The 55,732-nt window shown below is 47.2% G+C and carries 52 protein-coding genes and 2 pseudogenes; 18 read left to right on the top strand and 36 right to left on the bottom strand.

Features of this window, described 5'->3' with window-relative positions; genetic code table 11:
• Positions 1-935 precede the first annotated feature (935 nt).
• A complete protein-coding gene (locus ACE5LO_RS18860) occupies positions 936-1,139 on the top strand; it encodes a cold-inducible protein YdjO-related protein (protein WP_375521545.1) in 204 nt (67 codons plus the stop codon).
• Between the two features lie 95 nt (positions 1,140-1,234).
• Positions 1,235-1,675, top strand: a complete 441-nt coding sequence (locus ACE5LO_RS18855; RefSeq protein ID WP_375521544.1) for a GreA/GreB family elongation factor — start codon at positions 1,235-1,237, stop codon at positions 1,673-1,675.
• Between the two features lie 155 nt (positions 1,676-1,830).
• Here the strand turns inward: ACE5LO_RS18855 and ACE5LO_RS18850 are convergent, their stop codons facing one another.
• Complete coding sequence (locus ACE5LO_RS18850; RefSeq protein ID WP_375521543.1) at positions 1,831-2,379, bottom strand: GNAT family N-acetyltransferase; 549 nt, start codon at positions 2,377-2,379, stop codon at positions 1,831-1,833.
• Positions 2,380-2,863: 484 nt separating this feature from the next.
• On the opposite strand from ACE5LO_RS18850, the gene ACE5LO_RS18845 reads away from it, so the two are divergent.
• Positions 2,864-9,172, top strand: a complete 6,309-nt coding sequence (locus ACE5LO_RS18845) for a DUF7601 domain-containing protein (RefSeq protein WP_375521542.1) — start codon at positions 2,864-2,866, stop codon at positions 9,170-9,172.
• A gap of 19 nt (positions 9,173-9,191) precedes the next feature.
• Complete coding sequence (gene srtB / locus ACE5LO_RS18840) at positions 9,192-9,971, top strand: class B sortase (protein ID WP_375521541.1); 780 nt, start codon at positions 9,192-9,194, stop codon at positions 9,969-9,971.
• 201 nt (positions 9,972-10,172) lie between these two features.
• On the opposite strand, the pseudogene ACE5LO_RS18835 reads toward srtB, so the two are convergent.
• The 15 genes and pseudogenes from ACE5LO_RS18835 to ACE5LO_RS18770 all read right to left on the bottom strand — a co-directional run.
• Positions 10,173-10,429: pseudogene (locus ACE5LO_RS18835) on the bottom strand (DUF2935 domain-containing protein); the annotation flags it as partial.
• A gap of 202 nt (positions 10,430-10,631) precedes the next feature.
• Positions 10,632-10,937 (bottom strand): annotated as a pseudogene (locus ACE5LO_RS18830) (GNAT family N-acetyltransferase); the annotation flags it as partial.
• A gap of 139 nt (positions 10,938-11,076) precedes the next feature.
• Positions 11,077-11,940 (bottom strand): P-loop NTPase family protein, encoded by an 864-nt coding sequence (locus ACE5LO_RS18825; RefSeq protein ID WP_375521540.1) that lies wholly within the window; start codon positions 11,938-11,940, stop codon positions 11,077-11,079.
• Between the two features lie 31 nt (positions 11,941-11,971).
• A complete protein-coding gene (locus ACE5LO_RS18820) occupies positions 11,972-12,403 on the bottom strand; it encodes a hypothetical protein (protein ID WP_375521539.1) in 432 nt (143 codons plus the stop codon).
• A 223-nt stretch (positions 12,404-12,626) separates the two neighbouring features.
• The gene (locus ACE5LO_RS18815) at positions 12,627-13,301 is read right to left on the bottom strand and encodes a hypothetical protein (RefSeq protein WP_375521538.1); all 675 of its coding nucleotides are present in this window, start codon (positions 13,299-13,301) and stop codon (positions 12,627-12,629) included.
• Positions 13,302-13,369: 68 nt separating this feature from the next.
• Positions 13,370-13,984: a cyclase family protein gene (locus ACE5LO_RS18810; RefSeq protein ID WP_375521537.1), complete on the bottom strand. Its 615-nt coding sequence runs from the start codon at positions 13,982-13,984 to the stop codon at positions 13,370-13,372.
• A 180-nt stretch (positions 13,985-14,164) separates the two neighbouring features.
• Positions 14,165-14,653, bottom strand: coding sequence for a cysteine hydrolase family protein (locus ACE5LO_RS18805; protein ID WP_375521536.1), 489 nt, complete (start codon positions 14,651-14,653; stop codon positions 14,165-14,167).
• Positions 14,654-14,655: 2 nt separating this feature from the next.
• Positions 14,656-15,156 (bottom strand): P-loop nucleotide/nucleoside kinase family protein, encoded by a 501-nt coding sequence (locus ACE5LO_RS18800; RefSeq protein WP_375521551.1) that lies wholly within the window; start codon positions 15,154-15,156, stop codon positions 14,656-14,658.
• Positions 15,157-15,248: 92 nt separating this feature from the next.
• Positions 15,249-15,539, bottom strand: coding sequence for a MazG nucleotide pyrophosphohydrolase domain-containing protein (locus ACE5LO_RS18795; RefSeq protein WP_375521535.1), 291 nt, complete (start codon positions 15,537-15,539; stop codon positions 15,249-15,251).
• A gap of 25 nt (positions 15,540-15,564) precedes the next feature.
• The gene (locus ACE5LO_RS18790) at positions 15,565-16,110 is read right to left on the bottom strand and encodes a GNAT family N-acetyltransferase (RefSeq protein WP_375521534.1); all 546 of its coding nucleotides are present in this window, start codon (positions 16,108-16,110) and stop codon (positions 15,565-15,567) included.
• 41 nt (positions 16,111-16,151) lie between these two features.
• Positions 16,152-16,967, bottom strand: a complete 816-nt coding sequence (locus tag ACE5LO_RS18785; protein ID WP_375521533.1) for an inositol monophosphatase family protein — start codon at positions 16,965-16,967, stop codon at positions 16,152-16,154.
• Between the two features lie 53 nt (positions 16,968-17,020).
• On the bottom strand, positions 17,021-17,188 hold the full coding sequence (locus ACE5LO_RS18780) for a hypothetical protein (RefSeq protein ID WP_375521532.1): 168 nt from the start codon (positions 17,186-17,188) through the stop codon (positions 17,021-17,023).
• 406 nt (positions 17,189-17,594) lie between these two features.
• Positions 17,595-17,912, bottom strand: a complete 318-nt coding sequence (locus tag ACE5LO_RS18775) for a hypothetical protein (RefSeq protein ID WP_375521531.1) — start codon at positions 17,910-17,912, stop codon at positions 17,595-17,597.
• Positions 17,913-18,758: 846 nt separating this feature from the next.
• Positions 18,759-19,007 (bottom strand): CDI toxin immunity protein, encoded by a 249-nt coding sequence (locus tag ACE5LO_RS27920; RefSeq protein WP_445993910.1) that lies wholly within the window; start codon positions 19,005-19,007, stop codon positions 18,759-18,761.
• A gap of 36 nt (positions 19,008-19,043) precedes the next feature.
• Complete coding sequence (locus ACE5LO_RS18770) at positions 19,044-19,871, bottom strand: MerR family transcriptional regulator (protein ID WP_375521530.1); 828 nt, start codon at positions 19,869-19,871, stop codon at positions 19,044-19,046.
• Positions 19,872-20,221: 350 nt separating this feature from the next.
• Between ACE5LO_RS18770 and ACE5LO_RS18765 the strand changes: the two genes are divergently transcribed.
• The gene (locus tag ACE5LO_RS18765) at positions 20,222-21,106 is read left to right on the top strand and encodes an ABC transporter six-transmembrane domain-containing protein (protein ID WP_375521529.1); all 885 of its coding nucleotides are present in this window, start codon (positions 20,222-20,224) and stop codon (positions 21,104-21,106) included.
• Positions 21,107-21,141: 35 nt separating this feature from the next.
• Positions 21,142-21,699 (top strand): GNAT family N-acetyltransferase, encoded by a 558-nt coding sequence (locus ACE5LO_RS18760; protein ID WP_375521528.1) that lies wholly within the window; start codon positions 21,142-21,144, stop codon positions 21,697-21,699.
• Between the two features lie 118 nt (positions 21,700-21,817).
• On the opposite strand, the gene ACE5LO_RS18755 is transcribed toward ACE5LO_RS18760, so the two are convergent.
• On the bottom strand, positions 21,818-22,285 hold the full coding sequence (locus tag ACE5LO_RS18755; RefSeq protein ID WP_375521527.1) for a nucleoside deaminase: 468 nt from the start codon (positions 22,283-22,285) through the stop codon (positions 21,818-21,820).
• A 33-nt stretch (positions 22,286-22,318) separates the two neighbouring features.
• The gene (locus ACE5LO_RS18750; protein WP_375521526.1) at positions 22,319-23,221 is read right to left on the bottom strand and encodes a LysR family transcriptional regulator; all 903 of its coding nucleotides are present in this window, start codon (positions 23,219-23,221) and stop codon (positions 22,319-22,321) included.
• A gap of 108 nt (positions 23,222-23,329) precedes the next feature.
• Here ACE5LO_RS18750 and dapA point away from each other — a divergent pair, with 108 nt between their 5' ends.
• Positions 23,330-24,208 (top strand): 4-hydroxy-tetrahydrodipicolinate synthase, encoded by an 879-nt coding sequence (gene dapA / locus ACE5LO_RS18745; RefSeq protein ID WP_375521525.1) that lies wholly within the window; start codon positions 23,330-23,332, stop codon positions 24,206-24,208.
• Between the two features lie 98 nt (positions 24,209-24,306).
• Here the strand turns inward: dapA and ACE5LO_RS18740 are convergent, their stop codons facing one another.
• From ACE5LO_RS18740 to ACE5LO_RS18730, 3 genes are all read right to left on the bottom strand, one after another.
• Entirely contained in the window at positions 24,307-24,711 is a 405-nt protein-coding gene (locus ACE5LO_RS18740; protein ID WP_375521524.1) for a hypothetical protein, read from the bottom strand.
• A 147-nt stretch (positions 24,712-24,858) separates the two neighbouring features.
• Positions 24,859-25,260: an ester cyclase gene (locus ACE5LO_RS18735; protein WP_375521523.1), complete on the bottom strand. Its 402-nt coding sequence runs from the start codon at positions 25,258-25,260 to the stop codon at positions 24,859-24,861.
• 72 nt (positions 25,261-25,332) lie between these two features.
• Entirely contained in the window at positions 25,333-25,680 is a 348-nt protein-coding gene (locus ACE5LO_RS18730; protein WP_375521522.1) for an ester cyclase, read from the bottom strand.
• Between the two features lie 216 nt (positions 25,681-25,896).
• On the opposite strand from ACE5LO_RS18730, the gene ACE5LO_RS18725 reads away from it, so the two are divergent.
• The 3 genes from ACE5LO_RS18725 (at position 25,897) to nspC (ending at position 29,621) form a co-directional block, all read left to right on the top strand.
• On the top strand, positions 25,897-26,661 hold the full coding sequence (locus ACE5LO_RS18725; protein WP_375521521.1) for an ArsR/SmtB family transcription factor: 765 nt from the start codon (positions 25,897-25,899) through the stop codon (positions 26,659-26,661).
• A gap of 592 nt (positions 26,662-27,253) precedes the next feature.
• Positions 27,254-28,492 carry a saccharopine dehydrogenase family protein gene (locus ACE5LO_RS18720; protein ID WP_375521520.1) on the top strand — a complete coding sequence of 413 codons (1,239 nt, stop codon included), beginning with the start codon at positions 27,254-27,256 and terminating at the stop codon, positions 28,490-28,492.
• A 1-nt stretch (position 28,493) separates the two neighbouring features.
• Positions 28,494-29,621, top strand: a complete 1,128-nt coding sequence (nspC, locus tag ACE5LO_RS18715) for a carboxynorspermidine decarboxylase (RefSeq protein WP_375521550.1) — start codon at positions 28,494-28,496, stop codon at positions 29,619-29,621.
• A gap of 152 nt (positions 29,622-29,773) precedes the next feature.
• Here nspC and ACE5LO_RS18710 read toward each other — a convergent pair whose 3' ends face one another.
• Positions 29,774-30,718, bottom strand: a complete 945-nt coding sequence (locus ACE5LO_RS18710) for an alpha/beta hydrolase (RefSeq protein ID WP_375521519.1) — start codon at positions 30,716-30,718, stop codon at positions 29,774-29,776.
• 96 nt (positions 30,719-30,814) lie between these two features.
• Entirely contained in the window at positions 30,815-31,666 is an 852-nt protein-coding gene (locus ACE5LO_RS18705) for an SDR family oxidoreductase (protein ID WP_375521518.1), read from the bottom strand.
• 182 nt (positions 31,667-31,848) lie between these two features.
• Here ACE5LO_RS18705 and ACE5LO_RS18700 point away from each other — a divergent pair, with 182 nt between their 5' ends.
• Positions 31,849-32,226: a MerR family transcriptional regulator gene (locus ACE5LO_RS18700; RefSeq protein WP_375521517.1), complete on the top strand. Its 378-nt coding sequence runs from the start codon at positions 31,849-31,851 to the stop codon at positions 32,224-32,226.
• Positions 32,227-32,357: 131 nt separating this feature from the next.
• On the opposite strand, the gene ACE5LO_RS18695 is transcribed toward ACE5LO_RS18700, so the two are convergent.
• Both ACE5LO_RS18695 and ACE5LO_RS18690 read right to left on the bottom strand, forming a co-directional pair.
• A complete protein-coding gene (locus ACE5LO_RS18695; protein WP_375521516.1) occupies positions 32,358-33,332 on the bottom strand; it encodes a Gfo/Idh/MocA family protein in 975 nt (324 codons plus the stop codon).
• 18 nt (positions 33,333-33,350) lie between these two features.
• On the bottom strand, positions 33,351-34,364 hold the full coding sequence (locus tag ACE5LO_RS18690) for a Gfo/Idh/MocA family protein (RefSeq protein WP_375521515.1): 1,014 nt from the start codon (positions 34,362-34,364) through the stop codon (positions 33,351-33,353).
• Positions 34,365-34,750: 386 nt separating this feature from the next.
• Between ACE5LO_RS18690 and ACE5LO_RS18685 the strand changes: the two genes are divergently transcribed.
• Genes ACE5LO_RS18685 through ACE5LO_RS18675 form a run of 3 tightly spaced genes read left to right on the top strand, consistent with a single transcriptional unit; the run spans position 34,751 to position 38,384 of the window.
• Positions 34,751-35,494 carry a hypothetical protein gene (locus ACE5LO_RS18685; RefSeq protein ID WP_375521514.1) on the top strand — a complete coding sequence of 248 codons (744 nt, stop codon included), beginning with the start codon at positions 34,751-34,753 and terminating at the stop codon, positions 35,492-35,494.
• Between the two features lie 12 nt (positions 35,495-35,506).
• Positions 35,507-37,198, top strand: coding sequence for a vWA domain-containing protein (locus ACE5LO_RS18680; RefSeq protein WP_375521513.1), 1,692 nt, complete (start codon positions 35,507-35,509; stop codon positions 37,196-37,198).
• Between the two features lie 43 nt (positions 37,199-37,241).
• Positions 37,242-38,384 (top strand): toxic anion resistance protein, encoded by a 1,143-nt coding sequence (locus ACE5LO_RS18675; RefSeq protein WP_375521512.1) that lies wholly within the window; start codon positions 37,242-37,244, stop codon positions 38,382-38,384.
• 140 nt (positions 38,385-38,524) lie between these two features.
• Here the strand turns inward: ACE5LO_RS18675 and ACE5LO_RS18670 are convergent, their stop codons facing one another.
• From ACE5LO_RS18670 to ACE5LO_RS18625, 10 genes are all read right to left on the bottom strand, one after another.
• The gene (locus ACE5LO_RS18670) at positions 38,525-41,191 is read right to left on the bottom strand and encodes a glycosylhydrolase-like jelly roll fold domain-containing protein (RefSeq protein ID WP_375521511.1); all 2,667 of its coding nucleotides are present in this window, start codon (positions 41,189-41,191) and stop codon (positions 38,525-38,527) included.
• Complete coding sequence (locus tag ACE5LO_RS18665) at positions 41,188-42,759, bottom strand: type 2 periplasmic-binding domain-containing protein (protein WP_375521510.1); 1,572 nt, start codon at positions 42,757-42,759, stop codon at positions 41,188-41,190. Before ACE5LO_RS18665 ends, ACE5LO_RS18670 begins: the two co-directional genes overlap by 4 nt.
• 13 nt (positions 42,760-42,772) lie before the next feature.
• Positions 42,773-43,642: a carbohydrate ABC transporter permease gene (locus ACE5LO_RS18660; protein WP_375521509.1), complete on the bottom strand. Its 870-nt coding sequence runs from the start codon at positions 43,640-43,642 to the stop codon at positions 42,773-42,775.
• 2 nt (positions 43,643-43,644) lie between these two features.
• Positions 43,645-44,550, bottom strand: coding sequence for an ABC transporter permease (locus tag ACE5LO_RS18655; RefSeq protein ID WP_375521508.1), 906 nt, complete (start codon positions 44,548-44,550; stop codon positions 43,645-43,647).
• 160 nt (positions 44,551-44,710) lie between these two features.
• Positions 44,711-45,520, bottom strand: a complete 810-nt coding sequence (locus tag ACE5LO_RS18650) for a response regulator transcription factor (RefSeq protein WP_375521507.1) — start codon at positions 45,518-45,520, stop codon at positions 44,711-44,713.
• Positions 45,521-45,560: 40 nt separating this feature from the next.
• On the bottom strand, positions 45,561-47,285 hold the full coding sequence (locus ACE5LO_RS18645) for a sensor histidine kinase (RefSeq protein WP_375521549.1): 1,725 nt from the start codon (positions 47,283-47,285) through the stop codon (positions 45,561-45,563).
• Positions 47,286-47,669: 384 nt separating this feature from the next.
• Positions 47,670-48,227, bottom strand: a complete 558-nt coding sequence (locus tag ACE5LO_RS18640) for a pyridoxamine 5'-phosphate oxidase family protein (protein ID WP_375521506.1) — start codon at positions 48,225-48,227, stop codon at positions 47,670-47,672.
• A gap of 186 nt (positions 48,228-48,413) precedes the next feature.
• Positions 48,414-49,721, bottom strand: a complete 1,308-nt coding sequence (locus tag ACE5LO_RS18635) for an ABC transporter permease (RefSeq protein ID WP_375521505.1) — start codon at positions 49,719-49,721, stop codon at positions 48,414-48,416.
• Positions 49,714-50,616, bottom strand: coding sequence for an ABC transporter ATP-binding protein (locus ACE5LO_RS18630; RefSeq protein ID WP_375521504.1), 903 nt, complete (start codon positions 50,614-50,616; stop codon positions 49,714-49,716). The genes ACE5LO_RS18635 and ACE5LO_RS18630 overlap by 8 nt, the downstream gene beginning before the upstream one ends.
• Before the next feature lie 155 nt (positions 50,617-50,771).
• Positions 50,772-50,960, bottom strand: coding sequence for a hypothetical protein (locus ACE5LO_RS18625; RefSeq protein WP_018887082.1), 189 nt, complete (start codon positions 50,958-50,960; stop codon positions 50,772-50,774).
• A 456-nt stretch (positions 50,961-51,416) separates the two neighbouring features.
• On the opposite strand from ACE5LO_RS18625, the gene ACE5LO_RS18620 reads away from it, so the two are divergent.
• From ACE5LO_RS18620 to ACE5LO_RS18610, 3 genes are all read left to right on the top strand, one after another.
• Positions 51,417-51,578 (top strand): hypothetical protein, encoded by a 162-nt coding sequence (locus tag ACE5LO_RS18620; RefSeq protein WP_375521503.1) that lies wholly within the window; start codon positions 51,417-51,419, stop codon positions 51,576-51,578.
• Between the two features lie 49 nt (positions 51,579-51,627).
• A complete protein-coding gene (locus tag ACE5LO_RS18615; protein WP_375521502.1) occupies positions 51,628-52,767 on the top strand; it encodes an MGDG synthase family glycosyltransferase in 1,140 nt (379 codons plus the stop codon).
• 66 nt (positions 52,768-52,833) lie between these two features.
• The gene (locus tag ACE5LO_RS18610) at positions 52,834-53,124 is read left to right on the top strand and encodes a transposase (RefSeq protein ID WP_375521548.1); all 291 of its coding nucleotides are present in this window, start codon (positions 52,834-52,836) and stop codon (positions 53,122-53,124) included.
• Between the two features lie 360 nt (positions 53,125-53,484).
• On the opposite strand, the gene ACE5LO_RS18605 is transcribed toward ACE5LO_RS18610, so the two are convergent.
• The gene (locus ACE5LO_RS18605; RefSeq protein ID WP_375521501.1) at positions 53,485-54,726 is read right to left on the bottom strand and encodes an outer membrane protein assembly factor BamB family protein; all 1,242 of its coding nucleotides are present in this window, start codon (positions 54,724-54,726) and stop codon (positions 53,485-53,487) included.
• 226 nt (positions 54,727-54,952) lie between these two features.
• On the opposite strand from ACE5LO_RS18605, the gene mscL reads away from it, so the two are divergent.
• On the top strand, positions 54,953-55,453 hold the full coding sequence (gene mscL, locus ACE5LO_RS18600; protein WP_375521500.1) for a large conductance mechanosensitive channel protein MscL: 501 nt from the start codon (positions 54,953-54,955) through the stop codon (positions 55,451-55,453).
• Positions 55,454-55,732 lie beyond the last annotated feature (279 nt).

Below are 55,732 nucleotides of genomic sequence, written 5' to 3'. Positions count from 1 at the left end.
TAATCCATAATCCATAATCCATAATCCATAATCCATAATCCATAATCCATAATCCATAATCCATAATCCATAATCCATAATCCACGAACATAAGTTCTTTTTTCTATTATACCAAACATATGTTCCTGTTTCAAGCCAAACATCCCACCTGAGCTGCCTCTTTTTCTTATCTCTTATCTCTTATCTCGTTTCTCTTTATTCCTTCCCCTAGGCCCCCCAACCCTCAACACCCCCGCATTCTGATCAAAAGGGATAATCGTGCAAAGCTGTATGGAAAGGCATTAGGCATTAGGCATTAGGCATTAGGCACCGGACACCAGACACCACCCTATAGACACCCATCTCACTCTGGCTACTAGACTCTGAGGGGGGCGAATCCCCTTCTTGCAAGAAAGCTAGCAAAAAGCTCTCTGCTTTGATTCGGCGTCAACCCCAGCAGTAGATATCCGTTTTACCCCGTTATTTCAGCGCCTGTTTGCCGATTTCTTGCTGCGAAAGTTGAGGCATTAACATTAAAACTTGGATTAGGTATTAAATTTAACGATTTACTTTTAATGGTTAATATAAACTTAGTTGACATCATGTTCCAATACTGCTATGGTAACAGTAAGACATTTCGCTTGATTCCGGGCGAGATGTCTTTCGTTCATATACTTCGTTTTAGGAAAGAATGGCTTTGGGAGGTGGTCCATGTTTGCTGCTTTTCCCCATCAGGTAGAGTGCATCACGGTGGATAAAGGAACACATTAATTCAGAAGGTGAACGTCAACAACTCAAGTCACAAGCCTTTTAGACTTATTCCTAACCGGTAGTGCAAACATTTTCATGACGAAAGGAGGAAGCATGGAGCTTTCGACTTTCGAGCTACCAAGAGTAGCCCTTATGCCGATCGCAATTCCTCACACGACTAAAGTCGCTTGTGTCCATGCGCGGTTATGAATATGAGGCGTTATCCATTCAGAAAAAGCACAACGGAGAATATGGTGGAAGCTGTAGTTTGGAACTGCTCAGAACAAGGGTGCAACGGGTGGATGCGGCAGCAATTTACCCTGGAGAAACAGCCGAATTGTCCTCGTTGTGGCTCTTCTATGTCACTGGACAAAAAGCTCGTGCCAACCTTGAATGACCCTTTACCTTAAACCTTTTATTCCGAGTAAAAACACGGAGGTATGTTATGACATGAAAACGTATCCACACGACACAATCGGCCTTCGCAGAGGGGATGCTATCTACTATGAACCATAGTTTAGATGGAACACGAAATCAGTTGGTCAATCAACTGGTTTATCTGGACGAAGGGCTCGTGAATTTTTTAAATGAATATTTCCCAAGCCCCAACCAACAGCGCATCATCGTAGAAAATACTTTAAATAACTATACTTCAATCATTGAAGATATGCTTCGAAATTTTTCGGTTAACAACTTGAATTCATATGCCTTAATCGGGAGTAAAGTCACTGTTCAATACTTGGACGATAACACAACCGAATCCTTTGTCATTGTGTTCCCCTCGAGCACAAATCCTGATAAAAATTTAATCTCGTTCCTCTCTCCCATTGGGCTGCAACTGCTTATGGCACAACAAAACGAAACCTATGAGCTGGAAATCCCATCAGGAACTATACCTGTCCGCGTACAGGATATTCAATACTATAACCATGGAAGCGTGGAATGACCTGTTCAGTCGATATGGGATAGAAATCATAGGCATTGGTATACTACATGATCAAATGGTTACAGGGCTAATCAGAATGGCAGATCAGAACGTGCATTTACAAAGTAAAAATCCACCGCTGCAGGCAGGCGGTGGATTGTTTTCGTTAGATCCAATCATTCGGCGTCCTCATGAATAAAACGAAATACAAGCTTTTCCCCCTCTTCAAGATGGTTACCTGTTTCCTCAGTATATTCCCCGTTTGTACAAGCCTTTAGGGTCTTGCGCCAAAATTTTATCGCACGTTCATTTCGTGCCGTAGGATTGGTCTGCAGCTCCCAATGTCCTGGCATTTTGCCGATCAGTTGTCGCACAGCTTTTTCTCCGACCCCCTCCCCGCGATAATTACGTAGAAGAAAGAACTCATTCAAATAATAATCGATAAAACGAGGACATGGTGTATAAGGTGGAGTTGCCACCAAAGCAAAACCTGCGGGCAGATCATCCACCCTAATTATGTATGGAAACAGAACACCCGGGTGCTCCCACCAGATATCAAATACCCGATTCTGCTCAGCCAAAGTCCGTGTATCATCCTCTTCAAATACGCCGTAACGATTGGTCTTACGCTCCCACACCTCAGATAGATCATGCAGATAAAGCGGGTACATATTATTGATGATAAATTTGTCCTCTATGCTGCACAGTTCTACTGTTACCTTCACAACTAAACACTTCCTTTATTGATTGGTTGATGCGAGTGGGGAATTCTGTTCTTCAATAAAAAGTATACAGACATGTGATTTGAAACTCTTAAGGCTAAAGACACAAGATTCATGGGTAGTCCGTTCTATTGAACAGAATTGCATGCGAGATTCACACTTCTTATTGTCCAATACTTGTCTAGATTTTGTATAGGTCCCTAGTATTATAATAGTGAAATGCGCTGTGTTAAATTGGCGTATTCTGTCATTTGCGATATGTAAGTGGCGTATATAAACGAAGTAGAGGAGGTATAAAATTACAAAGCATGATCAACGGCCTACATGCCCACGGCACGTACCCGTTCATCTGAAACTCCGCAAGATTTCGAGGGTGTAATGTGCCGCTGGGATCAAGCAAATAGCATATGCCTATTCGCTTGAGCATTATATTGGGCAGATGATCCTGCTGTTGCCAAAAATTTCGAGAATATCGGGAGTTTCAGGAATGGAGGAGAATTTTGATTTGAAACGAAAACGCAGTGCAGGCAAAGCTGTGCTATCCTTCTGCCTGGCAGTTTTGCTTTTCTTGCAGACGGTGATCTTCTCTGCTGGCGCATATGCGGAGAGTGTGCCGGACGGTTACGACACGACGTCGGTATCTGAGGCGGTGTACGCTGAGCCGGATGAACCGTCGCCAGCGGACGAGCCGCCGTCGGTGCCAGGGGTGGTGTACGCCCCACCAATGAATTTGGCAGTGATGCCGGCAGATCCGGCGGACAAAACGGAGGTTCTGGTGAAGGCCAATCCGACGTTCAAGCTCACGGTGAAGCAGGGTACCCCTGATCCGGTTGTAATCCCAGAAGGCGGTGAAATTAACGGCCGGGAGGATTTTACCCTTGCGCTGGAGGATATCACCGTGCCAACCAAAGGCGACGATCTGAATGCTCCACCCGAAAGCGTGATTCAGCAGGGAGATTATGCCGTCCTGGACAAGGCGACCTACTTCCCTGATGTGAATTTGACGCCTGCAGGTCCTACAAACATCAATCAGGGCAACCTAAAAATTGCTACCGTTCAGTTTTTTACCGATTCCATCAAAATTACATTTGATGGCGCAGGGGTATATGACGGCAGTAGACGCGACGTCAAAATCGGCTTTTCCGCTACTGCCAAGGCGGCAGATCAGACCCCCGGCGGCAGCAGGGATACGACCATTTTCGGAGATGGTTATAAGTTTAAAAACTCGGATTTGGTGCCGGAGTACAGCATTGACGTCAAATCGGACAGCAATGGAAACGATAACAGCACGATTAACAACGACTCTTTTAAAGAGGGTACCATTACATGGCGAGTGGTAGTGACTGCCACCGACACGGACGATAAGACCCTCCCCATGCCGCTGGATGGGTTGACCTTCTCTAATCCGCTTGCGAATGTCGGGGTATATGTGCCTGGGTCCTTCACTGTGGATGGAAATGCGACGACTCCAGCTTATGCTGCTGATCGCACACTTTCCTACAAGTTCCCAAACGAATCTACTGCACAAAACGTCAAAGGCACAGCGACCATCACCTTTAAAACGTGGATTCCTAAAAATATTTATTATTTTGAGAAGAACGGCAATTTAGGTGATCAGTACGGATGGACTTACGTTAATAACAACGCAACGCTTGTGGATGACACTGCCGTTGTGAAAGCTTCTTCAAACCCCCATCGGGTTGCCATACGCCCCAACTGGATTGTGGTGAGCGGCAAGCCCGGCAAGAGCGGCAACGATACGCTCATCACGTGGACGGTTGTGGTCAACCAGAGAATTAACAATAACAGCGTGCTGTCTAAATCCGGCTTGCAGAATGTTAAGATTACAGACACTCTGCCCGCGGGGACGGAGTTTGTGTCCGCAACCTATAAGAATGGAGACAGCGGCACGGATACACCTATTACCCGCAACGGTGCGGGGGAATACGAGATTGGAACCGCCATCGGCGGGAATTTGAACGGCCCCCTCTATATGACGGTTGTGACAAAGGTGACCGACAGCGGCAAGTCAACCTTCGACTATAGTGCCCGCGCCAACTGGGAATTGGGTGTGAAGGATGGAGAAAGTGCCATCCAGAACAACGATGCGACCGGCTGGCAGGCTCCCAATGCCGTTGTGGACGCTGCACAGGTTAAAATCGGCGCACATGCTTTCACGAAAACCGTTGCAGCAAGAAATAACACGGCCCAAACGCTATATGCAGGCGCCAAGTGGTCGATCAACTTGACGCTGCAGTACGATCTGGATAATCCGATCGTCTACGATCTGCTCGTTCACGGTGATTCTCTCGATGTGTTGGATAATCTGGATGACAACCCTAAGGTAACGCCGGACACTCTGAATGCAATCAAGAGCAACATCGACACCAGACAGCTTTGGCAAAAATACCGCGAGAATACACTGATCGTGAGTAATGGGCTGTCCGGTGAAGTGATTCCCTTGACGGTAAACGGCAAGCCGGTGGCGGATCTTATCAAGGTGACCGGGTTTAAAGGAGATGTAAAGGGGACTGTTTCATTCGAATCCGTCACGACCAACCCGGACAACCTGTTCCATCAAGATAAAGCGGGCAATTGGAGCGATTGGAGCAACCGCGGCTTGCTCTTCGATGATGACAGCTATGTGGGGAGCTATGATGCCACTACCAAGAACAGGGTGCGGATGCTGAACAATGAGATGCTGTACGCGAGTTCGGTCGATGAGAACGGCAAAGCGCTAGGAAACATAGCCGCCGATTGGAACCGAAATTATGGCAACTGGAGCGCCAGCACATGGACTCGGCCAATTGTCGTCAATGATCCGAACTGGTATTTGGACGACTCCCGTGATGATAAATACATTCTGGCAGGCTATGATCGCAAGGATCGAACAGTCACTTTCCGGCTGACGGTGAACATGCCGGGCTTCAATACGGATGTGATGGCCAAGGATGGTGGAGACCGCGTAGCCAGCGACATCAAGCTGGTGGACACGCTGCCTGAAGGCTGGGAATTTGTCGACTATTCTCCGGGCGAAGCCTATCGGCTTTATACTGGTGTTACGGGCTATCATTCAAGTGCTGAATTAGGAGGAGCAAGTGGAGGTAGTTATGGCATATACGCACAAGCAAGTGGGGACAAAATTCAGCCGAACGATCCCAAGCATGTGGTAAGCTTCGACAAGAACGGCAATGTAGGCACCTTCACCTTCTCCAAGTTGGAGAGCCCTTACGTCATTCTGGTGAAGGCGCGCCCGACAAATGCCGCGCTTACGACCTACCACATAGGTAACAATAATGCCGGTGAGAATCAGGCTGAGTTCTCCATGAAATGGGGAGACAAGCCTTATAGCGCCACTGAAAAGCACAGAATTATTGTGCCTATGCAGTCTTTGAGCAAGACGGTGAAAAAACCGGTTTCCGGTGTGCAGGAATGGACGGTGAACTACACGCCTCCGTTCGAGATGAAGCAAGGTGTCTATTTGTTGGATACCCTTGCCAAGGGACTGCGGCTGCGCCAAAATGCAGAGGGCGGTCTATCCCTCGCACCTTCCGACATCGCTGTTTATCCTGGCAAGATAAAGCCGGATGGCACTCTGGAGCGTGCCGGAGGGCCGCTAAATCTTGAGGATCCGAACTCCGAAGTGAAGGTGACCGCAGGCATAGATTCGGCAACTGGGGGATCGACGCTCAGGTTTGATTTTGCCGATCCGAACAAGCTCTATCAGATCGTTTACCAGACCGAATCCCAGGGCATGCAGCCGGGAGCGGCCGGGAACTCCATCAAGCTGATGGGCGACGATGCCCTTCCGCCAATCGGAGCGCAGAGCAGTATTACGTTGGACGCGAACGATGTGGCGGGAAGTGCAAATGAAAACGGCCTGCTCTACCTCAAGAAGGTTGGTCCCGACGGCAAAACACCGCTGAAGGATGTAAAGTTCCAGTTGTTCAATCCTGACGGTACACCAGCCAGGGACAAAGAAGGCAAGGAAATGCCTGAAAAGACGACGGACATAAACGGCAAGACGGATTTCATCATTCAGTTGCCGGGGGATTATTTGCTCAAGCAGACCTATATCGATCCCATCACTTACTTGCCTACGACTACGGTATACCGGGTACGCGTCATCGATGCGCCGGGCAAACCTGTCCTTGTTGACGGACAGAGGGTGGAAGCGAACAATCCGCTGGTCGTGCCTACACCAGCCCAAGGCAAGCTGACCATCACCAATAAGGTGGAAGGCAGCGGCAGCGATCCAGACAAAGATTTCGAGTATACCGTGACCTTCAACAGCGAGGGTAAGGATGGAGAGTACACCTATCAGAAGTCAGATAATACGTCTGGCAAGATCAAGAGCGGTGACAAGGTTATCCTCAAGCACGGGCAAACTGCGACGTTGCCGATATTGCCTGCGGGTCTGGTTTATACTGTAACGGAGGGCGATTATACGACCGTTGACGGTTACACAACTAAACCGGCGACGAGAGAACTGTCCGGCACAATTACAGATAAAGGCGATCACAAAGCGGACTTCATCAATGAACGGATCGTCAGCAAGCTGACCATCAACAATACGGTTATGGGCAACGGCGGCGACGAGACGAAGGATTTCGAATACACCGTCAGCTTTGCGGATGCAGGCAAGGATGGAAGTTACTCTTACGAGAAGTCGGACGGCAGCAAGGGCACCATCAAGTCCGGCGGTACCTTCAATCTCAAGGATGGAGAGACACTGGATATTTTGGATCTGCCTAAGAATCTGAAATACACGGTTACCCAGACAGACTACACAACCGATGGATACGTGACTACTCCTCAGGAGCGGTACGATACCGGAGTTATGGAAGGCAATGATAAAGTTGCCCCATTCACGAACATACGAGCCTTAGAGGGCAACCTGTTAATCAGCAACACGGTTAAAGGCAAGGACGAAGACAAAAAGAAACTGTTCAAGTACACAGTCGCCTTCACAGGTGAGAGAGCAGACGAATCCTACGCCTATGAGAAGTCGGACGGTAGCCAAGGCATGATCAAGAACGGAGAGTCCTTCGAGCTTACAGACGGTCAGACGTTCATTGTGCAAGGGCTTCCGACGTATCTTCAGTATACTGTGACCCAGGACGATTATACGCAGGACGGCTACGTGACGGACCCTGAAAGTCTCGTTCGCACAGGTGCCATTCCGGAGAAAAAAGCAGCGGAAGCACACTTTGTCAATACCCGCCCTTATCTGGAAGGCGTGCTGCGTGACAACAACACAGGAGAAGTTATTCCGAACGCGTCCATTACGGTGACCAATCTGAAGACAGGCGAGAAGCAAACGATTCAGACGAATGAGCAAGGTGAGTATTCGGTCATTGCCGAGGCTGATACCGACTATACGGTTACATTTACGAAGTGGTATCAGGTAGGCGGTAAGGATGTGCCTGTTGAGTTCACGCAAAAAGCAAATGTAGACAGCAGTGTGATTGACGAGACCGTTCCGGCTGACATTACGGCGGTAGGGATCGTGCTTCTGAAGCAGCCTGAAGGGCAGGCTTCGCTGCTGGGCAACGAGCTCGCCGGCAAGATGCGTATTTATTTGCGGGATGCAAACGGTAAATATGTTGTAGATGAAAACGGCGATCCGAAAGCATTCAGCTTGCAACCGAATGGCGCATTCTCGGCGGAAGGCTTAGCTGCGGAAACCTACAAGATGGAAGTGCGTTACGAAGTTGCGCCAGGCAAAGAATTGACGGTAGCTAAAGCGGATCTGGACGTGAAGGCGAACGGGGAATTGAATATTTCCCAGGAGCTCGTTGACCCGTACGGCATTGTTTACGATGCAAACAAGGGAATCACCACAGGGCAAATCGAGGGAGCTACGGTAACGTTGTATTATGCGGATACGGAGAGAAACAGATTGAAAGGAATCGAACCAGGCACGAAAGTAACCTTGCCGACGGTTCCAGGCTTCCCGCCGCACGACAACGAGAGCCCGGAGCAGGATAGCGACGCAGTTGGCTTCTATGCGTACATGGTATTCCCGGAAACAGATTACTATCTGGTTGTAACGAAGCCCGGGTATGAGACGTATACGAGTGAAACGATCTCTGTCGGTTTCGACATCGTAAAATACAATGTACCGATGACGCCGGTAAGTTCCGGCGGTGGTGGTGGCGGAACTGTACCTGAGCCTGAACCAGGAACCCCCGAGCCAACACCTGGCCAGCCCGCACCCGGTCAACCTGAACCTGGTAACCCCGGTCCTGGCCCCGTAAACCCGGGGCCAACCCAACCTAATAATCCTGGGTCCGGCGGTGGAGGCGGAACTGACAACGGCAATGACGGATCTGACAAGGACGACGACGGAGACGATAATAGCAACAACGAGGCCGACAACGATAACGCCGGACCTGTCGACGTCAACAGCGGAACTGACAACTTCGACAACGGGCCAGGCAACATTGACAACGGAGCTGACGACATCGACAACGAACCCGGCGACATCAACAACGGAGCTGACAACATCGACATTGAAACCGGCGACGATAACAACGGAATTGGCAGCGTCGACAGTGGAACCAGCGATGTTGACAATGAAGTTGGCAATGTCGATCACGGAGCCGACAACGGCAACTACGGAGTCGATAATATCAACAATGGAGTTAACGATAACAACAACGAACTGGACAATGTTCCGGATACAGGGGATAGAAGCCCATCACCAATTTTTTATATGGCTCTTGCGCTGATGTCTTTGATCACGATCGGGTTCTGTCTGCTCACTAGCAAGAAGAAAAAAAACATTCAGTAACAGGAGAGGCGGTAAGAGAATGAGCAAAATCAAAAAAGTTCTTATCGCCGTCTCCTTGCTTCTGTTGGTATTTTCTCTCGTCGAAATTGCGAGAACTCTCCTGTGGGATTATGCTGAGCAACAGAAAATCGAAGGGTTGACCCAAGTTTGGGAGGAAGACTCGGACAAAGGAGGAGGGGATACCCCCTCCTCCCCTTTGATCACGAAGACACGTGAGCCGGTCATGCTTCCCGAATTTCGAGAGCTTTACGCGCGAAACCCGGACATCGTCGGTTGGCTGAAGATTGACGGCACTCGAATTGAGTACCCGATCATGCAGAATCCACAGGATGAGCAGTACTATCTCGATCATGATTTCGATAAAAAGAAAAACAAAGGCGGTCTCCCCTTTTTGGACGCACACAGCCGGATCAACAGTTCGGACATTTTGCTGATTCATGGACATCACATGAAAAGCGGCTGGATGTTTAAAGATTTGATGAAATACAAGCAAGAAAGCTTTTATAAGGAGCATACTACGTTCCAATTCAGTACGCTTTACGAAAAGGAAGAGTATGAGATTGTTGCCGTTATTCTGTCACAGGTTTATCGTAAATCGGACGATGTTTTTAAATACTACCAGATTGATAAGGTCAGTACGCCCGCCGAGTTCGATTCGTATGTGCAGAACCTCAAAAAACTCGCTCTTTACGACACGGGTGTGACAGCCCGGTATGGCGACAAGCTTGTTATACTGTCTACGTGTGAGTACTCGACCGAAAATGGCCGGTTAGCGGTGGTCGCTCGTAAGCGTAAATGACGATGTTGGCACACAGAGTCAAGCTGCTTCATATCACGTTCTCCCTTGGAGGACGTGATTTTTTTATCCGTTTTATCTGTAATTCTTCACTAGCACTCCGTTGTTGTTTTGCCGATCCGGCCCCTTCAACCGCTGACTCGGAGCTTCGTCGGATCGCAGTTCGGGCTCTGTATTTCACCCAGTTCGGCCAACTTGGACAGATACCCCCTTGCCTTCACGAAGAGACTGTAAAATTCGCTGGTATTCCTCCAATTCATTGACCATGTGACTAACAAAGGAAGGTGTCAGGAGTAGATCAATTTTACCTGCAAGCTGCCGCTCCAGTAAGCTCAGCTTGAATTCGCGCAGCTCATGCGCAGCATGACTGGCATCATACGTCAGTTGTGTGATGAATATGTTGGCATTGGGTCGCCAAGAATCTGCAGCCAAAACCGGTGTTCATACAAGGCATCACTCATCCACCTCGCCTCCTCCTGCAGCCTTTTTTCTCCAGAAATTATATATGCTGCTGACAGCGGAGTAGACCGGAGAAGGCATGGAGTTGACAGCGAATTATAAATCCTGGGACAGCCGAATCATATCTCTGCATTGTATCCCGTTCTCATATATCTCCTCTTCATAATGACGAACGAAAAAATCCAGATCAACCCCAACAATTCGGAAGCCGCACTTTTGATAAAGAGCTAATTGTCCTATGCCTGAGTTTCCCGTGCCAATTTCAATAGTTTTGTATCCCCTTGCCTTAGCTGTTTGAATGGCATGTAAGACTAACATTTTACCCAATCCTTGTCCCTGACTCCGTTCCGCTACCGCAATATTCACCAATTCAACGGTTTCCGGCCTTGTAGGGAGAAGTACATAGATTCCTAAAATCTCATGATCCTCTTCGGCTATGAAACTCTCTCCTCTGTTGACGTATTCCTCAACAAGCTTTCGGGATGGGTCTGCTAATAATAAGAGTTCCATTGGGTAATTTTCGTTTGTATGCAGTTTTCTAATATTCATTTTTTTCTCCTTGAGGGTTGTTGGACTAAAAGTCTTATTCACCATTGGTGGCTTTGGTTATGTGAAGTATGATTGAAATTGATCATGTGAGTGACACAATTTACAGACACTTCGTCATGATCTTCGAAACAATCTGCTGTTGATTATTCCAATCATAATCGGAGTTTTCGATAATAAAGGTTTGAAAAGGAAGTTGTTTGATCATTTGTAATTCCAGCTCTCGTCGATATTCAAGGAATTTAATATATCCCTCGTACCCGTGGAGTCCCTTGCTCTTCCCATAGTTTTGCTCGGTATGGTACCAAATGACGAAATCCAGCCATTCTTGAGATCTCAAGCTTCTAACTCGCTCAATCGTCTTACGAACATCGGTGGGCTTCAAATAAAACAAAATCGGATTTAACTCCTGAATTTGCTCTGCAATCCGTAATACATGCTGAGTAAAACGATCGTTTCCAGCGTCATGCCGGGCGAGTAATGCACACCCTGGATTTTGTAAAAAACAGCATTCGAATATCGTCATAGTTTCTTTTTCTCGCTGGTCTTTAACAAAAGACTTCCAACGCTTGATCATCAACTCGCAATACTTTTCTACGGGCACTCCATCGTAAATATCATAACACCGGATTTCTTCATACAAACTGGATGGTATTCCATTCTGAGCTGATTGCTGCGCAAGCGCATATGCGATTATAGAGTCGTTTCCGTCCAAAGTTACAAATGAATCAATATAATGAAACACATCGGAATAAATGGATCTGAGCCTTTCAAGCACTTGGTTCGGCATACATGCAACAGATTCATAATCGGCGGGATGTAATAAATCCCCTTCCAAAAATAGTTCCGATTCTATTTTACGCATATTCACGATGTCATGTATGTATCTGGATAATGTGGATTTTCCGGAGCCAGGTATGCCTTCAACAATAACCAATTTTGTTTTCGTAGGTAATGTGTTCGCCATATTGTCACATCCTTTTACGTCGGTAGTTTTACTACTTCTTTACTCGAATCATCTGCCGCTCTTTCCATTCAAACTCATTGCCCAGTGTAAATGTGGTTAGTTCAATCACGAGATCGAGTTCCTTTTTAGGCATGTCGTTGAATCTCTCCAGTCCATCAGCCCAGCATGAATAGAGTTCAAATTCCTCGCCTGTCTCCATATTACGGGCAAGATAATCGATGAGCTCTATTAGACACTTTTTACTTGTCTGATATAAAACAGGATGTGAGCTTTTAAGCTCATCATTCATTTCGAAAGAGCCGCTATCCGGATTCACTTGATACACCAGCTTATTTTTGAACATACGTGAGGAATCTTGTCCGGTGAGAGGCCCGGTTATATATAACCCGGCCGCATCCTCCTTTGTCTCATAAATCTCTATAAATTTATCCCCGTGCGGATATTTTTCAAGTAATGTTTTCATGGGGAAACGATCCTTCTCGGCAGGATTCACATGAGTTACGTAATCCATAAGTGTCATAACCGTTCCATTCTTTCCGAATGAGCCCGTTGGAAGCTCGCGATTTGCGGCTATATAGTAGAAAAGTGTCACTACGAAGCTCTCATCTCCTGTTCCAATTCACAAAATATCCTTCACCATGAGCAAATGAATATCGATGAGCTCATAGCCTAATGATTTATACAAGTTAATCGCAGCTGCTGATCGGTTGATGATCATGGAACGCCGTAAAAGTGTCCCATTCCGAGCCATGCTGAAACCACGCTAATCTTGCTTTGCTCCAGGACTCGCCGTCAAAGCCATCCTTCTCTGCCTGCAAGTAAAGACCCTTCTCTGCCTCGGATTCCATGGCCCACCTTTTCAATTCAATTCCGTAGCTATTAGAAAGTTCCGGCAACGGCTGAGTTAAGTCACGCTTCATAATCAAATAATTCAATTCATGATAGAAACCCTTCGATAATAAGAAGTCAATATACTGAAAATCGTTATGAGAACATGTATGACCGATTTGGATACGTTTTTGGGGATACGATTGTTTGATCTCCATAGCCCTGTCCGTAATCCTGTCAAAGAGATCGAATTCCAAGTGATCGCAGCCCTGAATAGAATCCGTATCGAATAAAAATCGATGGATGTATGCCGAATCTTTTCCTTCCCGATCCAGATATTCACATGAATCCGTTGGCTCCAGATGGCCGGATGCAACGACTCTGCCGTCTAACTCTGCGCAAAAAATATTATCTGGTTTGAAGTCTCCATTGTATTGATAGGCAAGGTTAAAAAGAAAGTTAAACTCCGCGACGTCCTTTGCATCTTTTGGCTCATAATTACGAATGTTTGCTCCCATGACCGACTCCTTCATATTTATGTTACTTCCAAAATAACAGGCAGAGAACTCGTGTTGTGGGATCGTGAGCGAATACAACAGATTTACTTGATCCGGGCAATGACACGCGCAATGGAAGAGTCCGCTCTGATGTGAAGAGGTAAAGCGATCACTTCAAATTCACCGATATTGAGAAGCTTTTCTATATTCGTTAGATTCTCCGCAATGAAGATCTTATGATTGAACAGACACTTATGTACTTCAAACGGGTATTTATCCGGTGATGGCATGTCCAATCCGACCATTTTCACCTGCTTTCTCGCCAGCAATTCAGCGAATTCCAAAGTTATCACTGGATGATCCGTAAAATATTGCGGCTGCCCAAATAACCTGCTGTATCCGGTGTAGATTAGAACAATTTGATCCTTCTTAATAATTTCCTCGTATTCTTCCCTATAGTGGATTTCCTTTTCTCCAGATGCATCAATGACAGCGCCCTCTCCAATAAACCTCTCAAGGGAAAACTCATTCAGATATTCTTTGACGTCCAATAAATGCATCGGCCCATCGATGTGTGTACCAGCATGCATGTTAATACTTAGCTGATGATTATTAAAATAGTCTGTTTGTAAAACCTTGGAGTGTAACAATACAGTTGCTGTATCCCCTGGATATGGCGGCATGCCATCCTCAATCAGATGAGTAAGGTCAATAATCATCGGTATACCTCACATTAATAATATTTCGGCAAGCTAATAATTCATTCCCTGAATTTCTGAAGTTTCGGTTGGGTATCAAATCCCCCCCATACTTCTCCGAGCGGAGCAAGAAATTGTATAACTCAGGAATTCTATATTTGCACTGTTGGTTGAACTATTTAATTAGTTAGGGCTCCTGCTTTATCCTACAATACTTTCAATAACCGGATAAGAAATCATATTTCGATCCCGATAAGTTTGATTGATGATATCCGGTTTTGTACTTAAAATTCCATTTTGCAAAATGACGGATTTAAAACCTCTTTCAATAGCCCCGTTATAAGTGAATAACACACAGTGCTCCGCAGCAAAACCGGCTATAATCACCAAACTAATGCCGTTATTCACTAAAATCTGTTCCAAATCTGTTTTCCAAAAGGCATTGGAATACTCTTTCGTAATACGGATGTCCTTCTGATCCACCGTAATTTCAGGAATAACCTCCAATAGTTCAGAGCTTGTTTCATCGCTTCCTTCAATGTCCTGTATATGGACTACAAGATGATGATTTTTACGCAGCAATTCAGCGACATAGTTAATATACTCACATGCCTCTTGGACATTGGGCACTTCCAATTGATTTTTCAGAAATGTGTTTTGCATGTCGACAATTAGAAATCCAATTTTCATTATTAGGTCACCTCGTATCTAATTCTCTGAAACCTGTTGTCGTGCATGATTTCCTCAGCAAGCTCCTCTGGCCGCTTAAGATCTGTGTTCAGCAGAAACAGCTCGTTGGCTGGGGAAGACAAAAGCTTATTCCGCAGGAAGAGCGAACGATCAATATACTGCTCATCTCCTCGTTGACGAAGTCGGGCAGCTAAGGTGTCCGGTTCCGCGTACAATACAGCATAGTGTACCGTCACGTCGAGATCCGACAGCTGACCGCAGAACCATTCAAGTTCTTCTTCAACAACGAAATCAATGACAACATTGAACCCGTGCCGGAGGAAATTTCGAGTTACCGCAGTGATATTAAGCCAGGCCAGCCGCAGCCGTTCCTCCCAAGGCGGTTCGGTCTCCCCTCGGTAGACATGCAACAAGAGATCACCTTCGATCAGCGTACATTGCTTCATTGAATTGGCGAGTTCCTTGGAAACAGTCGACTTCCCTACACCAAGTGGACCTGAGATGAGATAGACGACTGCTGATTCTTTACGATCCGACAGACAAATCGCCTCCTTCGGAGAATGATATATGATCTTCCTTTTAAGCTCCCACTCTCTTAACCCCACGTTCTCTTTTCATTAATCTCCATTTTCTGTTTGAATGCCTGATCCAGATCGATGCCAAGCTTATTGGCCAGGTCAAAAATATTCCAAACCACATCATACATCTCATGCCCCAGGTTTTCTTTCTTCTCCGCATCCGGATGGAAGGAGACGGACAGAACCTCTTTAGCCAGCTCCCCTACTTCCGTCATGAGGTAAAGCGTCCTTTGCTCGATCGTACTTTCATCGAATCCCTTGGTCTTGCTGAATTCTTTCACATATTGTTGAAGCTCTGCTGTATTCATTTCTCCGTTCCTCTCTCCCAATCATTTATTTAATTCTAAAATAATCTGCCTTAACCATTCCATAGAATACCAGGTCCTCATACTTTCCCCAAGTAAATATATGTTGATGGAAGACGCCTTCTTCCTTCATCCCGATTTTTCTCATAACCTGATATGAACCTGGATTTGTTATTATGGCAGCCGCAAAAATACGGTTCAGATGCAGTTCCTCGAAACTGAATTGAAGTATTCTTCTCGCCGCTTCAGTAGCATAACCTTGTCCCCAATAAGGCTTTCCTACCCAATAACCCAGTTCGGCGTGATTATGCCTTTTCGATATGCCTATACTGACAGTTCCAATTAACAGTCCATCCTCTTTTTTTACCATCGCAAAAGCATATCTTTCTCCCTTTTCGGAGAATTGACGGACATTTACGATCCATTGTTCAGCTGCACCATCCGGATAGGGATGAGGAATGGATAGAGTTGTGCGTGCTACCTCTTCATTTCCCGCCAAGTCTTGAACCCTGCTTGCATCAGACAACTCAAAATATCGGAGCAATAACCGGTCTGTTTCAAATTTATAAACCATGATCTTGTCCTCCGTTTATAAGTTTTTTAGAAAGCTGCCCGTTAACTCATTAAATTCTCAGCGTTTACCAGAGATAAAAATTCATCCTTATATTTAGGATGGCACGCGATTATATACGGCTCCGGATTCATTCCTTCAAAAGGCTTACCTGAAAAATCCATAACCATAGCCCCAGCTTCTTTAGCCATTAGTATGCCTGCATATAAATCATCACCTTCGGAATTATACAGCACGATGCCGTCGAGATCACCGCGAGCCAGCATGCACCAAAGCAGTGATGGGGCCCACAGTCTTAATACTCGTTTGAAAGTCAGATCCAGTTTATGCTTTAAGTCCATGGCTCGCTGCTCTTTCTGTACATAGTGCCCTTGAATCCATCCCACGGTCATTCTTCTTGGATTGGGCTGGCTGAATGCAGCATCCGGTTTAATAGATATGGGAATTCCGTTGCGGGTCGTTCCTTTGCCTTGTTCAGCAACGTAAATATCCCCCAAGTGGCTGTCATATATGACTCCCAGGAGCGGTTGTTTATTATGTATAAGCGTTATAGACACCCCGTAAATCGGGAGACCGATTGCATAGTTGTTGGTGCCATCCAGAGGATCCACCAGCCAAAGCCATTCGCCTTCCTGCCCCGTCCAGCCTGTTTCCTCGCTTCGTATTTGATGATCCGGAAACCGGGATAAAATTTCAGTTAGAATCTTCTTTTCCGCAAGATGATCCACTACGGTGACTAAATCACCATGCTCCTTCTCGGAGATTTCTTTTTCCTGATCAAAGTACTCCTTGGCAAGTTGTCCCGCATTCTTGGCAGCCTGGATAGCAAGCTCTCTGGCAATAGGTAGAATATATTCCATGGTATAGACCTCCAAATCACTATATAAATGCAACTCTTATGGTTATCTAATTTCTATAACTTAAGCCCATTTCCTTTAACATAGAGTTTCCTGACAGAAATATTGGTATCGGCAACTTCTTCAATTTCTGGTGTAGCTTCACCTGGAGCAAATGTCTGACATCCGTAAAAATCCAAAATAGCGGCTGGTCCCAACAAGTTTTCATCTGAACTCCTCCACATAAAAAGGACCCTCGTAATGAGGATCCTTCAATGTTATAATTTGGCTTGTACAACACGCCTGAGTGAGCGCACCCTCCAAAAGGAGGTGATGCGAATGCATATTTCGTTTGGTGAAGTTTTAACCTTCGGGATCTTCCTGATCGCGTTGTTAACTTACATCGATAAACGTAAATGACCCGCTAAGGCTGGCACCGTGCGGGCAAACCCCTCATAGTTCAATACTGGAGGGAACGCCCCACTCAAGTTGTTGTGCTGGGGACCAGTAGCCGCTGGTCCTTATTTCTATTCTTACTGTAACATACCCGTTTTTATACCTCAATAGTATGCCGCATCATTTCCCTCGGTAACCGAGTATCCTTTCTTAGTTTCCCATACATCACTTTGCGTCGGCACCATCATTAGAACACTACGGTTTATTCTCATTGGATATTTCGTCATCATCTGACCCAATCGAATAACCCAGAATTGCAACGGCCATTTGAATGCCATCCTTCATACCCTGCAAGTACAGCCTTTCATTGAGTATCCCATGCTTAACATGATGCCAGTCCTCCCACTCTGAAAATTCTGGCATCCTTGCAATATCCTTACCTGCAAATAGGGCTTCAAATGCCTTGTCTGCTTGCTTACGAATATGGTTCAATTCAGGATCATACTCAATTCTGGCAGATACATCCTCCAGTCTCCCTTGAATCGCTTGTTGAAACCACCGCGGAAGTTCCATAAGCTTCCCCCTACACTTTTTTATCGTGCCTATTCAGAACACATAGCTTTTATATGCTGATAACACGCCAATAAACTGTTCATCTGCTTTGTGGCTTTGCACTTCTTCTCATTCGACTATCTGCTTATAATTTTATAACTCTTATTATGTAAGGTTTCACAGCTAACTTAAACGAGTTTTGAAGTTACCATCAGGGTAGTTTTTAAGTACACATTATCACTTCCCGCATGACGTCCGCCATCTTCTACCCCAACGGCATGTACAAATTTCTGGTGTAGCTTCACTGAGAGAAAATTCCTGATTTCCGTAAAAACCTAAAATACTGGATGGTCCCAACAAGTTTTCATCTGCTTTCCTCCCAAAATAAAAAGGACCCTCGTCATGAGAGCCTTCAATGTTATAATTTGGCTTGTACAGAACAATTTGTGGTGGGTATTAGGCTAACCTCCAGAGGGAGGTGATTGCCTATGAACTTCTCTTTTGGCGATATCATCACCTTCGCAGCTTTCGTGCTTGCGCTGTTGACCTATATCGAGAACAAAAAGAAGTAACCCGCCACAGGTTGACGGCCTGACGGGTTACTCTTTGCTTTTCTGGAGGAGATATCCACCACAAAATCTGTACTGGGGATCGGTGGCCGCCGATCCTTATTTCTATTCTTACTGTAACATACCCGTTTTTATACCTCAATAGTATGCCGCATCATTTCCCTCGGTTACCAAATATCTTTTCTTAGTACCTCGTGCACCACTTTGCGTCGGCACCTGGGAATGAATACGATATTTTACAATAAGACAATACAAATGGCGTTATATTTACTTCGATTATTTTCCACACGATAAACTTTTATATTCTTCTAAATCCTAATTTAATTTCTCCTTCATGAAAGATTTCAATCACAAATGAAAAATCGGGACCAATTAACCACGTATCCGATCCTACTGCTGTCACATCATCAATATGATCTACTACTTGTTTAAGACTCACTTGAACACTTGGTGCATCCGAATAATTCCAAAGTAAACGAACCTGTTGATTAATGCTTTCTTCTAATTCGGAGTCAAGTATCTCAATTGCCTCTTCTACTGAAGCAATAGAATACTGCTCACGAATAAGCTTACAGGTGCCTTTTCAGTCCAGCTCACGTAAAACTTGAAGCTGAATCTTTGTAATTTGGTTTTCCATCCCGTCCACCATGACTTCATCTAGAATAAACTCCTCGTATGCACATTCCCCGATTTCAAATCCATTTTTTTCAATAAATCGAATAATCCTATCATAAGCTGCTTCAACTTCATTTCCTTTTTGGTAACCAACAGCATACAACCCTTTTGGTTTCATTCGATAATCTAAATTCTCAACATTATTTGGTATCTTGAAAAGTAAATGTTGATAATTATAGAAGTCTTTTTCCAGTATTTGTTCTTTCGCCAACATACCGCTTACAGGGTGCCCCAGATTCAATTCATGTGATTGAACATAATGAATAAGATCTGAGATAACAGTAATGTATGGCCATTCAGATAAGCCTAATAAATTTGGAGTAATCATGATTCTCTCTTCTTCTAAATACTGAATAGAAACGGAAGAAAGGTCCGCTTCTATTGCTTGTTCAGCAAGTTTCACTTTTGTCTCCATAATTGTTTTTAAATGTTCTAGTTTTTTAATTTTCTCCCCGATTTCAATGGACTTTCCCTTAAAAAGGGTGATTATATTGTCTGAGGTCTTATCATTTAAGAGTAACTTTATCTCTTTTAAAGGAACGCCAACCTCTTTAAATAAACTGATTACTTGAAAAAGTTCAAATTGATTATGGGAATAATATCTATACCCATTTTCTTTTCTTACTTCGGGAGAGAACAAGCCAATTTCGTCATAGTGAAACAGAGTTTGCTTTTTTATACGGAAAAGCTTTGCAAACTCACCAGTTGTAAAATACCCATAAAATTGTTTATCCATAATAAAACCTCCCTTGACTATCCGGTAACCATATACTTTATGATGCTCATTATACTTAGTGAGAGGAAGGGGAGACAAGATCAATAGGCGAGCTGCGTTATATTGGGAGGAATGTACGGACTATTAGAGGTTGTTCAAAAAGTCATCTTTTGATCACGAAGTAGACCAGGAAGCGGACTCGACATCGAATCTTGAATTCAGCCGGGACTTCCGGTGCTCACGTACCCAAAAGTACGCTCCGCTCCTCAGTCCCTAGCTTCATCCAACCTTCTCGGTGCTGAAAACCTGACTTTTTGAACATGGACTATTAGCAAAAAAATTGCAGGATTAATATATAGAGAGTTGATGAAGTGAAAAAGATAAATTCTCCAACGGTTCAATTGCTTCAACACATCTGGTTCCAAAATTATAAAGGTATCAGTATTACTTATTTATTAATTATTATCGAAAATATTTGTAATCTTCTTCAAGCTGCTGCAATTGGTCTTGCAATTGATGGATTATTGAGAGGGAACCTTATCAACCTTTTACCCATTTCCGCTTTATGGATTATTCACTTATCTGTCGGGCTATATAGACATGTCTACGATACCAAAATCTTCGGTGCTATTTATTCTCGTATGGCTTTTGATATGGTTGAGCGCCAGCGTGCTAGTGGAATTGAAGGAAATAAGATTGCAGGACGGGTTTCATTGTCTCGAGAAATTGTATTTTTCTTTGAAACAGAATTGCCTGCAATAGCCACAGCTGCGATTTATTTTATTGGTGCAATCACTATGCTTTTTATTTATGACCCATTTATTGGATTTTTCGGGTTACTTATAATGATTCCAATTGTATTCATTAACCGATGGTTTGGCCGCCGTGCTTATCGTCTCAATAACGGACTTAACAACCGATTAGAGGTACAATCGGACATCATCATGCATAAGCCGCTTTCCATTGTTCGACGTCACTTTAATCGGATGCAATTTTGGCGTATATCGATATCCAACACTGAAGCTATAACTTGGGGTATTGTAGATATTATGGTTATTATCTTAACAGTTGCAGCACTACTAAGGCTAACGCATTTGCATGGAATAACTGTTGGTACAATTTACGCCATAATATCTTATATATGGATGTTTAAAAATGCAGTGAATGACATCCCAGTCATAGTAGACAATGTTTCGCGTGTGTATGATATCGGTGAACGGGTAGGCGAAAAAATTGAAACAGATCATCCTGAATAAAACCACCTTTCATAAGGTGATAGAGGAGAGATATTTTGGAGAAATTTGGAGAAATTGAAATTGTTGAAATGACACTTGATAACAACGAGGATTACGAACGCAAAGAATATCCTTTCACAGTTATGGGGAGACTTGTACCTAAATTAGAAAATGGCACATGGAGTTTTCAAGAAGAACTTTATGAACAACCTTATGAGTCAAAATACCCCGAGCACGAAGATCTTGATGAATATATGAATAGCGATGACAGCATTGCTTTCTTATACTATTCCCAAGGAAAATGCCTGGGACATATCAGATTAAGCACAAGTGACGAAATTAAATTTGCTTCTATTGACAGACTTATTGTATTAGAAAGCAGCAGAGGAAAAGGAATAGGAACCGCCTTACTCAACAAGGCAAAGGAATGGGCATTACAAAAAGGAATGAAAGGATTCACGCTTGAGACGCAGGATGTTAATTTGCTCGCTTGCCGGTTTTATTTGAAGAATGGGTTGGAAATTGGTGCAGTGGATACTATGCTATATTCAACTCAAAATATAAAGATGAAAATGCAATTTTCTTTTATTCAAAATTCTAATACTTTCCCATGATAGGACATGTTTGTTTTCCCCAGAGAAAAGGCAGCCGATCACCGCTGATCGGCTGCCCTCTTCGTCTTGGTTCGACCGATGTGTTTCGTTAGCTCAATGATGAAAGGTCCGGGATTTTTCAGCCTTTTGTGTTGCGCGAAAAATAGCTGGCCAATACACTCAAACTTTCCTCTCGCAATAAACCTGCTTTGATATCAGGTTTATGGGGGGAATTTCCAAATACAATTTGACTACAATGACTCCCCTGCTCGCCCAATAGGCTGCATAGATCCATGTCGCTGGCACCATAAACCAGCCGCCCCACTTTTGTCCACACCATCGCACCACAGCACATAAAACAAGGTTCACAGCTCGAATACAATGTGTATTCATGTAAATCCGTAATATGTGTTTCTGCGCAGAATCTCCGCAGCAGCCCTGCTTCTGCATGGAAAGTTGGGTCTGTTGCCGTATAAATCTGGTTTTCATTAGAATATACAATTTCCCCGTCTTTAACCAGTATCGCTCCGAAGGGTTCGTTACCGTGCTCAACTGCAAGTTTAGATAGCTTGATGGCTTCTTTCATAAAGAACTCGTCCTGACTCATTCTTTTTCTCCTCTCGTATAGGTTTATGACCGCTTACAATCCTGGCCCATGATATTCTTCCGAAATGAATTGAATAGCATCGATAAAGAATCGCAGTGGGTTAGAAACCCACTTCCTGGGGTGAAGAATGAGCTGAACCTTCAGCTTCAGTTCGGGATGTTCAAAGGGTAAGACCTTTAGTTCTCCACGTTCGATCTCCTCTATTGCTGCCATTTGGGGCAGGATAGATATACCATATCCGGTTTTGATACTTCTTTTAATCGCTTCCGGATTACCAAGCTCGAGGCCAATTCGATAAGCAATTCCGTTTGCACGTAGCATTCTCTCTAACAGCTGCCTGTAATTGCAGGTATGCTCAGGCATGATCCACTCCGCATCCATCAGATCATTCAGTTCGATTCTATGCCTTTCTAATAGCGGGTGGCCTGGATTGACAATCAGAACAAGCGGCTCCTCCCGAATCGTGACCCATTTTAAATTAGAATCATAAGCATCGTCAGCCAATATAAGCCCTATATCTGCTTCTCCCTCCTTAACCTGCTGTAAAATCACCTCTTCACGATCCGTATGTAATCTTATATTCAGATTAGGATATTCTCTTCGGGTTGTCTGGATATAAGAAGCCAGAAAATAAGAAGCGATAGAATCCATGGTACTGATGGTTATTGAGCCCCCACCCTGCTGTGCCATCTTCTCCTTGGATTGCTCAAAAAGCTCCAGCATTTGTCCAGCGAGCTTAAACAATTCTTCCCCTGCGGACGTAAGGCGAATCTTATTATTGCTATAACGCTCAAACAATTTGACATTATAAGCTTTCTCAAGCTTTTGAATTTGGGTTGTAACACTGGATTGTGCATAACCAAGCGCCTCTGCTGCTCTTGTAAAGCTTTGACGTATCGCTACTTCCCGAAAAGTCTGAAGATAGGTAAAGTCCATCCAAGCCACCTCATCAAAAATATTGATTACAACCATCGCTTAATATAGATAACTATAATGCTAATTCCTATGTTACATTGAATTCATTCCAACTGAAAGGGTTTGCTAATGATGATGAAAGAGCATGACGTTTATGGAATTTTCATACCGGTGATCACCCCTTTTTCGAGTGACAACAAACTGGATATTCAGTCGTTTCATAAATACATCAGCCATCTCGCAAGCCATAACATCCAGGGGCTGGTCATTAACGGTACTACAGGAGAGTCACCGACCGTCCAATGGGAAGAAGTACAACAGATGGTTGAAGTTACGCAGGACATCTTAGCGAGAATGCAGAAAAAAATTCCAATCGTCGTCGGTACGGGTACAAACGATACCTATTCAACGGTTAAACGCACAGAATGGGCAGCTGAGTTAGGGGCGGACGCAGCGATGGTTGTTACTCCCTACTACAATAAGCCGACGCAGGAAGGGATTCTGGAACATTTTCGCGTGGCTTCCCAGGTCGGCTTGCCTGTTCTTGTGTATGAAATCCCGGCACGAACAGGCAGTCGAGTCACCGTGAATACCATGAGGAAAATAATGGACCTTGATGGGGTGATCGGGCTGAAGGACAGCTCCGGCGGCCTTGAGCTGCTCTCCGCTTTGATGGAGTATGAGACAAAACCTGTACTCTGCGGACAAGATGAACATTTTCACGCCATGTTGTGCCAGGGAGCCACAGGTGGAATGCTCGCATCCGCCAATATTCACGCCAATCGTTTTATTGAGATATACCAGCGGTTTGCTGCTGGCGATATTAGTGGATCCAGAGACGACTTCAAGACCCTGGAGCCCATGATCCATCATATATTTGAAGAGCCTGCCCCTGCCCCACTCAAGTGGTTGCTTAGCCGACAGGATATCATTGCAAATGAGCAACTACGTCTGCCGCTTATGCCAGCAACAGAGGGGCTAAAACAAAAATTAATGGAGGTGCTCTAGGGAGCAACCTCAGGCGATGTGTGATCGGAAACCGCGGTTATATACAGGAAGGGCCAACCCATAAATGGGATGGCCTTTCACGCGGATTGATTGAATTCTTACTCCTCTTCGTCTTCCCAAAACACTTCTGTAAACTTATTTAACGGAAAAAGAGTAGGCACACTCCGGCCCGGAGTCTGCATAAACTCGACGAAATCCCGACCGACCTGAATTAAAGACCCCTGCAATTCACCCATGTCATCCGCGATGGCTGTCAATTCAATAGGCTTCGTCCGTTTAACCTGTTCGTTCAGGACAATAAAGAAGGCGTTTTTGACCGCGACTACCTTGGTTCCGACTGTAAACGAGGACTTGCTCACATTGGTGAGCTTGCCTGTCGTCTTAGTTAGCCAAAGATGTCCGGGCTGAAACACCGTAACCGTCCGTCCCACAAGCGGCTGCAGACGTTGAACCAGAGTAATGTTCTGCGGGACCGAGCAGCTACGAATATTTTTCTTGCGCATTACATCTCCTCCTCTTAAATACTAGGTTGAATCTTTTAGTAATCTATGCTCGTCCCTGTTATGATGCTTGGGTGAATCTTCTATATATAGATTGAAAAGGTTACAAAAGTCAACAGACCTTTTGGGGCACTTCTATTGGTTGGCGTGTCAATTGCCGCGAATTTGATGCCACATGGTCACCATATCAATCCAGCCGCGGTGCTCGGTAATTTTACCGTCCGCAACACGGTATTGACGGTATAGTGTGACATCCATGCGATTGCCCGTAGGAGCAGTTCCGAAGAACATGCCTTCATGTGTGCCTTTCACAGTCATCCTTACAAGCACCTTATCCCCTTGCCCGATGATCTCTTCAACCGTGTAGTGTTTATCGGGGAATGCCTCCAGGATCGTGACTGCGAATTTCTTCAGCCCCTCCTTGGATTGATACGAGAACTCCTGGTAGTCGTCCGATAGAAACCGATCCACGCAATCCAGCTCGCTTTGATTCCAGAAAGCCTCAATAAATGCACTTACTATTTCCACATTGTTCTCTTCCACTGTTTTCACTCTCCATCATCTCCTCTTGAGCATAGTTCACTGGTATGGACATGCCGACGAATGTCGATTTTCAATCCGAACTTATTGAGCCTGGATTTGAGGCAATAGCGTGGCCGTATCGAACCAGCCGCGATGCTCGGTGATCTTTCCATCGACAACCCGGAATTCACGGAATTGAGTGACAGTCACCGTTTTGCCTGTAGCTGCATTTCCTGCAAAATGGCCCGAATGCAGAGCTGTCATGAATATTTTTGCGATGACCTTCTCGCCTTGAGCCATGATCTCATCCACGGCAAAACGCCGATCCGTAAATGCCTCTACAAATTGTGGAACAAAAAACTGATCTGTCTTCTCCAAAGCGCTCCAATTCTCCGTGTCCTCGATAAACTCGATCACTGTTTCCGCATTTTTATGCTCCATCGTTTCCATATCAAACATCTCCTGTCTTGTTTGTTGTGCCTACCTGTTAGTTTACTTCTGCAACCGCTGTGGCAAGCTTGCGGCCAACTGACAAACAAATCCGATTGTGTTAATATGTGACTATAAGGTCACTTTTATTGCTTTTATAATACGTTACCATATAGTAACGTGTCAAGGGCTTAAAAAAGAGTTTTATGCTTGTTGACCGGAAAGGAGGAAGCCCGATTGGAAAATGACATCTTTAAATCGCTGGCGGATCCCAGCCGCCGTACGCTCCTGGATCTGCTTCATGCTTCAGACGGGCGGACGCTGAATGATCTCTGTACCCATCTCGACATGTCCCGATTCGGCGTCATGAAGCATCTGAATATATTGGAGGAAGCCGGGCTTATTACTACGAGAAAAGCAGGCCGTGAGAAGCTCCATTATTTAAACGCCGTGCCTATACGCCAAATTTATGAGCGTTGGGTGAGCAAATACGCAGAGCCATGGGTAAATGGACTACTATCCCTGCAAAATGAACTGGAGCGTGAAACGAATATGGAAAACAAACCTCGTCATGTAAACCGGATAGCCATTAAAGCAGCACCTGAACAAGTATGGCAAGCCCTCACGGACCCGGCCAAAACGTCAAAGTTCTGGTTCAATTGCGCCATACGATCTACCTGGGAAATCGATTCGCCATTTGATCTGTGGAACGGAGAAGAAAAGAAAGCCGAGGGTGTTATTCTCGACATCGAGCCTCCGAATAAGCTTGTCATGAGCTGGCGCTTTATTTCGTTTCCCGGTACGGAAAATGACACCCCATCGCGCATCACCTGGGAAATCGCTGCACATGCCGAGCTTCACGGCGTGACTCTTGTAACCGTTGTGCATGATGAATTCGAGCAGGCTGCCAACACGGCCAGGATTCTTGAGAACGGGCTGCCCATTGTGCTTTCGGGCATGAAGACCTTGCTGGAGACCGGGGAGATGCTGGCCGGAGATTAATCGAAAGTCAAACATAAATATCCAAATATTTTTTGTTGCATTCTCGAATTAATGTGATAATATATGAAGTGCATGAAATTTGGAAAGCTGATATTCTGAATATCCGGGATCTTTCCAAGCAGATAATTTTTGACCACTCCTTAAGGATGTTAAGGCCATACGGACAGCCGGGTCAAATGCCGATTGGCAACTTTGTTGCCTTATTGATTGAGTTAAAAGCTCAAATTTTATAAGTTGGTTACTTTACAACCAGTGCATATGCACATCAACTTGTGAAACGATCAATAAGAGTGGTAAAAGTAATTATTTGCTATATAGACTCTGATCCTTTATTGATATATTCCGAATATTAAGAAGCTTTCTAACAAAAGTCCTGCTTTTATGATGTATGGATACGGAATACTTTTGTTACGGGGTTACCCTGTGCTTTTTTAATATGAATGATTATATCGAAGCAAGTGTGATGCGCGAGTGAGGCGTTTTTGCACTTGCTTTTTTTGTTGTCAGAAATTGCAGGTGCAGACCGCACGTTGGTATCGATGGTTATGAAATTCCGCTTTAAACAAATCTATTACAGTCAGGGGATTGAGAAATGGCAAAAGCACTTATTATCGGCGCCGGGGGCGTAGCATCAGTAGCGGTTCACAAATGTGTTCAAAACAGTGAAGTATTTGAAGAAATCTGCATCGCCAGCCGTACAAAATCCAAATGTGACGAGCTGAAAGCAAAGCTGGACGGCGGCAAAACAAAAATTACCACCGCACAGGTGGACGCTAACAACGTGGATGAACTGGTTGCCTTGATTAACGAAGTGAAGCCGGATATCGTCATGAACCTGGCTCTGCCTTACCAGGACCTGACCATCATGGATGCTTGCCTTGCCACAAAAACACACTACATGGATACAGCAAACTATGAGCCTGAAGATACAGCAAAATTTGAATATAAATGGCAGTGGGAGTACAAAGAGCGCTTCGAGCAAGCTGGAATTACAGCTCTGCTGGGCAGCGGCTTTGACCCTGGCGTAACCGGTGTATTCTCCGCTTACGCGCTGAAGCATTATTTTGATGAAATCGAATATATCGACATTCTGGACTGCAACGGCGGCGATCATGGCTACCCGTTTGCTACCAACTTCAACCCTGAAATCAATATCCGTGAAGTCTCTGCGAACGGAAGATACTGGGAAAAAGGCGAATGGATCGAAACGAAACCAATGGAAATCAAGCGTGAGTACAATTTCGCTGAAGTTGGCGAAAAAGACATGTACCTGCTGTACCATGAAGAGCTTGAATCCCTTGCGAAAAATATCCCTGGACTGAAACGTATCCGTTTCTTCATGACCTTCGGCCAAAGCTACCTGACACACCTGAAGGCCCTTGAAAATGTAGGAATGACTTCCATCGAGCCGATCGAATTCGAAGGCAAACAAATCATTCCACTGCAATTCCTGAAGGCTGTACTTCCCGATCCGGCTTCCCTTGGACCACGTACGGTCGGCAAAACAAACATCGGCTGCATCTTCAAAGGGAAAAAGGACGGTCAGGACAAAACCTACTACGTGTATAACATTTGTGACCATCAGGAGTGTTATAAAGAAGTGGGCTCCCAAGCGATCTCTTATACAACTGGCGTACCTGCCATGATTGGCGCAGCGATGGTCCTGACTGGCAAATGGAACAAGCCGGGCGTGTTCAATATCGAAGAATTTGATCCGGATCCATTCATGGAAGAGTTGAACAAATGGGGACTTCCATGGGTAGAAGATTTTAATCCGGTGCTGGTTGACGAACTGCCTGCAGAAGAAAAAGAGTCGGAGCTTGTTCGCTAAAATGCGATTTGAAGAGCTGCCTACACCATGTTATGTCGTTGATGAAGAGCTTATCGAAAAAAATCTGAAAATCCTGAATGGTGTTATGCAGCGTACAGGAGCGAAGATTGTGCTGGCGCAAAAAGCGTTTTCCATGACAACCATGTACCCCCTCATCGGAAAATATTTGAGCGGCACAACCGCGAGCGGTTTATTCGAAGCACGTCTGGGTTATGAGGAAATGGGCAAAGAAAACCATGTCTTTGCCCCTGCTTACCGTGAGGATGAAATTGATGAAATTATATCCATTTGCGATCATATCATTTTCAATTCCTTCTCACAGCTGGAAAAGTTCAAAGACAAAGCCCTGCAGGCCGGCAGAAAAGTGGGCTTGCGCATCAATCCTGAGTGCTCCACGCAAGAGGGGCATGAAATCTATGATCCATGCTCGCCAGGCTCCCGCTTTGGTGTGAAGAGCGAGGATTTCCGTTCGGAGTTGCTGGAGGGTGTATCAGGACTACACTTCCATACCCTTTGCCAGCAAAACTCGGACGATCTGGAGACCACGCTGAACGCAGTGGAAGCCAGGTTCGGACAATGGCTGCCGCAAATGGAATGGATCAACTTTGGCGGCGGCCACCATATCACAAGAGAAGATTATGATATCCCGAGACTGGAAACTTGTATTAAGCGTATGCAGGAGAACTACGGCCTGGAGGTCTATCTTGAGCCGGGAGAAGCCGTTGCGCTCAACGCAGGCTATCTGATCACATCCGTGCTTGATCTTCATAAAAACGGAATCGAAATTGCCATTCTGGACACCTCGGCCACCTGCCATATGCCTGATGTGTTGGAAATGCCCTATCGCCCTCCCCTTTTGGGTTCAGGCGAGCCTGGCGAGAAGCCATTTACCTATCGCCTGGGCGGGCAAACCTGCCTGACTGGCGATGTGATCGGAGATTATTCCTTCGACCAGCCGTTAAAGAGTGGCGACAGATTGGTTTTTGGCGATATGGCGATTTACTCCATGGTGAAAACCAACACCTTCAACGGCATGGCCCTGCCGGCCATTGCAGTAAAGCATAAAGACGGTGATTGCCAGGTGGTGCGTGAATTTGGCTATCAGGATTTTAAAGTGAGACTGGCTTAATCGAGCCGGAACATCATACATGCTGGTCTCTGTGCGGTCACTCTATCGGACTAGAGTAACCGCACAGAAGCCAAAAAACCGGATTCGAACATGAATCCGGTTTTTGTCATACATTTTGGCCATCCACCGCAGAGCGCTTTGAATATAACCAATCATTGGTGTAAGGCTCGCTTCAAAGCCTCTTTATATTCTTTTACAAATCTCTGGCTGATCTCAGCAGCAGGAGCGTACTCCTCAAAGCCGTGAAAACATCCAGGGTATAAATGAAACTCTGTTGGCACACCAGCTTGCGTTAACCTTAACACATAATCGATGATTTCATCACGAAATGGATCCAGGTCACCAACGCATGTGTATGTAGGTGGAAGCCCTGACAAGTCGGTTGCACGTGCTGGAGCAGCATATGGGGAAACTTCACGGTTATCTTCTAAATACATTTCCCAACCAAGCTGGTTTTTAGCTTTGCTCCATACTCGTTCATCTGTGATTTCATTACTGGATTGGCTTATTCTCCGGTCATCCAGCATCGGGTAAAGAGGCATTTGGAATGCTATAGCAGGCCCTTTCCGATCTCTTGCCAAAAGAGAAAGAGCAGCCGTTAATCCACCGCCAGCACTGGGACCAACTACTGCAATTCGCGATGAATCCACTCCCAGCTCTCCAGCATGTTCAGAAAACCATTGCAGTGCAGCATAACAATCTTCGAGCGGGGCTGGAAAAGGATGCTCCGGAGCCAGCCGATAATCCACGGACACGATGACACAATTAAGTTCCGATACCAATTGCTGCATGGCAGGGTCCATCATATCAGCAGAACCAAGGATATAACCGCCACCATGAATATACAGGACACCTGGCAGGATTTCATCCCTCACTCTTGGCTCATAGACTTTCATCCGGACATCCGGCTCCCCTGCTGCTCCCGGCACATGCCGTACTGAAGTTAGGACGGCATCATTAACGGGCAGAGATGCAGCCAGGCCGGCAAACATCTCGTGCATCTCTTTCCTTTTGGCCTCCAAATTCTCGCGTGTATAAATAACTTCCGGCAAAACGGAAAACAATTCTTTAAGCTCAGGGTGCAGTTTTTCTTCCATTAAACCAACCATCCTTTTTTCGTTAACAGTGTAATAATTAAAATGATCAAACTAAAGCGACAAGTTTGTGAGAACTCGTGATCAAGCTTGAAAGGATTAGTCCTGGTCTTGGTTATTTCGCCAGGCGGCTTGTCCCATCAGCTCCCGCATAGTAGTCAAGTATTTTTCTTCCGACTGGGCAAATCTCAGTTCAGCCATTTCTTCCGCGTCCGGGCCTGCGAGATAACGCAGCCGATCCGACTCGTCGCAGGCGGCGCCGTAAACCTGCTCCGCAACCTGCTTCTCATCCGCATTTTCAAACGGATAGTTCATCATGGCGTTCATCATATGATCAAAGTATGATTGGTACGAAGCCGGAATGGACATATCCTGGGATGCAGACATGGTGTTCGAAGTAAAGCTTGTGGTTCGAATGGCTCCTGGCTCCACCAGCTTGACGGAAATATTTTGCGATTCAAGCTCATACGAGAGCGATTCCGTCAACCCTTCGATTGCATGTTTGGACGCGACATACACGGACAAAAGCGGAGTTGCCGCAAAACCGACGCTTGAACTGATATTCACAATGGCTCCGCCGCCTTGCCCGCGAAAATAGGGTGTGATCGCCCTCATGACGTTCATGACACCAAACACATTGGTCTCGAAAATCCCGCGGATGACATCCATCGGGGTCGCTTCGAAAATCGAGACGATGCTGACGCCAGCGTTGTTCACAACGGTATCGATCCGGCCGAAGCGGGCAACCCCTGCCGCAATCGCCGCCTCGATGCTGGTGAGATTGGTAACATCAAGCTCTGTGACGAAGATCCGTTCAGGATATTCCGCTGCCAGGCTCTGATCCGGTTTGCGCATCGTTGCCACCACGTTCCATCCCTCATCAGCAAATTTCCTGGCTGTAGTTTTTCCTAATCCGGTCGAACAGCCTGTGATGAACACAGTTTTTGTCATTAAGCCCACTCCCTCTAATCATTTGGTAGTTATACATGTAGCTTACCGGGCCGTAGCGGCTCTAAGTCAACTCCATATATGCCCCCCTTATGGATCAAGGATTTGTTTTGACTGGACGCAGGTTAGGACGTACAATTTGTTAGAGTGGCTCTAATCCCCCGACAGGCGGTGAATGATACCTTATGACTTATACAGTTAAGGAAATTTCGCAAAAAATGGGCATTTCTCCGTACACCCTGCGTTTTTATGAGAAAGAAGGCGTGTTGCCGGTTGTTGAGCGAAATGCGAGCGGGGCACGCATGTTTAATGAACACTACCTCGATTGCATAGAGATGGTACAAGCCCTGCGTTCAACCGGCTTACCCTTGGCAGAAATAAAGGAATATGTGGAGCTTTATAAAAGCGGGGACAGTACACTGCCGGAAAGAAGGATCATGCTGGCACATCAGAAAAGCAAAGTCGAGGAACAAATCTCACTGCTCATGAAGACGCTGGAAAAGCTCAATTACAAGCTGGCATTAATCGATGCCCAGGATAATAAATTCGAAAAACTGCCATAAATACCCAATGCCTAACCGGATTTGATTTTTCGTTATATTCGCATAAAAAAAGGAACGTACACGTAAAGCCGTGTAAGTTCCTTTTCCGCACCGAGTCACTTGTGACAACGTCACAAGTGAGGATCGGCTGGTTACAGCCCGGTAGCGACAGGTTCCTTAATCCTTGCGGATTGATAAGCGGCGAGCGCCACCTCCACGGCTCTCATACCGTCCTCTCCGGTAATCGGTGCTTTGCCCTCCCGGATGGCACGGACAAAGCTGGCGATAAGTCCTTCATCCATATCGTCACCCCAGAACGAGTGCCGGTATCCATGTTGATCAGTATGCACATGCAGCTTCTGGTCCAGGGCATCAATGCTTAACGTTCCTTCAGAACCGACAATTTCCAGCGTAACGTCTCCCCAGGTTGGAAAAGTTTTGTTGCGTGACCAACTGCAGTCGAGGGTAGCGAATATTCCGTGCTCGAATTCCATCGTCAGAATGCCGCAATCGTCAATCGGGATATCGGAAAAATGGCTGTCGATCTCCGCATACACCTCCTGAACCTCACATCCAGTGAGCCAGCGCATAATGTCGACGACATGTACGGTATGGTCCATGACCGCTCCGCCGCCGGACAAGGCCTGTTCCACGAACCACCCTCCCGGATTTTGTCCGCGGTTCGTACCTTTCATAGCGAGGATGCGTCCAATCCTGCCTTCATCAATCATTTCTTTCGCCCTTACTATGCTGGAGTTGTAGCGTACCGGAAAAGCCGTCTGCAGTATGACACCATGCTGCCGGCACGCTTCAATCATCTCGACAGCATCCTTCACGCTCGTGGACAGCGGCTTCTCACACAGCACATGCTTGCCGGCCTTGGCAGCGGCGATGACATGCTCTTTGTGATTAACATTTTCCGACGTTACAATGACACCCTCGATATCCTGCTCCAGCAGCTCACGGTAATCGGTGTAAAACTGCGTATCGAACGTTTCGGCATATGGCCCGCCACGAGCGGCATCGTCATCGGCAATGCCCACAAGGACGGCGTCGTTCAACTTTTTTAATGCTGATGCATAGCTGTAGGCATGCATATGCGCAAAACTGATGATTCCGATCTTCATCGTCCAGCCCCCTCAGGATTAATGTTGCAGTGCGGAAGTTTTATGAATCAGTGTGACAGGTTTGCCCGTTTCCATGGACTCCAGTGCGGCCAGCGAGATGCGAAGTGCTTCCAGGCCGTCCTCTGCCGTGATCTGCGGTTCGCATCCTGTCGTTATACAATCCATGAAATGCCTCAGCTCACGATAATAGGTTCCTTCACAAAGCGGGCTTTCCGGTACAGCGACCCCCGGTCCCCCCTGCACCTCATTACGGCTTACGGCTGTAATCGGGTTATCTCGGGCACTGTCGAAATGAAGAACCCCATTTTTCCCCGCGATTTCAAAACTCATGGCAAATGATTCATGCGCCCAAGTGCCTTCGACATGCGCAATGATTCCGCTCTGGAAGCGCAGTGTAACGAGCGCATAATCGGTCTGCCCATATACACGTCCGCGCAAACTTTTGGCATATACCCTGTCAACCTCACCGAAGCACCAGCGTAAATAATCGAAATCATGAATGATCATATCAAGCGTCAGCCCGCCGCTTAACGAATAGTCCGCATACCAATTGTTCCACGCCCGTGGAAAAGCGCCGCCCCGGGAAGTCCTCACGACACCGATCTCCCCAAGATCACCTGCTTCAACAATAGCCCTGGCCTGCGCATATTCAGGGAAGAAACGCAGCACATGCCCGACAAACAACTTCACTCCGTGCTGCCTGCATGCCGCAATCATTTCTTCCGCATCCGCAAGATGACGGGCAAGCGGTTTTTCGCAGATGACATGCTTGCCCGCCTGTGCAGCCTGAAGTACATAGGATTTATGAAGATAAGTAGGCAGGCACACATCCACCACATCGACATCTTCCAGAGCAGACATGGCTTCCTCGTAAGAAGCAAACGCTCGGGCATGCACCTCATCTGCCAGTGACTGCGCCCGTTCCGCTTGGATATCGACCACTCCTGCCACTTGCACGCCTTCCATCTGTCCATATGCATGGGCATGTGTACTGCCCATCGTTCCTGCGCCAATCAACACAACCTTGATCACAACCCCATCTCCTTTGTCGTCCAGCCTGCTTTCCCACAATAATGTATATGAGATCAAAAAATTGAAATGAATTAATGAATGACATCATGGCGACAAACACAGACTGGGCGTAAGTAAAGGAAGTGTTATCCGAAACAACTCGCGTATTTTTCCTGCCCTGTCGATCGCGGCTGCTTCATAATAGGAACTCGAATTTCCCTGCATGACACGCAAGCTTTCTAAGATGCGTATAACGTACTAACAAACTCCCCCTCCCGATATTTCAGCACCGGCCATGGTTATCCACATATTTCCACTTTATAGACGCGCTTTATAGTACAATGGGGTGAGATAAATGTGCATGAGCGTATGTCCGCGTTGGAAGACGCTTGAATGGAGGCAGGCTTGTGAAATTAAGCAGAAATAAATACATAAACCTACTCGGACTGATTTTCATTGTTGTAATCCTGAATATCCTTCTGTTCATACCTGGATGGATTGACCTCGGAGCTCAGACAAGCCCGTTGGGGATCGCGTTTACTGTAACCTGGGTGGTGGCGAACATTCTGGTGATCCTATACGGTTGCTATACGAGCTTCTTCAAGCCTCCGGCAGCGGTACCAGTCAAAACAATAGAGACACATGAGGACCACCTGAAAGCGTTGAACTACTATAAGGGCATTAAAGCTCTGGAAGAGGATGTTACACTTGTCATTTCGCAATTGGAGCGGATGAAGAAGAAACGTGAAGCCTTCCTGAATGTTCTGAACCACCGTTTTGCTGCCGGGGAGATGAGCTACAAGAAGTTCGCTTCGGTGGCTCAGGAGGTGGAGAAGCTGCTGTATTTGAATGTCCGGAGTATTCTGAATCGCCTGCATGTCTTTGACAAGGCCGAGTACGGCAGCATGATGAATAACAGACCCAAGGGCCTCTCACCAGAGATGATCCAGAAGAAAAACAAGGTCTACAGCGATTATTTGACTTATCTCAAAACCTCGCTGAATACGAATGAGGAGATTTTGCTCAAACTGGACCAGCTCATGCTTGAAATCTCACGCCTGGACAGCTTCGAGGAAGGGGACATCGAACAAATGCCTTGCATGAAGGAGATTGATCTTCTGATCAAGCAAACCAAACTATATAGAGATTAAGGAGGGTCAAGCATGACCAAGCGAAGCAAGTTCTTTTTGGTATCCGGCCTTTTGCTGGTACTGGTGTTCGGACTGGTATATTTCGGGATATCCTTTTTCAATAGTATTAGTGGAAAAACGGATACGCAGTTAAGTATGGAGCAGGCCTCGCGCAAGCTGAACAAATTGTACACCGATATTGCCCCCTCCGTTGCTGAGCCAATTAAAGGACAGATCGATCTGGACCCGGTGAACCTTGCGGACTCCCTGCCGGATATATCCAAGTTTGCAGTGACCGTGGAGAATACGACGCCGCAGTATGTTGAAATCTTCTCCTCAACAGAGAAATCCGGCAGCGGAGTTGACGGATGGCTGACTGAAGCAGCGAATGACTTCAATAAAGCCAGGATCACGGTGAACGGCAAACCGGTCTCCGTAAAGATCCGCAATATCGCATCAGGGACAGCTACGGATTATATCAAATCAGGCAAGTACGTACCCGGCGGCTTTACGCCTTCCAATGAATTGTGGGGTGCCATGGTCAAGGCCAGCAATGTAAAGACAGAGCTCATTACCAAGCGTCTTGTCGGCAATGTGCCCGGAATCGTGATTTCCAAGAATAAGTATGACAGTCTGAAAACCACCTATGGAGACGTAAATGTGAAGACCGTCATCGAAGCCATTGACAAAAATGAACTGGCCATGGGTTATACCGACCCGTTCGCCAGCTCTACCGGTTTGAATTTTCTGATCACAGCCCTGAATTCCTTTGATATCTCCAAGCCGCTCGGCCCGGAGGCTGTACAGCGCTTTGAGCAGTTCCAGGCGAACGTTCCGTTCACTGCCTCGACTACGCTGCAAATGCGGGAAGCGGCCCAGTCCGGACGGCTGGATGCTTTTGTGCTTGAGTACCAGACCTTCGTGAATACACCGGAGCTGCAGGGTAGCTATGTTTTTACGCCGTTTGGTTCAAGACATGACAGTCCCCTGTATGCTCTGGGGGATCTGCCGAAGCAGAAGAAGGATATTCTCCGCAAATTCGGAGAATTCGTGACCCAGGCAAAATATCAGAAGTCCGCAGAGAAGTTCGGATTCAACGGTCTCCAGGATTATACTTCGGAGTTGGACAGGATCGATGGCAGTACACTGCTTGCTGCCCAGAAGGTATGGAAAGAAAAGAAAAACAGCGGTCGCCCCATTGCTGCCGTATTCGTGACGGACGTGTCAGGAAGTATGGATGGCGAGCCCTTGAACCGGTTAAGGGAATCTCTCATTCAAGGACAGAAATATCTGGGTGCTGATAACAGCATCGGTCTTGTCTCCTATTCAAGTGATGTGACCATACAGCTGCCGATTGCCAAATATGACACCAACCAGCAATCGATGTTCGCAGGCTCGGTAGGCAGTCTTTCCGCTGGAGGCGGGACAGCAACCCTCAATGGTGTTGTAGTCGGTCTGAAAATGCTGGAGGATTACATGGTATCGAATCCGAATGTCAAGCCACTCCTGTTCGTATTAAGTGACGGAGAGACGAATGAAGGCCATTCACTGCGGGAAATCCGTGAGTTGATCGAAGCCTACAAGATTCCGATTTATACGATCGGATACAATGCGAATCTTGACGCTCTGCAAACGATTTCCAGTATTAACGAGGCTGCCAGCATCAATGCAGACACCGACGATGTCGTTTACAAGATCGGCAATCTGTTTAACGTGCAGATGTAATTGCATAACAACAGGTCCGCACCGCTTATAAGGGGGAGTTAATATGTCATCATTTACTATGGAAATCCCAAGTGAACAAGAGATTCAAGCAGTGATTGAGGAAGAAACGAAGCCTGTTCCGGCCGAAGTCGCCGAGCTGCAGGCTGTAGCGCAATCCAATGTAGAGATGATCATGACACTGGACATGGATTCGCTGGATAAACGCCGCGAAATTATGAAATCCATTGAGAGCTTCGGGTTGAACACGATGGGATCCTCCTCGGAAAAGAACGCCCTGCTTCAAGTGTCTGTCGGACATTTGTCCAAGACCGGAGACGAAGGTGGTCAGGTGGCCAAGGATTTGACAGAGCTGCATATTCAGCTCAAGGATTTGGATCCGAGTATCATTGATTTTGCGAAAAAAGGCCTGCTCGGTAAATTGTTCAACCCGCTTCGCGCTTACTTTCTGAAATTCGAACGAGCCGATTCCGTAATCGGGGATATCGTAAATTCGCTGAATAAGGGCCGAGCTACCTTGAAGAATGATAATACAACGCTGGAGATTGAGCAGCAGAGCTTGCGCGAGCTGACCAAGAGATTGCAGAAGGAAATTCAGCTTGGCATGCTGATGGATGAGTCCATAGATGCGCAAATTGAAGCAGCCAGGCTGCGTGACGAGGATCCTGAGAAAATCCGCTTCATTACCGAAGAGGTGCTGTTCCCTCTCCGGCAGCGGGTCATGGATTTGCAGCAGATGCTGGTCGTCAATCAGCAGGGAATCATGGCCATTGAAGTGGTTATCCGCAATAACAAGGAGCTTATCCGTGGGGTCGATCGTGCCAAGAACGTCACGGTGTCTGCCTTGAAGATCGCCGTTACCGTAGCCAGCGCGCTTTATAATCAGAAGATTGTGCTCAAGAAGATTGAGCTGCTGAATCAGACGACTAATGATCTGATCTCCGGCACCTCCCGGCTGCTCAAAAACCAGGGGGCAGACATTCAGAAGCAGGCGCTGGAGGCCAGCATTTCCGTAGACACGATGAAGCAGGCCTTCAGCGATGTGCTGGCAGCGCTCGACTCGATCAGCACCTATAAGCAGGAGGCGCTTCCGCGTATGCGACAGACGATTGATCAGTTCCGCGAGCTGGCAGACACGGGTGAGCAGCAGATCCGGCGTCTGGAGAAGGGCCAGAAGCTCGGGCTGTAGGCTCGGTGCTGCATATTGGGGCCTGCTGCTTGTTTCCATACCGGATGGAAGCAAGCAGCAGGCCCCTCTTTGGGATATCGAATCCCTTTAGATACGTCAATCCTTGGAATGGCCTGGGGCATAACTAAGTTCGATGGCTTTCAAGCTTTGGACATCATGGTGCTTATCACCCGGACCGGCCCGATAAGTCCGCTTGGTTCCTGCTGTGCAAAAGATGACAAGAAGTCAGGCTGATCTTTCACCAGCGTATTTGTAACTTCGATGACCAGCTTGTTTTTGCCTTTCTTCAGCGGACCATTGATCTCCAAGCGGTAAGGCGGACAAATGCGGACACCTATTTGCTCGCCGTTTAACCATACCTCTGCCGTTTCATAAACTTCACCCAAATCCAACAGAGCCTGGTTTGCGGATTCATTCCATTCAAATTCCTTTTCATAACGAAAGGTGCCAGTAAATCGTGACAATTCATCAGGACCACTCATGTTCGTTAAGGCCATCAATTTTCCCCATTCCTTGAAATGAGGATATTGTTCTGCATCTGCGGTGCAAACAGTCCATTCACCATCAAGCTCATAACCCGCATCCGACGCATACCACGGTGGCGCAGTAGCGTATCCTTCAAGGGCGGTTCCATAGAGCAGCACGATGGATTCATACGGATGCAGGACAAGCTGCACCATTCTCGCACCGTCCCTCCCGGTTGCATGCAAACAGGTCAAGCGGTTCAGGAAGGCATCATAGGCATAAACATCGCCCTGGACAGGTAAAACCACCTTCGTGCGAATCGTTTGATGCGGGCTTTCGTTAAAGAACATAAACACGTCCAAATCGTCATGAAGATAGCGATAGTTTCGAAGATACGGTTCATATGTTTCGACGATGATATCGTAATGTCCGTCTGCAATGAGTTCATCCGCCAACTTGTTCAAGGCAACCATCGTAACATTTCTGTGATCAGCAAGACGAGACAGCTCAGCAGAAACATCAATACCCTCGCTCGATCGTTCCGGCAGCCCCTCAACAAAGCGAACGGGCAATCCCTGTTCGGCCAACTGGACCAGGCGCCGCACTATCGCCGCCGGAAGCGCTTCTGCATAGGGCACGATCAGGCACTCGTAATCCTCGTAATTTACATGCAGCTTGTTGTCTTTCACGCTGGCCGCTTCCAAAAGAACATCGACAGGCAGAACGTCACAGTCGATCTGATGCTGCATCAATGTTTTCACGGGTTTATGAAAATACATCGCTTCCCCGGACCATTCGGCTTCAGCGTGATATAGAACAGCTGCTGTCGCCACATGCCTACCGCCTGAAATCAGGTGACTGATTCGATTGATATAGCGATTTAAATGCTTGTAGTAGCGGTACTGCGGATTTTTCCCGCTCGCATACATATGTGGCGGACAATCCGGATCCGGAAAAGCTTTCTGGGTAAAAGCATGCGGGACAAAATAGTTGACGCCGCGAACAAGCATGTGATCTGTGAGCCACTTCATCAGCTTTAACCCTTCCGTCCAGCCGTATGCCCCATACACTTCACACATCGTCCGGCCTTGTTTTTTCGGATCGATGTGCCCAAGCGACACAGCAAGCTTAGCGAGACCATAGTGGTAAAACTCACTATCCGTCTCCCCCGTCGGCTGGCGGAAAGATAATTCATCAAAGCCGGGAACGATCTGCCACAGCACTACATCAAGGCCCGACATGTCTTGGCCCCAGAGCGAGCGGAAGAAATGTCCGGCACCGGGACCAAGCCTTGCATGAACGTTATTGTCCTCCAGCACATGTCCGATGTATTCCACCCCGCGGGCTCTGCACCAGACTCCGATTTGGCTGCAGAAATGGTCCGCATAAAGCTTGCTGACGAGATTCATATAAGTGTACCGCACAATATTCGACGGTTCTCCCGCATCCTGCCAGAGAAGATATAGAAGCTTACGAAAGTCCGCACCTAACGCCTCTTCAAATAAAGCCGGCATCTCCCGGCTCCACGGAAGCGCCACTCCCTGTTTTCCGGGCTTAGAATTAAAGTCAAAAGTTTTCTCATCATTGTAAAAACCGGGTTCATCTGAAAAGAAGCCGGCAAATGTCTTGCCGAAATCCGCTTTGTACCGTTCGTAAAAAGCTTCATATACCGTATCAAGCAAAATACGAACGGAATCCCGATCCAGCGGGTTCAAATAATCCTTCTGCGCTGTACTGCCACCATGCTTATTTTCTGAAATAATAAATACTCGCCAATACCCATCTGGGATATCCCAATAAAGGATGCCGTCGTGCACAAGGTCAGTGATGTCGACACAATCATTGAGCAATGTTCCATTGGATGGATCGCGGCGGACCGCGACAATTGAGACCAGCTTATTTTTGCCGCTCGCGTGTTGAGTCAATGAGATCGTCGGCCGAAGCCCCTGCATCAGCAAGGTATCCAGCAACAGAGATGCTCCCTTGGCAGGACCGAGGGTATCGATATAACGTTCACCCAAGAACATGCGATGAAGCACCTCCGGAGCCTCCTTCACCTTGCCTCCCGCATGTCCTGTTGGAAAATGATCGTCATCAAGAATCCATACCTTCATGCCGCGATTCCGGGCTTCATCCATAATAATATCCATATCCATCCACCATCTCGGTCCGAGAAAGTCCGGATGGGGCCGGGATTCCACGCAAACAGCCCCGATTCCGGCTTCATGCACACGGGCCATCTCTTCCCGAATCACTTGCTCTTCCTCGCCATGCTGCCAGAGAAAAGGAAGAATATAGTTTTGTTCTTGACCAGCTAGCACTTCCATTAGACGATTTCTCATGATTGCCCCTTCTTCGCTTTCGCATACCATTCTCTGGCCCGCTTCGTAACTTCTTCACCCCCCGATTGATTCCACTTGTCGACGAATTCGTCGAACTTGCTGATCGGGTACTGCCCGAGGGTAATCTTGGTGGCGTATTCCACGTACAGTGTACGATTGTTAATGTCCGGGAAGCCGTCGTATACGCTGGCCGGCATGCCGTCACCGGCTATGACTTTGGCATACTTCTGAGCTTCCTGCATATTTCGATTCACCTGATCAATGGCCCACATTCTATCTTCTGAAGCTGTACTCTTGTTCAGATCAATCATGAAATCAAGGGTGGATATTTTGGCATACGGATCAAGAATCAGATTTTGTTGTGTACTTTTATCATCCGGAAGCCTAGTGGGTTTGCCGTCCTTGATCGTATGATGCATTCCTTCCACACCAAGGTACAGATCCTTCACATTCTTCTTATCGTACATATTGTTCAGCAGCTTCAGGGTGGCCATCAGCTTCTTCTCATCTTTGTTGTTCTTGACTACCCAGCCCGGAGGCGTAAACCTCTTCCAGGTATAGAACCCCTTGAAGCCCGGGACTTCCGGGATGGGGAGTACTTCGAATTGTGCCTTCACGCCCGTGTTCTTATAAAGATTTTCCAAGGGTAAATAGCCGGATTCTACCCAATGGAAGTAATTCCCTACCTTATCCGAGTGAATCTTGCCGTCCCATTTATCTTTAGTGTTCAAAAGGGATTCCTTGTCGATCAATCCTTCCTTGTACAGCTTGGCGATGAACTCCAGTGCCGCTTTCATATTCGGAGTGACTGCGGAATAAGTCAGCTCACCATTGTAAATGTCCCAGTCCGGATAACCTTCGAACATGGCTACCCCGTACATGGCGAACAAATGATCCATCCAGCGGGCTTGCTCCCGGCCGCCGGTTGGAAGCTCATCCTTCTGGCCATTGCCATTGGGATCCTTGTCCCGGAATGCCTCCAGCACCTTTACATATTCGTCCTGGGTCTTTGGCATGGGCAAACCCACCTTGTCGAGCCAATCCTTCCGGATCAGGCCGGCATATCTCCCGTAATCCACCATACCGGGAATATAATAGATTCTCCCCTGACCGGTAGGGTCGTTCGCCTTGACCACATCCCACATCTCCTGTGGAATGGCTTCCCACAAATTCGGTGCATGTTTCGGCAGCAGCTCAGTCAAGTCTGCAATCGCACCGTTTTTGGCCAGGCTGTCTTCAATCCCCTCCTTAGGCAAGAACAGGTCCGGCATTTCATTGGCGGCAATTTTCAGGTTTAGCTGATTAAGATAGTTGGTGCCCCCGTTCCATTCCACATACGGATGGATAACACCCACGCCAAGCTTTTCCTTATAAAATTCGTACAGCTTGCTCCCTTTTTCGATCGGTTGGTAGCCGATGTTCGTTCCCCACACTTCAATATCGACAACTCCGTCAGAGGTTTGATTCTGGTCAGCAGCTGATGAACCTTCGGATCCACCGCAACCGCTTACAGTAGTAATTGTAAGCATACCCGCCGCTAATAATAAACCAATCTTTTTGAAATTCATCTTTTCTCCCCCTTCACCCTTTTACCGAGCCAATCATGGCTCCTTTGACAAAATATTTTTGCAGGAACGGATACACCAGAATGATCGGAATGATGGCAAAAATAACGGTCGCTGCTCTTAAAGTGCGCTCGTTATAATTAAGATCAGCCGTGGAGGGGGCGCCTGCCATAATCACGTTGCCGTCGGTGATGAACTGTCGTATCTTGATCTGCAGCGGAAACCAGTTTGGATCCTGCAGGAAAAAAAGCGGATGCTGAAATTGGTTCCACAACACAACACCGTAGAATAAAGCAAGCGTTGCCAGTACGGCCTTGGACAGCGGAAGCACGAATTGGAACAGCATGCGGAAATATCCGCAGCCCTCAAGCAAGGCCGCTTCCTCCAATTCCTTGGAGAATTGCTTGAAGAAGGTTCTCATAATGATTAGATTGAATGGATTCAGAATATGCGGCACGACCAGAACCAGCGGATTATCATAAAGGCCGATACTGCGCACCGTCAGGAAGTATGGCACGATAGGCGCCTTGAAGATCATGGCGATCACAACACCCACCATAATGACGGAGCCCCAGCGAAACTCGGACTTCGACAACGGGTAGGCGAACAAGGCAGTCATCAAAAGTGCCAATACTGTTCCGATTAACGTCGAGCCGAGCGTCAGGAAGAAAGATTTCCATAAGTCGGGACGGTCGATGATGTGTTTCCATGAGTCAAGCGTAAATTGCTTCGGCCATAACGTTACCAGGTTCATGTCCACAGCACTTTTGGAACTGAACGAGGTTGCGATTACGGACAGGAGCGGTACGAGCGCTATGATAGAAAACAGGATGAGAAAGACGGTGATTGCGGTAACGAATACTTTTTCCCCTCTCGATTCAAGCATGCCTACCATAGCCCCCCATCCGACACTTTCTTCGACAGCTTATTGAAGGTGTACACCATCATAAATCCAATCACCGATTGAAACAGCCCTACCGCCGTAGCAAAACTGTACTGCCCCTGCTGAATGCCGGTCCGGAACACATACGTATCCAGGATATCTCCTACGTTGTAGGTCATTGGAGTGAGCAGATTATATACTTGATCAAAGCCAAGATCCAGGAAATTGCCTATCTCGAGCAAGAACAGCACCAGAACGGTAGGCAAAAGAAGCGGAAATGTAATGTGGCGGATTTGCCTGAACTTGGAGGCGCCGTCGATCATCGCCGATTCATAGAGCTGCGGGTCGATCGCGCTAATGGCGGCCATATACACCACGGTCCCCCATCCGGCGTCTCTCCATATCGAAGCAAGCACGTAAATGGGTCTAAAGTATGCGCTTTCTTGCATGGCCAGCACAGCTTCCTGATCAAACCACCCGATGATCATGTTGAACAAACCGCTTAACGAAAAGAAATCGAAGAGAATACCGCCAACGATAACCCAGGACAAAAAGTGCGGAATGTACAGAGCGGTCTGGATTCCTTTCTTCAACGCCGATTTTCGAATCTCATTGATCATCAGTGCCAGCAAAACGGGCACCGGGAAAATCAATACGAGCTTGAAAAATCCCAGCATCAGTGTATTGCCGAACACGCGAGCGAAATCCGGATGGTGAAGCAGGGTCTCAAAATGCTTGAGGCCAACCCAGGGACTGTCGATAAACCCTTGAAAAACCGAATAGTCCTTGAAGGCGATGACAGCACCGCCCAGCGGAATGAATTTAAATACGATGAGAAAAACGATTCCTGGAATCGCCATCACATATAGTGGCCAATACACCTTCATATGATGAAGATTACTGCTTTTCAATTTTATCCCCCCTGTATGCGCTTTGTTGTATCCGCTTACATTCACTATACTTTCGGGAAGCAAAACGCACAAAGGGACGTTTTTAAGTTTTCACAGGGCCATTTTTTAGCTGTACAAAAAAATCCTCCCGCCTGTGAATCGGCGAAAGGACGAATCATGATTATTCCCTAAGCGGGTTTTTACGGTATTCGCTCGGCTTGCATCCTGTCAATTTTTCAAATAAGCGGGCAAAATGCTGTGCATCGGAGTAACCGACCCTTTGGCATATTTCATAGACCTTCAAATCCGTTCTGATCAGCAGCTCCTTTGCCTTATTGATCCGGGTTTGTGCCAAATAGTTCAGATACGTTTCCCCCGTCTTTTGCTTGAACAGCTGGCTCAAATAATACGGATTGATAAAGAAACGGGCGGATAAATCCGCCAGGCTGATCGGTTCGCTATAGTGCTCCGTCACATACTGCTTGATCTCCGTAATGATATCCTTCTTCCGGGGAATGTTATCACCACCAGCATCCATATGATCTCGAAATGCACTCTCCACCATCCGGTTGTGCACCTGCTGCTTTAAGTTGTATACCTCTTGCTGCCTGGCCCGTTCAGAGCGGATGGCCTCCATCATCTTGTAAACACAGTCCTGCAGTTCCTCTTCTTCCACCGGCTTGTTGATGTAGAACTGAACGCCCAGTTGCATGCCCTTGCGGGCGTATTCGAACTCCGCATACCCGCTCAAGAGAATAAATTTGGCATGACACGCCTCCTCCTTCAGCATCCGGATCATCTCCAGACCGTCTGCCTGAGGCATGCGGATATCTGTAATCACAATGTCCGGCTGCCGCTCCAGAATCAGTTTGAATCCATCCAGACCATTATAAGCTGCGCCGATCATCTCACATTCGGGAATGTAGCGGCCGATCATCTTATGAAGTCCGTCCACAATCCCTTTTTCGTCATCCACGATAACCATCTTCATCTCAGCTCACCCTTTCCCTTTCGTTTCAGACAGGATTGATTCAAGTTCCGGGGATATAAATTTCGACAGTCGTGCCTATTCCATAGACTGAAGAGAAAGACAAGTAATATTGGTTCCCGTAATGCAGCTTGATGCGTTCAGCAATATTTTTGAGGCCTAATCCATTCTCTTCCAATTCATCCGTTTGCTCCAGCCTATACTTATCCGTCTCTGCTTCCTTCAGGCGATCATACAGCTCTGCTTGCTTGGCCGGCAGCATCCCGATTCCATCATCCGTAATGCGGATGACAATGCCTCCATCTCCTGTGCACATGCCTTCAATGGTAATATTCATCGGTCGGCTGTAGCCCTGAAAACCATGGTTAATGCTGTTCTCCACGATGGGCTGCAAAACCAGCGGAATGATGCTGCACTGCTGAATTTCCTCGGGCAGCCTGATATGCAGCTTGAAGCGATGATCGAACCGGATGTTCTGGAGCTGCAAATAATTCATCGTATACTGCACTTCATGCTTTACCAAATACTGCCCGTCTTCCTTGCCCAAGGCCAGCCGAAACATCCGTGCCAGGATTTTGATCATATCGGCGACTTCCTCATCTTCCTTGGCAAGCGCTTTCATTCTAATGGATTCCAATGTATTGTACAGCATATGGGGGTTGATCTGGTTCTGAAGCGCCAGCAATTTGGCTTTGCGCTGCTTGATCTCGGCGATATATACGTCTTCAATCAAAGTGCGAATGGTGACGATCATTTTGTTATAGCTTTGGACCAGGCCTCCTATCTCATCGTTGGATTGATGATGCGGAATCGGCACATATTGACCGCCTTCCGCCTTCCTCATACTTTTGCGGAGCGCCTTGATCGGCTTCGTGATATGATAACTTAATCCCATGGAGATCAGGGTTACAATCAGACCGCTCACCAGGATGACTACTACGGTAACTGCCTGGATTTTGCTAATCCTCAGAAGTAGCTTCGACCGTGGAATTTCGGTCTTGATGAAAAGCTCACCCGCTTGGGTCTGCTCGGATAAAATGATCCGCTCAGGAGTCCCAGCATCCTTCGTATAATCCCTGCCTGATTCCAGCAGCTTCGTCCAGCTCATCCGGCCGCTGGCAGCCTCAGAATGATAAACAATTTCCCCAAGGTGATTGCTTATGACGACACTTATGCCATATTTATCGCGGGCCAGCACAAAATCATTGTCCAGCTGCAGCAGCATGAAGGGGTCCAGATCAATAAGCAGCACGCCAGCATACGCGCCGTCGGCATTGAGAAGCACCCTTCCCACGGTGACTACGGCACCCTCTCCTTTGTCATCGTAGTACATGCGATCATGCAGCCCGGTTATGAAAAATGTATCGTCTGAGCTGCGGATCCGCTTGAACCACTCCTGCGTTAAGAGTGCGGTTTCATTCACTCTGCTTGTCGTATTAGTATACTGGTAGACACTGTTATCCCGACTGATGAGCATGAGACTGCTGATCTCCGGCTCCAGCAAGGCGACACGCATCAGCAGCTTCTGTACGGTAACCCTCTGGAGGACCAATTCATCTATGGACATCTTTCGTTCTTCGCCAAGCTTGTAAATTATATCGTTATCAACTAATACGGACTTGGTGATCTGGTCATATTCTTTCATGAATTTATTCAATGAAATCCTGATCTGGGACGTGTACAAAGCAGCAAATTCCTCGGATGAGCTCTCCAATTCCACTGCCGCCTGCCGAAAAATGATGACGCTTACAATGATCAGCGGAATCACACAAGCCAATAGGTAACCTGCCATTAATTTATTTTGAAACTTCATATTTCTTATCATTGAGGCTATCTTTCGGCTCCAACGCTTATGCTCCATACTCATCCCTTCCCTGGTAAAACATTTCCCCCTCATTTTAAGGCCTGCATTGTAAAGTAGCTACAGGGACTTTGATATCCCCTTAAAAATGACCCCGCTGAAACATAAAAATGACCTGTTGAGCGGTTTCGCTACAAATCGTATATTATTGTTTGTAAGCGCGTACAAGACTTATAAGTCAACAAATCATTGACTATAAGCAACATTCCAAGGTTTAATAGCACTAAGAGATCTCGCCCGCACGTTGCTTTGGCAAGTGGAACAGGGCGAGACATTTTTATATGGAGGTCCCTATACGTTTCGTTTTCCTAGGGACGTCGGCAATCGGTCAAGGCTGCTCATGTTCTTTTCCTGCTTGTAGCTGCGCAAGCCTTCTTCGCCTTTTTGTTCCGCCCACCGCCGGAGCGTGTCCCTCTCCTTTTCGTACGACATGAACGGAACTGCATAACCGCAGGAAGTCTGCACTTTGTGAATATCAACCACAATGATCTGCCGGACTCCAGGCAGCGGATCGAACATTCCGTATACTCCCTCCCACTCGCTGTCCTCCGGGAGAATTACGGTTCCGGTTCCGTACAGCCGCAGGATGTTCGGCGGCCCCTGAAATGCGCAGAACATAATCGTGATTCGACCGTTCTCTTCGAGATGGGCGCTGGTCTCATTGCCGCTGCCGGTCAAATCCAAATACGCGACCTTAGACTCGGACATAATCCGAAAACTGTCATATCCCTTCGGCGACAGGTTGACATGCCCATCCCGCGACATGGGCGCCGTTCCGACAAAGAACAGGTGCTGCTTCCGGATAAAAGCCATATGCTCGGGAAGCATGGCCGTAAATTGTTTTCCCAATTGAATCCCTCCGCAAAACTTGTATTTTAGTTCGAATAACGCGTGAACAGCACCTCGGCAGCACGAACTATGGCATTCGGGACAATCATTTGCTGCCGCGGTGACCTCGCGCTTTGACTATACGTTCATTGTATTCGAAGCCGCTGCAAAAATTAAATATATTCTTACCTTGCATATTGCCCCTCCTCATATTTTGTACGCCTTCATCGCCTTACGCAGCTCCTTGATTGTCGGACGCTTGCCGTACATCAGCACGCCGGTCCGGTAAATCTTCGCCGCGATCCAGCCGAAGACAAGGATCGCTACGACCAGCAGCGCGAGTGAAATCAAGACCTCCCAGGCGGCGACGCGGTCGAGCCCGATGCGCAGCAGCATGACCGTCGGCGATGTGAACGGGATGTAGCTGGCCACCTTCACCAGCATGTTATCCGATGCGCTAATATTGAAGATACCAATATAAAACGCAACCAGCGACAGCATCGTGATGGGCATCACGGCTTGGCCCAGATCTTCCGTGCGGCTAACAATCGAACCAACCGCGGCGAACAGCACGCCATATAAGAAGTAACCCAAAATGTAGAAGATCAGTCCATAAATCAGCACTTCATAGTTCAGATCTGCAAGCCTCATATTAAACCCGCTCAATATAGACTCGTTGTGTGGCAGCATAAGATTCCCCCCCACAACCAGGGCAAACACAAAAATCTGCAGCAGACCAACAATAAAGATACCGATGATTTTACCGAACATCTGTGTCAAAGGTGACACGCTCGTGATCAGGATTTCCATCACACGAGAGCTCTTCTCGGCCGTGACCTCGGCAGCGATCATATTGCCGGTCATCATGGCCGATGTGAAAAACAGAATCATCAGCACATAGATTACGACATAGTTGATGGTCCCGACATTCGCTTTCGCCGCCGTGCCATCCGTACCGCCTGCTTCAGCGCTGCTGACCTCCCTGCTGTCGATGGCCACCGGCTCGGTGATTTGCGCAAGCTGCTCCGCTGACAGCGTATCTCCGGCCACAGCTTTGGCCTTGGCATGCTGCAGCCCTGACTGCAGGAGGGAAATCACATCCTGTGACGGTTCATCGTCCACGGAAGTATAACGGACCAGCGGGAACATTCCCCCGTCCTCAGCCTTAACCAGTTCAACGTACCCTTTTACCTTCTCATCTGCAATGGCGGTTTTTAATCCATTGTCATGGATGCCTGGATAGCGGGTCCATTGGACAGGGGGGACAGACTGGGTCAAACTGTATTGCTCCAGCTCCTCAGCGGCTGTTGTGTATTCATTTGCAATCAGCGCGATTTGCACCGGTTGCTTCCCGCCCGTTGTTCCCGTCTCATCTCCCTTGAAGATGGAAATCAGAAAAGGAATATTCATGGCAATCGTAAGCAGCAGCGCCAATATAATAGTGGTCCATATAAAAGATTTGGTCCGGGCCTTTTGCCGGAAAGTAAAGCCGATCACCGTACCCATTTTATTCATGAGCTTCGCCAACCTCCTTGATGAAAATTTCATTCAGTGTAGGCTCCATAATCTCGAAGCGGAGAACATCTCCCTGGGCCATGGCCGTTTGCAAAATGCGCTGTGCTGCCGCTTCTTTATCGATATACAGCATCCAGCCGCTTGCGAGCCTTTCCACCCTGCGCACACCGGGAATTGCATCAAGCCCCTGGATCTCGCCGGAGGTCACAAGGCGGACCTTTTCGCGTGGGTAACGGTCTTTAATTTCCTTGATATCCCCTTGTACCACCGTGTTGGAGCGGTGCAAAATGGTAATATTGCGGCACAGCTCCTCGACATGCTCCATCCGGTGGGTGGAGAACAGGATGGCTGTGCCCTGATCGCGCAGCTCTTTGACCGTGTCCTTCAGCAGCTCGACATTGACAGGGTCCAGACCGCTGAAAGCCTCATCCAGCACCATGATCGGCGGACGATGAACAGCCGCGGCGACAAAGCCCATTTTCTGCTGATTGCCCTTGGACAGCTCCTCGATCCTCTTATCGTAATATTCCGGCACGCCGAAACGGTCCAGCCAGTAACGCAGGCTTTGGTCCGCTTCCTTGGCAGACATGCCGCGCAGCCTGGCGAGGTAAATGATCTGCTCGCTGACCTTTACCTTCGGATACAGTCCCCGCTCTTCCGGCAAATATCCCATTTTGTGCTGGAGCTCGGCGTTGTACGGCTTGCCGTCATACAGAATGCGCCCGCCATCCGGGTAGATCAACCCCAGCACCATACGCATCGTTGTGGTTTTGCCAGCGCCATTGCCCCCCAATAAACCATAGATTTCACCACTGTTCACCTGCAAAGACACCCCGTTGACGGCCGTCTTCTCCCCATACTGCTTCACAACCTGTTCCAGCTGCAGCATACTCATGCCTCATTCCCCTTTCTCAGACCATATCTTAAGTATTCCAGCATCCAGGTGTATGAATCCTCCTCAACAAACACAAAAAAGCCGTTCCTTACCACGTTAACGTGAAAAGAACGGCGTTGCCGATGCGCTGAATGTTGATATCAGTGACTTAAGGCTCAAGAGACAGAAGAATTCAGGCGACCAAGCTCATTTTCAACCACAAGGGTGAGCTCCTCTTCATATCCTCCGGTAATCCGGTACTTGCGTACGTATTCTTTTACAAACTTTTTGGGATCCTTTGGCCGGAAAATTCGAGTCATCTCCCGCAGACTTTCCTTTACTTCGTTATGACCTTTCGTTGCCATGTTAACTCCCTCCCAAAACGTTGGAAATAAATGCTTCGTTGAAGAGAATGCTGCAAAGTCATTACGTCATATACATTTGAAGTAGCAAGTAGAATACAGCTTAGGTCGGGAACGTTCCAAATGGTCGTATACCTGACACTAGACTTACCCGAATGGATTCTGCCTGAATCTCAATCACATTATATCATATTCAGGAGCCAGATTCATTTTCCAGGTAAAGCCACATTTTTCTGTCTATTTTTTCTTAGTACTGTACTACAGGGGGATATAATATACATCGGACTTTCGGCGGTAAATGGCTTAGGCAATTAATTGCAGTATACCTTACAAACATCAGCACAATATTAAAGGAAGCGGCTGTTATACAAACATTACAGAAATATTACTTTTATCCTGGTTCAACAGGCTATAATACATCCATCCGCAAAAGTTGGCGGGAAAAAGGGGACCTGCGTCGTGGACAAGTATATCCCCATGCGCAGCATACCGATCGCCATCCTCCCGCGTGGTCTGCAGTACAGCATGAAGGATCATACGCAGACGAGCATCTGCTCATGCGTGCAGACGAAATCATCCGGGCCAAGTATCCCAAAACGAGGAGTTTTTGGCGGGACCTGAACCATGAGCGTATAATGAAAACAGATGGTTGAATAATGGGGGCATCAACATGGGGAACGCAAAGCCGAAAATTTTAATTTTGTACGCCAGCTATGGCAACGGACATTATCAGGCTTCACGTGCAATTGAGGCTGCGCTCCGCAAGCGGGGCAGCTGCGAAGTTGTTCTGCTCGATCTGATGGCCGAGGCTCATCCAATGCTGAATGAGTTGACCAAATTCGTATATATGCAGAGCTTTAAAACGATCCCGCAAATTTACGGCTGGGTGTACAACCTGACCAAGGATATGCAGGCCAGATCTCCGTTCGGCAGCGTCCTGCATTCCTTCGGCATGCGCAAGCTGCAGGAGACGTTGGCGCATGTGCAGCCGGATCTGGTGATTCACACCTTCCCGCAGCTGGCCCTGCCTGCATTGCGGCGCCGGACGGGCATGAATCTGCCGATCGTCAATGTGCTTACAGACTTTGATCTGCACGGACGCTGGTTGCATCCGGATATCGACCGCTACTATGTTCCAACTGAGGATATGAAGCTTGAAGCCAAAGCGCGAGGTGTGCATCCGGACCGCGTCGTTGCGAGCGGGATACCGATTCATCCTTCATTCAGTACAGCTGCAGACGAGTCCCTGTGGCTGGACAACAGCGAATTAGCGGCTTCGGGCAAGCGTACCGTGCTCCTGATGGCCGGAGCCTTCGGCGTACTGTCAGGCATTCGTGACATCTGCCACGGCCTCATGCTTCTCCCGGATGTGCGCGTACTGATCGTGTGCGGCCGGAACGAAGCGCTGAAGTCCGAGCTGGACCAGGAATTTGCCGAGCAGCCGGATATTCATACCTTCGGCTACGTGGATCACATCCCCTCTCTGATGAAAGCAAGCGATATGGTCATCACCAAGCCCGGCGGCATCACCCTGGCGGAAAGCATCGCCTCCGGACTGCCGATTCTGATTTATCGCCCCGTTCCGGGCCAAGAACTGAATAACGCCCTCTATCTGCAAGGAAAAGGTGCGGCCCTGCTGTCCCGCCATGCGGAGGAGCTGATCGGACAGGTCAATGGGCTGCTTACGCATCCTGTGCAGGCAGAGCGAATGAAACAGGCAGTCAGTCGTCTTTGCAAGCCCCGTGCGGCGGAAACCATCGCCGATGATATCATGAGCAAATGGTTTGCTCCCGTCACCGCCTCCGTCTGAGTTGTGCATAATTTATTTTTCCGGCGGGTATTTTAACCAGGAGGACGCGTGACGGAAGGAGACATTATGAGTTCTGACGATAAAGATATGCTCCCGCTTTCGGGAGAAAATGTAGAAATTGACGGTGTGTATGAGGATGAAGACGGCCATGCGCAGCATCTGAAGCGGGGACAGCATTTTCCGGCAGATCTGGTGCTGGGAAAAAGCGAATGGAAGCTGACCGAGTATGCCTTCGACAACCACCATGAAGGAAAGACGGATGAGCGGCTTGTTCCCAAGGAAAACGACACGGACAAGCTGGGGAAAATTACGCATCCGCGGAAGGAAAAGAAGAGCGGCCATCCTGGACACCCTTGACGTCTCCCATATCATCGCTTCCGAATGTTATTGTTATCACTACAATTCGGAAGGAAAATTTATTGAAAAGAATAAATTTTATATGGTAACATAAGAATAGAAAAAGGACCGGTTGCAGCCGGTCCCCGTACAACACCGCTAAAAGAGCGGTCGGCTGTCGGAATTCAGTGCTGGAAATAGACCGATTCCTTGCTCGGGCGGTCTATTTCTTAAGGTAAGATAGCCTCACCTCCCTTCCGGGAGATTAGCCGACCGCCCTTGTTAGCCGTTAAGTTGTACTAGCTGATTATACCAAAAAAGCCCCGATGTTGGGGCTTTTTTTTCTTGAAAATGTAGTACTAATTCACTACAGCTTGCCGCCTAACGGATCAAACCTTTCTCAAGCTGGTTGTTCACGACCGAGAATACAGCTTTGTCCGTCGTATCGTAAGGACTGTTCTGATAGTTCAGTTTATATAATTTGCCGGTTTTCAGAGTCTGCGGGTCCAATACATATACGTTAGAGCCAAGAACCAATTGGAGCTTGCCTTCTTCTGTTTGCTCCATGCTCACAGCATCAGAAGGAACAGAGGTAAACGTGCGTTCCACCATCTTGTTGAACACATTGTAAAGTTCGATTTTACCATTGGCATAGACCGCATAGCTTCCAGCACCGGCCGGTTCAATCAAGGCGCCTTCAGGAACAAGGCGTTCCCACTTTTTCTCCCCATCCTCATCAAATCCGATCAGGATGCTTCCTTGTGTATCGCTCGCAGCCTGAATGAGCAGCGTATCATCGTCCAGAACAATCACCGGATTTCCAGCTCCGGAAATTTTGGTGGTGGTAGGGAAAGTATAAGAATCCAATAAGACCAGGGAATCGTCCAATATATTAATCCCCGGATGATCTGTATTCTGCCACTGTTCACCGGCCTTAACCTTGCGGTCCGTATTCATCACGACCCTGCCGTTCCCGGCAGAAATTACTGTGCCATTAAATATACTCTGGTTAATAAACTTGCCTGTATCAGAATATTGGGTAAATGTAGTGGATACCGATCCGTCCCAGGAAGGCTCGCTTTCCTTATAGACAAGCAGCTTGCTGCTGCTTACAAGGCTGACTTTACTGCCGCTGGCGATTTCCTGAGCCCATAGCTCCTTTCCTTGCGACGATACGGCGTGAATACGGGCCGTTCCATCCGTGTATTGGGCATAGATATAGATCTCTCCGGACTCCGTGTACATCAGCTGGGTATTTGCAGCGTAAGGCTTGCCTTCCTTATGCAGCTCATACTGCCATTTCAGCTCACCCGTCTGATCATTATAAGCCTGCAAAATATCCAAATAACCCGTGATGTCCTGCTCCGCACGCACAGCCTGGCGGGTATAGATATATACGAGCCCCTGATCAGGCACGGCATGCACGCTCCGTTCCACGGCCTGCTCTGTGCTGTTCTGTCCACCGGCAGCCGGTAAAACAGGAGCAACCCAAAAGGCCGGCTGTGTCAGCTTCACGGCCGTTTCTTCCACCTGCGCGGCAGAGCTTATTCCAGGCTGAGCCCCCGTCAACAGCACCGCAGTCAATGCGGCACCTGCCCACAACTTCCAATTTTTCGTAATCACTATCATCTTACCTCCTGCTTCTTAACCCTGCTCAACGCACAAAACCGCCAGAACGCATATCCAGGCGGCATGTACGCAACATAGTTATGATTCTATATCTATTTTAACAGCTGGCATATTATTCTGCAAAAGTCACTTAGCATATTTTGCAAAGGCCGTGTTTTGTGTACAATAAAATGCAGTACGCCGAAGAGAATCGGCAGTGGGAGAGGAGACAATTTCATAAATGAGTGGCAAAGGCTTTATACAGGAATTCAAAGAGTTTGCAATGCGCGGCAATGTGATCGATTTGGCGGTCGGCGTCATCATCGGGGCCGCGTTCAATAAAATTGTGACCTCTGTCGTTAATGACATCGTTATGCCGCCAGTCGGAAAACTCTTCGGAGATGCCGATTTCTCCGACCTTTACTTTTCGCTGGACCCGGACAAGACTACCGGTGCGGCGGGCAACCAGCTCCCCCTTGCTCAAGCCCAGGAAGCAGGCGCGGTCGTCATTGCCTACGGACAGTTCATTAATGTAGTGCTCGACTTTTTGATTGTGGCATTCTGCGTTTTTCTGCTCGTGAAAGGGATCAACATGTTGAGACGCAAACAGGAGAAGGCCGAGAAAGCAGAAGAAGAGAGAACAACAAAGGAATGCCCTTTCTGCCTTTCGGAAGTGCCTATAAAGGCAATACGCTGCTCACACTGCACCTCCATGCTGGAGGAAGCGGGCCAGAAAGCTTGATGAACTGTTACAAGACGGGCATCTATTTTCAAAAAGGAAACATCCGCCGGTGCAACCCCCGGCGGATGTTTTATTTAGCGAGTAATTAAGGTTATTAACTCAACTTTCGCAGCAAGAAATCAGCAAACAGGCCCTGATATAACGAGGTAAAACGGAGATCTACTGCTGGGATTGACGCTGAATCAAAGTATTACAGCTTTTTGCAAGCTTTCTTGCAAGAAGGGGATTCGTCCCCCCTCAAAGTCTAGTAGCTAGAGAGATGCGTGTCTATAGGGTGGT

It is taken from the genome of Paenibacillus medicaginis, from assembly GCF_042138635.1.
GTDB lineage: Bacteria > Bacillota > Bacilli > Paenibacillales > Paenibacillaceae > Paenibacillus > Paenibacillus medicaginis.
The sequence above is the reverse complement of the archived record's forward strand: the minus strand, read 5'-3'. Positions and strand labels throughout refer to the sequence as shown.

Coding starts and splice junctions, on each gene's coding strand:
- ACE5LO_RS18790 (WP_375521534.1), bottom strand. CDS start 16,110: ATGGTTTATAAATTTGAAACAGACCGGTTATTGCTCCGATATTTTGAG.
- ACE5LO_RS18775 (WP_375521531.1), bottom strand. CDS start 17,912: ATGGAACTTCCGCGGTGGTTTCAACAAGCGATTCAAGGGAGACTGGAG.
- ACE5LO_RS18805 (WP_375521536.1), bottom strand. CDS start 14,653: ATGAAAATTGGATTTCTAATTGTCGACATGCAAAACACATTTCTGAAA.
- ACE5LO_RS18635 (WP_375521505.1), bottom strand. CDS start 49,721: ATGAATAAAATGGGTACGGTGATCGGCTTTACTTTCCGGCAAAAGGCC.
- mscL (WP_375521500.1), top strand. CDS start 54,953: ATGAGTGGCAAAGGCTTTATACAGGAATTCAAAGAGTTTGCAATGCGC.
- ACE5LO_RS18630 (WP_375521504.1), bottom strand. CDS start 50,616: ATGAGTATGCTGCAGCTGGAACAGGTTGTGAAGCAGTATGGGGAGAAG.
- ACE5LO_RS18815 (WP_375521538.1), bottom strand. CDS start 13,301: ATGAAGGAGTCGGTCATGGGAGCAAACATTCGTAATTATGAGCCAAAA.
- ACE5LO_RS18665 (WP_375521510.1), bottom strand. CDS start 42,759: ATGAATTTCAAAAAGATTGGTTTATTATTAGCGGCGGGTATGCTTACA.
- ACE5LO_RS18610 (WP_375521548.1), top strand. CDS start 52,834: ATGAGTTCTGACGATAAAGATATGCTCCCGCTTTCGGGAGAAAATGTA.
- ACE5LO_RS18705 (WP_375521518.1), bottom strand. CDS start 31,666: ATGACAAAAACTGTGTTCATCACAGGCTGTTCGACCGGATTAGGAAAA.
- ACE5LO_RS18625 (WP_018887082.1), bottom strand. CDS start 50,960: ATGGCAACGAAAGGTCATAACGAAGTAAAGGAAAGTCTGCGGGAGATG.
- ACE5LO_RS18845 (WP_375521542.1), top strand. CDS start 2,864: ATGGAGGAGAATTTTGATTTGAAACGAAAACGCAGTGCAGGCAAAGCT.
- ACE5LO_RS18740 (WP_375521524.1), bottom strand. CDS start 24,711: ATGCGCAAGAAAAATATTCGTAGCTGCTCGGTCCCGCAGAACATTACT.
- ACE5LO_RS18615 (WP_375521502.1), top strand. CDS start 51,628: ATGGGGAACGCAAAGCCGAAAATTTTAATTTTGTACGCCAGCTATGGC.
- ACE5LO_RS18680 (WP_375521513.1), top strand. CDS start 35,507: ATGACCAAGCGAAGCAAGTTCTTTTTGGTATCCGGCCTTTTGCTGGTA.
- ACE5LO_RS18820 (WP_375521539.1), bottom strand. CDS start 12,403: ATGAAAACATTACTTGAAAAATATCCGCACGGGGATAAATTTATAGAG.
- ACE5LO_RS18755 (WP_375521527.1), bottom strand. CDS start 22,285: ATGAGTCAGGACGAGTTCTTTATGAAAGAAGCCATCAAGCTATCTAAA.
- ACE5LO_RS18670 (WP_375521511.1), bottom strand. CDS start 41,191: ATGAGAAATCGTCTAATGGAAGTGCTAGCTGGTCAAGAACAAAACTAT.
- ACE5LO_RS18770 (WP_375521530.1), bottom strand. CDS start 19,871: ATGGATAAACAATTTTATGGGTATTTTACAACTGGTGAGTTTGCAAAG.
- ACE5LO_RS18660 (WP_375521509.1), bottom strand. CDS start 43,642: ATGCTTGAATCGAGAGGGGAAAAAGTATTCGTTACCGCAATCACCGTC.
- srtB (WP_375521541.1), top strand. CDS start 9,192: ATGAGCAAAATCAAAAAAGTTCTTATCGCCGTCTCCTTGCTTCTGTTG.
- ACE5LO_RS18720 (WP_375521520.1), top strand. CDS start 27,254: ATGGCAAAAGCACTTATTATCGGCGCCGGGGGCGTAGCATCAGTAGCG.
- ACE5LO_RS18710 (WP_375521519.1), bottom strand. CDS start 30,718: ATGGAAGAAAAACTGCACCCTGAGCTTAAAGAATTGTTTTCCGTTTTG.
- ACE5LO_RS18780 (WP_375521532.1), bottom strand. CDS start 17,188: ATGTGGAGGAGTTCAGATGAAAACTTGTTGGGACCAGCCGCTATTTTG.
- ACE5LO_RS18700 (WP_375521517.1), top strand. CDS start 31,849: ATGACTTATACAGTTAAGGAAATTTCGCAAAAAATGGGCATTTCTCCG.
- ACE5LO_RS18825 (WP_375521540.1), bottom strand. CDS start 11,940: ATGGCGAACACATTACCTACGAAAACAAAATTGGTTATTGTTGAAGGC.
- dapA (WP_375521525.1), top strand. CDS start 23,330: ATGATGATGAAAGAGCATGACGTTTATGGAATTTTCATACCGGTGATC.
- ACE5LO_RS18795 (WP_375521535.1), bottom strand. CDS start 15,539: ATGAATACAGCAGAGCTTCAACAATATGTGAAAGAATTCAGCAAGACC.
- ACE5LO_RS18730 (WP_375521522.1), bottom strand. CDS start 25,680: ATGGAAACGATGGAGCATAAAAATGCGGAAACAGTGATCGAGTTTATC.
- ACE5LO_RS18785 (WP_375521533.1), bottom strand. CDS start 16,967: ATGGAATATATTCTACCTATTGCCAGAGAGCTTGCTATCCAGGCTGCC.
- ACE5LO_RS18675 (WP_375521512.1), top strand. CDS start 37,242: ATGTCATCATTTACTATGGAAATCCCAAGTGAACAAGAGATTCAAGCA.
- ACE5LO_RS18750 (WP_375521526.1), bottom strand. CDS start 23,221: ATGGACTTTACCTATCTTCAGACTTTTCGGGAAGTAGCGATACGTCAA.
- ACE5LO_RS18695 (WP_375521516.1), bottom strand. CDS start 33,332: ATGAAGATCGGAATCATCAGTTTTGCGCATATGCATGCCTACAGCTAT.
- ACE5LO_RS18860 (WP_375521545.1), top strand. CDS start 936: ATGAATATGAGGCGTTATCCATTCAGAAAAAGCACAACGGAGAATATG.
- ACE5LO_RS18855 (WP_375521544.1), top strand. CDS start 1,235: ATGAACCATAGTTTAGATGGAACACGAAATCAGTTGGTCAATCAACTG.
- ACE5LO_RS18650 (WP_375521507.1), bottom strand. CDS start 45,520: ATGAAGATGGTTATCGTGGATGACGAAAAAGGGATTGTGGACGGACTT.
- ACE5LO_RS18810 (WP_375521537.1), bottom strand. CDS start 13,984: ATGATTATTGACCTTACTCATCTGATTGAGGATGGCATGCCGCCATAT.
- nspC (WP_375521550.1), top strand. CDS start 28,494: ATGCGATTTGAAGAGCTGCCTACACCATGTTATGTCGTTGATGAAGAG.